Below are 56,352 nucleotides of genomic sequence, written 5' to 3' on the forward strand. Positions count from 1 at the left end.
AAGGTGCCAGGCCTGATCGCAGTGGTGATCTACGCCGTGCCGCCGATGATCCGGCTGACCAATCTCGGGATACGACTGGTCGACAAGGAAGTGCTGGAGGCCGCAGATGCATTCGGATCCTCCCACACCCAGAAGCTCTTCAATGTGCAGATCCCGCTGGCGCTGCCGACCATCATGGCCGGCATCAACCAGACCATCATGATGTCGCTGGCCATGGTCGTCGTCGCCTCGATGGTCGGGGTCGGCGGTCTCGGCAAGAACACGCTGCAGGCGATCAACAACCAGTTCTTCACGGTCGGCTTCCTCAACGGCTTTGCGCTCGTCGCCATCGCCATCATTTTCGACCGTACCAGCCAGGCTTACGGCAGGCGGCTGCAGAAACATTCGGAGGTGGTCCATGGCTAGTCACGCGATAGAGATCAAGAACCTCTACAAGATCTTCGGCCCCCGCGGCCGCGAATACGTCGAGCAGGTGAAAAACGGCCTCGGCAAGACCGAGCTCAACGTCAAGCATGGCCATGTGCTCGGGCTGCAGGATATCAACATCAACATGCCGGCCGGCGCCATCACCGTGGTCATGGGCCTCTCCGGCTCCGGCAAGTCGACGCTGATCCGCCATATCAACCGGCTGATCGACCCGACCGCCGGCGAGGTGCTCTACGACGGCATCGACGTCTGCAAGATGAATGAGAGCGATTTGCGCGAATTCCGCCGCCACAAGACAGCGATGGTGTTCCAGAAATTCGGACTTCTGCCGCATCGCACGGTGATCGAAAACACCGTCTACGGTCTTGAGATCCAGGGCGTCTCACGTTCGGAAGCGCAGAAGAAAGGCCACTACTGGATTGCCCGCGTCGGCCTCGATGGCTTCGAAAACCACTTTCCGAACCAGCTTTCGGGCGGGATGCAGCAACGTGTCGGACTTGCGAGGGCCCTGACCAACGATGCCGACATCCTGTTGATGGACGAAGCCTATTCGGCGCTCGACCCTCTCATTCGCGTCGACATGCAGAGCGTGCTGCTCGACTTGCAGAAGGAACTGAAGAAGACCGTGGTCTTCATCACCCACGATCTCGACGAAGCGTTGCGGCTCGGCGACAGGATCGCCATCCTGCGCGATGGCAAGGTCATCCAGCAGGGCTCTGGCCAGGATATCGTGCTGCAGCCGGCTGATGAATACATTAGCGCCTTCGTCAAGGAAGTGAACCGGGGCCGTGTCATCAAAGTACAAACGGTGATGAAGCCGATATCGGGCGAAGGCTCGTCGATGCGCCTTGCCGGCGACATGACACTGGAGATGGCCGCGCGCCAGATGACCGGCGCCAACCAGACAATGGCCATGGTGGTCGACGCAGCCGGCAAGCCGATCGGCTCGCTCGATCTGCACAGCATCATCCTGGCGATGGTGACGCCGACCAGCCACACTATCCCGGAAGCAAAAGCGGCGGCCTGACGCCGCCGCTCCGAAAAACAAGCAAGCGGCCTGCAGCGATGCAGGACGCTTTTTCTATTATTTGCCGCCGCCGAAGGCCCGGCCCTCGGCGAAGTGAGGCATCACCATCGCATCGAATGTCTTCAGCGCCGCGCCAATTGCCTGGTGCATGTCGAGGTAGCGGTAGGTCCCGAGCCGGCCGCCGAAATGCACATTGGTCTCCGCATCCGCCCGTGCGCGGTAGCGCAGGAACACATCCTTGTCCTGGCGCGTGTCGATCGGATAATACGGCTCGTCCTTGCGCTGCGCAGAGCGCGAATATTCGCGCACGACGACTGTCTTTTCGTTCTGATAGTTCCGCTCCGGGTTGAAGTGGCGGAATTCGAGTATGCGGGTAAAGGGCACGTCCTCGTCGGCATAGTTCATGACCGCCGTTCCCTGGAAATCGCCGACATCCAGCGTCTGCTGTTCGAAATCTATCGTCCGCCACCCGAGCTCGCCCTCGGAATAGTCGAAATAGCGATCGATCGGGCCGGTGTAGATGATCGGCAGCCCGGCTGGCAGCTGTGACTTGATGTCGAAGAAATCGGTACCGAGCATCGTCTGGATATGCGGCGAGGCCAGCATCCTGTCGAAGATGGCGGTGTAGCCGTCTTTCGGCAGGCCTTCATAGGCATCGTTGAAATAGCGGTTCTCGAAATTGTAGCGCACCGGCAGCCGGGTGATGATGTGTTCCGGCAGGTCGCGTGGGTCCGTCTGCCACTGCTTGGCCGTGTAGCCGCGAATGAACGCCTCGTAGAGCGGCCGGCCGATCAGCGAGATCGCCTTTTCCTCGAGGTTGGAGGGATGCTTGCCTTCCATCTCCGCCGCCTGTCCAGCGATCAGCGCCCGTGCTTCGTCGGGAGAGAACCGCTTGCCGAAGAACTGGCAGATGGTCGCAAGGTTGATCGGCATCGAATAGGCCTGGTCGCGATAGCTCGTATAGACACGATGCTTGTAGTCGGTGAAGCCGGTAAAGCGGTTGAGATAGTTCCACACCGTTTCGTTCGGCGTATGGAACAGGTGCGCGCCGTAGCGATGCACCTCGATGCCGGTGTCCTTGTCGAACTCGCTATAGGCATTGCCGCCGATATGGTGGCGGCGATCGACGATCAGCACATTCTTCTTGAGGTCAGTCGCCACCCGCTCGGCAATCGTCGCACCATAAAACCCGGCGCCGACGATCAAAAGGTCGATATTGGAAAAATCGGTCATAGTGTCTCAGCACTTTAGCGGAAGGTCCGCATCCCTTCTTCGGGAAGCCTAGAGGCTTGCCCGTAGTTCGGAACGCGGCCACCAATGAAACGGGCCCCGGGTAAAGGCCTGCAGCTTCCTCATCGATCGGATCGAAGCTGCAGCCCTTCCACTCCTTGGCAGCTTACCAGACGCCCTGAATCTGTACAGGCGTATAGCGGTAGGAGTTGAACAGTGCCGCTTGCTCATCGACAGCCGCCTGAACATTATAGGTGGCACCGAGAGGCCGCGTATGCGCCACGCCGACCGCATCGATGATGGCCATGCGGTTGGCAGGGCGACCGAGGAAGGCAGGCCAGAGATGATCGAGGCCGTAACCGGACTCAGCATCGCGCATCGACCCGACGCAGATCTTCAAAGCAGCCTTCGAAAAGATCGGGCACATGATCTCAATGAAGCTCTCATGCCGCAAAAGACTGTTCGGTCGCTGGATCGTGATCGGATGGTTGGGGAAGCAACCCGGACCCTGCTTAAGCGACGGTTGTGCAAGTTCCAGCCCGTGTTTGCGAGACAGATGAAACATTCGATTGATCGTATCGCCGTCGCAAAGCAGATCGTCATCCGGGAGCCAGACGCGGTCATAACCCCAAAGCGGGCTTCCCTCAAAAAACAAGTCAGAGATCAGCCTGAACTTCTTGCGTTTCGGAAGATGGGCCAGATATTCAAACGGACTATCGACGACAGGATCTTCGGCGCCGTAGTAGCCGACGCACAAATCCCAGCTGCGCGTCGCTGCATCCAGCCCATCGAACCAGCGCGGATGCAGCGACTTGGAGTTGGCGGGCACAACCACGAGGTTGGGGCGCTTCGGACCGTTCGCCGGCTGTACCAGGAACTTTGCTTTGCGCTCGTCCGCCGGCTGCGTCGGGAACATCGGATGCTCGGGGTGAGGTGCCGAAGTGAGCATGTAGATTGCGACGACGCCGTCCACCGAGCCCCTTCCAGCCAACAATGCGACCTTCGACCCCTCCATACGTGAGACATTGAAGACGATCGAAGGCAGACCGGTCTCGTCGATGAAGCACAACATGCCATTGACGACTTGCCAGTAGTCCGTCGATGCATTGAAAAAATTACCAACCAATCCACCCGGAGCCAGCACGAGGAACGGCGACAAGGTGCCGCGCTCTAGGTCGGCAAACTGCCAGAACGTCCCCGTCAGCATTTCTTCCGTTACCGGATCGGATTCGCTCAACCCAGCCAAAAAGTCTGACGCTGCGTTCTCTCGTGTCGAAGCCAGCATATTCACTGTTTCTTCCCCTTCATGTCCCACCCCTGCTCGGTCTGTCCCGCTGGTAGTCTCTTTAGTGATCTACAAAACTCGTCTCACTTCGTGACGTTCGCCACGCATGTTGGTGATCGTCAGCGCCTTCCCGTCTTCTGCGGGATCGAGCACGTCGACCATTTTGGATTGCATCCAGCCAACAGCTGCCCTGCCGTCCGTCATAGGGAACCACGAGGCGACGATCTGCCCCTCGATGGTTACGGAAAAATCGTTTCCGAAAGTCACCCGCTGACCCGAACTGGTCTGCCACGTACCGACGACGACACCGAGATAGGGGAAATAATTCGCTGCATTCGGCACGTTGGTGATGACGCAGACGAGCTGGTCTGGACGGCCCCGCCGGGGAATGATCGCTGCGATCTCGTAGGTCGCGCTGACCGTCTTGAAGAGGCCGAGCCACTGGCCGGGATGGAGCACGGCGCAATGGCTGTGACCGTCATCGTAGCAGGCGATCACATGGTAGTTGAGACGGGCGCTTTCGTGGAGCTTCGCAATCAGGGCCGGCAGCGCATCCGGGGTGAAATGCTCGAGAACATCGGCAGAGCAGCATATGTCGGCGCGCGGCAGGGCATCCGTCAGCACGTTGGTGCTCTGGAAGTGCACATTCGACGGCAACTGCCCGAGAAGCGGCGAACGCGCCCAGTCGAGGCCGATGACATTGCGGACCGATCCGGCAATCGCGCGCAGGAACCGTCCATTGCCGCAACCGACTTCGGTCAGCGTCTCCGGCCGCGCGGACGCGATGACGGCGGCATGGTCGACAAGCCAGTTGTTGTTCTGGTAGCCGGCATCCCCATCGTGGAGCCGCTGGTAGTCTGCCGCAGTAATGTTCCTGGCAGCGACATTCCGGTCGAGGCCCGCCGCATATCCAGACTGCAGCAACTGGCTATCGACAAGCCGCCTGGCATCGGGATCGGCACGCAACGAGAGGGCCAATTCCGCAAATTCGGCAAATGTTGCTCGTGCGATCTTGGTCATGATGTTATCGCCGACGCTTGCAGCCAGACCGGCGCTGTGCATGACAAAGGCTGTCTGCGCAGCTAGGTCGTGTTCTAGGCCCTGGCCCTGTGTAGCGACACTTGTTGCAGCCTGCGCGGCTGGCGCGTTCCGCCAGCTGCCTGCCTGCGTTGCATTCCTGTTGTTGGGCGCGGTCAGCTGCGATTTGGCGGTGCTAAGCTCACGCCGCAACGATTCGACGTTGGCATGCATTTTCAAAAGGTCGTCGCGCTCGCCGGTGAAGATTGGCGGCACATGCCGTACCCTGCCGAGCAACGCTTTTTCGATGCAGCGATCGATGGTTTGACGGTCATCGATCGAAAAACAGCATTTGTCCAGATAGTAGGACACGAAGCGCGCTGCCCGGCCGTCCTCTGGCTGAGAGCGGTGGGTAAAAGCCGCGTCGAGATCAGAGAGAGAGCCGCACGGGAAGCCGCCCAGCTCGTACTCGCTGGATGCAAAGGTGAAGACTGCCTTCTCGTACAGCAAAGCCTCCAGGCCAACGCCTGAATTGGCGACGATGACCGTCTCGCACTGCTCGAGATGCCGATGGATCGAAGCCGTCGATACCATTACATTGCGGTGCTGGGCCTGCACTTCGTCGAGGGTCCGTGTAACGAGGCTATTGGTGCATTGTGGATGCCGCTTGACCACTAGCAACCGGCCGGTGGCATCTGCCTGAGCGGCGGCATGGCGCAAGACTTCAAGCGGATCGATACGACAAAACTGGGCGACGGGATCCTCGAGCAGCTGCATCGGGAAATAAACGAAGGGTCGGCCTGCGTCGAATGCTTCACCTGATTGTTCGTATTTCGAGGTATTTCCGGCCCTGAGAGCCATCACAAGCGCCTTCACGCGTCGGCGTGCGGCCTCGGTGTTGACAGCATCGATAGCTTCCGCATGCAGTTCGGGAAACAGCGCAAGTGAACTCCAGCCGGAAAAACCATTTTCGTCGAAGGAATACCAACCGACGATCGGCGTCTCCTTGATGCGCCAGATATTCGGACCACTGCCAACAGAGTGATAGGAGATGGTGATGCCGCCGTTCGGCGGCCGCCTTGGCGCCAGATGCGTGCCGAATGGCACGATGGACAGATTGGTCGTCACGCGACGGCGCCCGAGCCCTGCACAGAACTCCGAGAACATCTTGCGATGACGGTCCCCGTCGGCCTTGACGGTAAACCAGAATTCCGGAACCTCGAGGTCCACGGGCACAGACGCGACGTCCGGCGCGAAGAACCCATCCAGCAATGGCTTGTTTGGTATGCCGGTATTCCAGGCAACTGTGGTGGGCATCGAGAATCCTTTGATATCTGATCTGTTGCAAGAGGATTCCAGCACTAGCTTGCGCCAGCCTGTTCGGCACACGCATGGAGAGTCTCGAACCCCGCCTCCAGCCCCACGAAAGCAACCGCTTCTATCCAAGCGCAAAGCCTGCTGACTGGAGAACCCGATGTCCATCAATGAACCGCTTGTTCTGTCGATATGCGTTCCGACCTATAATCGACAATTCCTGCTCGAGCGGAACGTCACCTTCCATCTAGATGCTTTCCGGAGAATCGGCATTCCCTTCGAGATCGTTCTGGTCGATGACTGCTCAACCGATGACACGGCGGCCTATATTGCCTCGCTTGCCGACCAGCCGGAGATCTCCGCCTTCCGCCGCGCGACCAATTCCGGCTTTCTCAGCAACTATGCCTTTGCCATGCAGCGCGCACGCGGTCGCTATGCGGTATTTCTCGGCGATGACGACCTGCTCATTCCGGAAAAGGTCATCGAATATCTCCGGTTGATGGAGGCGGACAGCGAGATCGGCGTCGTGCAGGCTCCATGGCTACTGGTCGATGCGCGGCCCGGCGGCGGCGATATGTCGCCGTTCTACCACGTCGCCTCCCCGACCAGGCACCGCAAGGGCGACTTCCGCGCTTTGCTCGATTTCATCATCGACGGGCACATCTTTCCCGAGTTCATGATCATCCGCCGGGAAGTGCTGCTGCGGTCGATCTCGAGCCCGACACCATTCATCTTCTGGGCTTTCCTCTATACGACACGAGCCCTCGACAAGGCCGATATCCTGTTCATGCCGGAGCCGTTCGCGCGCGTCACCGCAGTCTCGGACGATCCTCGCCTGCAGCAGGGCAACAAGGAATGCATGTTCCAGTGGGACAGCTATCGCGGGGGCCTGGAATATCTCGCCTCGCAGGCACTGCGCACCCCGGATCTGCCGCAGGACTACCGCGCCTCGCTGATGGCCCGCATCACCGGCTTCATGCTGCAGCGCCAGGCGGTGGCCTTGCGCCTGCATGTGTCGGCAAAGAACTGGGTCGAGGCCTACATCATGTATCATCGCATGGCCGTCTACCAGCCCCAGCCTCTCACGGCCGATGCCTATGGCCAGATCTGCAAACTAGCAGCCATCGTCACCGCAGCCACGGAGGCGGTGGCCTTCAACGGCGAACCGGCAATCCTCGATCCGGTTATCAACGACACGACGCTCAGCCTGCTGCCGGAATCCATCCAGCAAAAGCTTACCCGCGACCAGCCGACCGCGATGGACGGCGACCGCCCCCGCGCCTACCTGCGGTTCACGCCCGAATTTCCCGAGCGCCACGGTGCAAAGGATGGTGTCTTCGATATCATGAAATACATGGCGCAGTTCGTCTGACCCGCATATCCCAGCCATTTGAGAGCACCACCATGACGACAGCCTTTGCCGACCGCGACGCCATCGCCGCCAGACTTGCCACGCTGGCTGACGCCGACCGCGCGGTCATCGCGCTGATCATGGAAAATCCGCTGCAGGATACAAGCCTGATCGAGGGCCTGCACTGGCACCTGGATCAGGCCTCGAAAGCGAAATTCCTCAACAGCATGAAACTCGAAACTCTCGGCGAATGGCTTGGAAATGCCGCACCGGCCCGGCTGCAGATCCGGCTGTCCGAAGTGGCAAAATCGAGCCAGCATCCCTCCTATGCGGCGTTCAAGGCCGGCCTGACGCGATCAGGCGGTCTGGAGCGCGCCTTTCCGAAGGTCTGAATGGTTTTCAGTCAGGCATCACAGCTGTCACGGCGATGATCGGCCCGAGCGGAAATGCGCTGTCTTCCCTTTGCCACTCCGGCATATAGAGGCTGGAGATGCTGCCGTCCAGGAACAGGGCGTTACGGCAGCCGAGCACGTCGCGAAACAGCGTGGCGAAATCGTGAAAGCGCACCTCGCCGTCGGACACCGCGAACACTGCTTTCCCGTCCGCATCGACGCCGACGCCATTGCGCCTCTTAAGGCTTGTGCTGTCGATCAGGAACGACGGGTGCAGCGCCCCGTCGATCACCAGCATCGGTCCCGATTGCGTGGCGTAGAGCGGCTCGATACCGGCAGCGGCGAACGCCTTTGTCTCCATGACACCAACAGCGCCGGGCTGAATGTAGAACACGCCGTTCGGCAGCAGGCGGAAATTTCCCCAGCCTGTGCCGGTGTCGAGCGCCTTCTGCTGGCTGCCGCCCTCGACGTAGAGACCGACCGGGCTCTGGTCAGGCTCGTACATGCCACCATTCATCGCAAAGCGCAGCGACAGCCGGTCACGCGCCAGTGCATCGCGCAGCGCCGCGAACGAGCCATACGGCTTGCCGGCGCTATTGTTGGAAAACAGTCGGATATTGTCTTTGGCGGGATCGAAGGTGCAGACGATATAGCTCGCCCCGGGATGCTCCACCTTGCGGCAGTTCCCGCCGGTCATGGGTGTCTCGGCAATGGCGGGGGTCGAGACGAGCCCTGCCAGAATAATCAGCCATCGAAACAAACGTCACGCTCCCCGCCAACAGGCAAAATCAAGACAACAGATGCGGCGGGAGGGAGGTGACTTCAAGGGGTGGCCCGGTGAGCGCATAGTAGCGAGCGGGAATAGCGACCCGGATAATGAAGAGATAGAAAATAGATAGGTGTCGGCCGCGACATAAGTCGCAGCCGACAGAATTCGCCAGATTACTGGGCTGCCTTCTTGACAGTGTGCCCAGCGTTCTGGGTTGCGTTGACGGTGCTGGCAGTGTCCTTGCCCATGCCACGAATGGTATTGGCGCAGGATGCGAGAAGCATCAGGGAAATGCAGGCGACGCCGACTTTTGCGATGACGGAAGAAGACATGATCAGGAGTCCTTCGTGAATGGGTTTTTGACGACAATAAGGCAGAAAGTAAACCTTCCGTGCCCAAAACGCGCCACCTCGAAAAAGGTTCACATAAATAACGACGTGGATGCGGCGCTCACTAAAAGCCCATGAGACAGGGCCTCAGGCTGCCCGCGCCATCTCGCCGAAAGCATGCCGGATGCTTTCCGCAACAGCCGCGATAGGCCCCGTCACCTCGCGCGCCGTCAGCAAGCGGATATCGAAAGTCGTCAATTCCGGTAGCCCCTCTTTCGCACCGAGTATAGTCATGTCTTCGGTGACGTAGGAGCGCGGCAAGGGCGCTACGGCGAGATCGGACACGACGGCGGCGCGCTGGGCAGTAGTATGGGCGCTGAGGAAGGCGACCCGATAGTTTCTTTTGGCCTGCTGCAGCTGGTGGATCGCATCGGAGCGCCAGATGCAGCCGTCCTCCCAGATCGATATCGGCAGAGGATCCCGGCGGTGGGCTGTTCCGCATTTCGCGCCGGCCCAGACAAGTCGCTCGGTATAAATCACGTCGCCCTCTGTCGGGAATGGCCGCGTAGAACAGTTGATAAGCGCCAGATCGAGCCGTTGTTCTCCGAATCGCTTTTTGAGGGCAAGGCTCATATCAACCACAACGTCGACCATGATGCTGGGATAGCTCTGCGAGAACCGCTTCAGGATGCTCGGCAGCAACCGCTCGCCTATGTCGTCCGGCGCTCCGAGCCTGACGACGCCGCTCAGCTCCGGCATGATGAAACGCGACACCGCCTCATTGGACAGCGCCAGCATGTTGCGCGCGTAGGAAAGCAGCATTTCGCCATGTTCGGTCAGGCTGACAGAACGGGCATCGCGCAGGAACAGGATGACACCGAGCTGCTCTTCGAGCTTCTTGATCTGCATGGAAACCGCTGACGGCGTGCGATGTACTGCTTCGGCCGCCGTCGAAAAATTGCCGGTCTCGGCAATCGCCACGAACGTTCGAAGGACGTCGTTGTCAAGCAATGGCACAGATCGGCGCACCGGAACGTTCATCGAGGTATCTTTCAATTTTTTTGATTTATAAAGCGATATCATTTCATTTTACTGACTGTCAACAAGCTTCTATAGCATCGGTCTCACAACCGAGTTGAACAGCAGAGGAACGGACCATGATCCGCTCATACCTATCCGACGTCATCGATCACTGGACCAGCAGTCGAGACCGCACGCTCCGCCAGACAAATGCTGCAACCCTCAGGCAGATGTCCCAGCTGCCCCCACATCTCGTCGCGGACGTCAACGCCTGCGGCTTTCCACCCGACACTGCCTTGCCGCAAAGAAGAACAGCGGCAAACGTCAACTTTTCTTATGGATGCTATAAAATCTATTCGTTTGAATGATGAGTAACGCAGGCCCATATCAGGTCGGACGATATCAACGCAATTAAAAGGAGATCAGTCATGACAACCATCAGCTATAGACGTAGTTCCCACGCACGCCCGTCATTTGTCCTCTTTAGCGGTACGCTTTCCCGCCTTTCCGGCTACGTTCTTTCGCTGGCCGATCGCTGGTCGGAATCCCAGGCTGCGAGGCAGATTGAAGCAATGCCGCTCGACATGCGCAAGGACTTCGGCTGGCCTGCTGCCGACATCTCGAGCGACCGCAAATGATGCAACAAAATGCGACATTTCGCGTACATCCAATGGCGGCGCTTGACTGATTAATTGCGCCGCCAGATCTAGCTTATGCGATTAATTTTATTATTGAATTCCATATACTTACAGAATTTACCTGGTATTTTACTGCAAGATTTTACTCTGAAATTTTTTGACAATTCATAAATCTCTTACGTGACGCAAATAAGCCTTTGCAGCCGTCATCTTCCGTGAGACTGTCGCTTTCAGAATAACTTTCTGCTGAAATCGATATGAGGAAACCGGGCATGGTGGTAACGCAGCATCAGGTGGAGCCAAGCAAGACGCCCGGCAAGAAACGCTCGATCGTTTTCTTCCTTATCCCGCACTTTACGATGCTGCCATTTGCGGCGGCGATCGAGACGTTGCGCATCGCCAACCGTATGCTTGGCTATACTGCCTACAGCTGGCGTCTTTCCTCCACGGACGGCGACAAGATCTATTCATCGAGCGGCATCGGCATCGAGGTCAACTCGTCGCTCGCCGATGAGCGACGTTATCTGGGCGGAGAGAGCCGGCCCAGCATGGTGCTTGTCGCCTCCGGCATCTATGTCGAGGAGTTCCAGAATAAATCGGTCAATGCCTGGCTGCGGGAATCCTACAATCGCGGCGTCGCTGTCGGCAGTCTCTGTACGGGCGCCCATGTGCTTGCCCAGGCGGGGCTCCTGAATGGCAAGCGTTGCGCAATCCACTGGGAAAACCTGCCGGGCTTTGCGGAAGCCTTTCCGCAGGCCGAAGTCTACGCCGACCTCTACGAAGTCGACAGCAATCTCTACACCTGCGCCGGCGGCACCGCCTCGCTCGACATGATGCTCAACCTGATCGGCCAGGATTTTGGCGAGAACCTGGTCAACCGCGTCTGCGAGCAGGCGCTCACGGACCGCGTCCGCAGCCCGCACGATCGCCAGCGCCTGCCGCTCCGCGCACGGCTCGGGGTCCAGAATGCCAAGGTGCTGGAGATCATCGAGGTGATGGAAAGTCACTTGTCCGAGCCACTCTCGCTGCTCGACATCGCCGACGACGCCGGTCTGTCGCGTCGCCAGATCGAGCGGCTGTTCCGCCAGGAAATGGGTCGCTCCCCTGCCCGCTACTATCTCGAGATCCGCCTCGATCGGGCAAGGCACCTTCTGGTGCAGTCGTCGATGCCGGTGGTCGAAGTCGCCGTCGCCTGCGGCTTCGTCTCCGCCTCGCACTTCTCCAAGTGTTATCGCGAACTCTACAACCGCTCGCCACAGCAGGAGCGGGCCGAGCGCAAGCTGACCATGTCGAACGTCCGCACCGGCGTCGTCATCTGAATCGGGATAACGGCTACCGTCCCTCTTCCGCCGCCATCCTGGTGTCGGAGAAGACGCGATTGCGCCCACGGTGCTTGGCCATGTAGAGAAACTGGTCGGCGGCGTTGAGATAATTCTCGAACGTCTCCTGGGCGTTGATCGACGCTATGCCGATAGACACGGTCACCGATAACTCCTCGCCGTCTGCCTGGATTTTCAGCCCGGAGATATTTTCGCGCAGCTCTTCGCAAAACTCGGTTGCAACCGAAGAGTCCATGTCCGCGAACAGGATGGCGAATTCCTCACCGCCGATCCGGGACAAGAGGTTGCGGCTGCCTTCCAGAAACGTCTGCAGCCGTGTCGCAACCGCCTTCAGCACCTGGTCACCGATCTCGTGACCGTAGGTGTCGTTCAGCCGCTTGAAATGGTCGATATCGAGGATACCGATGGATGGCCGCGTCTCCAGCCTGAGGCAGTCATTGGCAATCCGCGGGCCCTGGTCGAAGAAATAACGCCTGTTGTAAAGGCCGGTGAGGTAATCGACCGAGGCAGCTGCGCGCAGCTGGCGCAGTTGCGACAGCGTATCGATCACCCGGCCGATACGGTATTTGAGCTCTTCGGCAACGAAGGGCCGGCGCAGGAAATCTGTGGCGCCAGCCTTCAGGTACGCCGTTGCGGCCAACCGGTCGTCGGATGCGGAGAGACCGATAACCCGCAGGCGATCGGAATTTCGCCTATGGGTGATTTGCCGCGTCAGTTCCCATCCCGTCCCGTCCGGCAGCGCATCGTCGATCAGGACCAGCTCGATCTCGGCATATTGATCCAACGCCTGGATTGCGGCGGACCCGCTTGCCGCTTCATAAACCTCGAAGCGCTGCATCTCGAGACTGTCGACGAGCATCTTCCGGGCCACGGGCATCGCATCCACGACGAGCACCGTCGTCTTGCTGTTGGTAATCGAACGACGCACGGAAGCGACGAGATTGTCGGCAGCCTGCGTATTGTCCTTCAGCACATAGTCGATAATGCTGCGTTCCATCAGCCGGTCGCGCATGTCGATGTCGGCCGCCGCCGTAAACACGATGCTCGGCACCCGGTGGTCGAGAAGCATGTCGAGCGCTTCGCCGTAGGCGGCATCCGGCAGGTTGAGGTTGACGACGGCTAGGCTGAACCCGTGGTCGCTAGCGTGGATCGTCGTTTCCAGCGTCTTCATCGAGGTACAGAGCGTTACATCGAGATTGAGCTCGACGCGGAAACGTTGGGAGAGCATCGACCCGAACATGCGCGAATCTTCCACCAGAAGAACCTTCTGGCCGCGTCTCGCTGCGGGGCTCAGGTCCCGCGAGAATTTTTCGAACAACAGGTCGCTCATTGTCGGCAGTCCCTGCGGCAATGTGAGCGGCCCACATTCGATGTGGGCAGCGGGATAGTTAGCAGATTACGACAGGGATTTATGAACACGGGGTCCAACAGTTTGTAACTAGTCACCACGAAGTAAAAATGAACAGGCGCCCGAAGCGCCCGTCCTTTCTCAGGCATAGGCCTTCTGTTGACGCATCGACTGGATCTGCAGCAGGGTATCGAGGTTCTGATTGACCCTGCAGTAGAATTCCTCGTCGATGAACGGCCGCAATATGAAGTCATTGCCACCGGCCTTCAGGAAGCGGGCCGATAGCAGACGATTGGTCGACGACGATACGCCGATGATCCGCAACTGGTGCGAGCCGATGCTGGAGCGGATGCGCCGCGTCAGCTCGAAGCCGTCGATGTCGGGCATGTTGTAGTCGGTGATCATAAGGCCGATGTCGGCATTGGCCTTGAGGATTTCCAGCGCTTTTGCGCCGTTCTCGGCGACGCTGACGCGGAAATTGTAGCGCTTCAGGCGGCTGGTGAGAAGCGCACGCGCCGTTGCGCTGTCATCGACGATCAACACGTGATGGCGATGATTGGTCAGGAAGCGACAGACCGATTCTGCCAGCAGGTCGACTGCGAAGATATTGTCCTTGAGGATATAGTCAACGATATCCTTGGCGAGCAGCGCGTCGCGCATGCCTTCATGGAAGGTGCCGGTGAACACGATCGTCGGAATGCTGAGGTCAGTCAGGTATTCCAGCGCCTCGCCATTCTCGGCACCCGGAAGATTGATGTTGGAGATCGCCAGCTTGATTGGCTCGGATGACTTGTCGTAGGCGAGTTGCAAATCTTCGAAGTTGCCGCAGATCTCAATCTCGATGTCGAAAAGCTCTCTCAGCCTCTTGCTGATCATCGCGGTAAAGACATGTGAGTCTTCGGCCAGAAGTATGCGAGCCCCCGCAAAGGTGCCGCCCGAATATTGCATTCCGGAAATGCCTAAAAATGCCATGACTAACCTTCGATGAGATCCCACTAACCGAAGAATAAGGCAAAGCATTTGAGTTTGTGTTAATTTTGCGACGCCTTATGTAAATCACTGCTCCGCTGCGGAAAGTCTGCAGCATTACAGAGTAGATCAGGACTGGACTTCAGGTTTGCCATCTATTTTCCGCCGGTTGGACCTGCTTCGTGTCTCCGCTGGCGCCGTCGCCTCCGGCGGCAAGATCGGCGGCTCCACGATGTCATCGGGGTTTTCCGTGCCATCAAGCAGCTTGGCTTCCATCCGCTGTCTCTCCGCGCGGCGGCTGATGTGCAATTCCTGCTGAGGGTAAGGCATGTCGATGCCTTCCTTTTTAAAGCGCTTGAGGATGGCGATGCGCAGGTTGTTGCGGATGGGCATGCCGTCCGAGAGGTCGGCCAGGTAAAAACGCATCTCGAAGTCCAGCGACGACGGACCGAAGCGGAGGAACTCGACGTGCGGCTCCGGGTTTTTCAGCACCTTCGGCACGGCCTTGACCAGTTCCAGCAAGAGCGCCATCACCTGTTCCGGGTCGCAGTCATAGCCGACGGAAACCGGGATTTCGGAGCGCGCAAGCCTGTTGCGGTGCGTCCAATTGCCGACCGAAGCATTGATCAACTCGGAATTCGGCACGATGATCGACTGCTGGCGAAATGTCTCGATCTCCGTCGCACGAACGGAAATGCGCTTGACGATGCCTTCCGAAGTCCCGGAAACGATCCAGTCGCCCACCTTGAACGGCCGCTCGACGAGCAGAATGAGGCCAGACACAAAGTTGGACACGATGTTTTGAAGGCCGAAACCGATACCAACGGACAGCGCACTGGCGACCAGCGCAAGGCTAGACAAATCGATACCCGCAGCCGATATGCCGATCACAGCGGCAATTGCCACGCCGAGATAGCCGATGCCGGTCTTGACCGAGTTGCGGACGCCGAGATCGACCTGGCCACGCGCCATGACCGTGCCGTCCAGCCAGCGCTGGAACCAGCGGGTAACAAGGTACCCGCCGATGAAGAATAGGACGCCGGCAAGGATACCGACGAGAGAAATCCTGATGCTCCCGAGCCTGATCTCGGTGAACAGCCGGTAGAAGAAAATTTCCAGATCCTGGACGTGGAATCCCCACGACAACAGGATAAGCGGAATACCCGTAATCAGCGCGAAGACGTAGATCGCCAGTCCGGCCACGAGGCCTGCCTGATCGAGCATCGCGGTGCTGATGCTGGCCCGGCTCTGCAGGAAACGGCCGACCGATGTCTCGGGGAAATTCTCCTGATCGGACACTGCCTTGCCGAGCAGAATACCGAGATACATGGTGACGAGAACCGCGCTGGTGACGATCAGCTGAAGGGCGATAAAGCGGGCGAGCCCGACATAGCCGATCACCGCCATGAAGATGAGCGCGGCACCGATAACCCTCAGGATAATGGCGAGGCCATGCGGCCAGCGGCGGCCCGGGGCCTCGGGATCGCCGCTTCTCGCAAGCATCGGCTTGCCGAACGACACCGCGATGAAGATCAGGCCGATGATCAGCGCTGCCGAGAAGCTCTTCGCTACAGTCACGATGACCGGTGAGCCCATCGATTCGCTGATGCGATTGAGAACAAAATCGAGGCCATTGACGGTGGCAATGGCGAGCAGGCACCAGCCCACCGACCGCGCGCCCTTGTTGGAAAGCTTCACGAGCCGCCAGCTGGGTTCGAACGGCGCAAAGACGGCATTGACGAAGCTCGCCACGAAATAGACCAGGCCGACGAAGCCGAACACGGCCGCAAACACCGGAGTGATGTCCGGCCGCAGCACGTTGAAACTCTCGAGGAAAAAGAACGAAAGCACGAGGAAGGCTGCCACCGACAGCGCCCTGATCATTGTCGACCAGAAGGCGATGGAAAGCCGGCTCATATAGGAAGGAGCCTCGATCGTCTCGTCACGGAAGAAGTATCGCCCGAAAAGCCGATAACCGCCGGCCATGAAGATCATGGCTGCAGCAAGCGACAGGAAAACGGCAGTAAACAGCGGAATCCGCTTGAACTTCCAGACGAACGTACCCCAGCTCGATAGGGCGTTGCGAAAGTTCACTGCCTCCTGCACGAGGGCCTGGCCGGCATCGTCGAACGTCGAAAGCGAGAGTTCGGTACGGCGAAAGAGCGTATCGGCGAAAAGACGACGACGGAGCTCGGTAATTTGACCGGACACCCGCGTAGCGCTGGCCGTCAGATTGTCGGCATCGCCCATGACGACGTTGATCTGCGCGATTGCAGAGGTCAGCTTTTCGCGCTCCTGCGTCACCATCGGAGCCTCGGCAGGTTGGCCCTCTTTCGGAGGCGGGCCGATCTGCGTCAGTCGCGCCGTCATGTCGTCGGCCCGCGGCTTCAGGCGCCCCGAGATCGCGGCGGCGGCTCGGGTAAGATCATCGGCCTTGCCGGCAAGGGTCACCAGCGCATCGTCGTCGGAAGCGCCCTGCTTGACGCTATCCTCGAGGGAGGCAAGCTGTTTGCGAGCCTGCGTGATCTCGGCTGCGGTGCGATCGAGGCCGTTGGCCGCAGCCGGCTGTTGGTTTTGCTGGTCATCCGCCGGCGTCGCGTCAGGCTTTGCCGCATCCGGCGCTGCTGTATCGGGCTTTGATGCATCTGATTTGGGCGCGTCAGGTGCGGACGAAGCCGCTGGCGCCGGCGTTGTCTGGGGTGACGATGTCGCCGGAGCCGCCGGCTGCTGCGCGCGTGCCGGCAAGGCAACCGCAGTCGCTGACACGGCAAGCGTCAGGAAAAGGACGGAGATCGAATTCAGAATTGGTCGCAAGCGTCTTCCCCAGGGCAACAGGTCAGTTGGCGAGATCATCGTCATCGCTTGTAAAGCAAACCAAGGCGACAGAAAGGCAACCTTTCACCGCACTTGCCAGTCGCGCGGCAGATCGATCAATCGATCGAAAAATTCAACATCGCGCGCGTGCCCTGGCGATCGGGAGCGTAGAGAATGCTGGACTTCAGGCTGGAAGCCATCGCCGTCAGGATCTTGGTACCGAGCCCCGTGCCCTTGGCCGGCGCGGTTCGGTCGAAGCCGACGCCATCGTCCTCGACATGCACACGAAGCCCACCCTGGCCGGTCTGGTCGACGACGACGCGGATTTCACCGGTCTGCCCGGCGGGATAGGCGTACTTATAGGCATTGGTGACGAGTTCGCTGATGATCAGCCCGAGCGTGATCACCTTGTCAGTCGACAGGATGACATCGTCGCACTCGATCTTCACGCTATGCGGCCGCTGGTCGTCGCGCATCGATGCTTCCAGTTCGGCAAGCAGGCTTTCCAGGTATTCCTTCACCCGGACAGTACCAACCTCATGGCTGGTGTAGAGCCGCCGGTGGACACTGGCGATGGCGTTGATGCGGATCTGCGTCTCCTGAAGCGCATCGATGGTCACCTGATCCTTGGTGACGGAAGCCTGCATGCGGATCAGCGCGGCCACCAGCCCGAGGCTGTTGGCGATCCGATGGTTGACCTCTGAAAGCAGTAGCTCGGCGCGGTCGCGTTCATGACGGATCACCGCCTGAGCGCGCAACGTATCGCGTCGGAACCGCGCCCGTTCCAGCCCTTGCGCCAACGCTGCGGCCAGCAGGTCGAAGTAATCGGACGAAACGCCCTTCATGACATAGTCGTCGGCACCGGCCTTCAGGGCCGCAACTGCCACGCCGGCGTCTCCCGATCCGGTTGCGTAGATGACCGGCGGATGATCGGCACCGGAGACGATGCACGGCAGCAGGTCCAGCCCCGTTTCCCCTTCGAGGAAATGGTCGAGGACAATCGCGTCTATGCCGCCTTCGGCAAGACGCGCGAGGCCGGCAGCACCGTCCTTCGCCAGATGAAGCTCGTAGCCGCGACGCTGCATATTTTTGCGCGTCAGCACGCCGAGTGCTTCATCGTCGTCTATATAGAGAATATGGATCGCAGCATCCGCCGCAGCATCCAGCTCTATCATTCCACCTCCGGTATCTTCATGACGGCAACGAACATGCCGAGCTGCTGTATCGCATGCACAAACTTGTCGTATTGCATCGGTTTGCTGACATAGACATTGGCGCCGAGGTCATAGCAGCGGGCGATTTCGCGCGGGTCGTCGGTGGTCGTCAGAACGATCACCATGGCCCGCCTCGTATGTTCGTTGGCCTTGACCTTCTGGAGAATATCCAGCCCGCTCATGTCGGGAAGGTTGAGGTCGAGCAGGATGAGGATGGGCTGCCCACGCGAAGGTTCGCCGCTGCCATCCTTGCCGAGCATGAAATCGAGCGCGTCGCCACCTGTGACAAAGGGCACGATCTCGTTGGTGACGCCAGCGCGACGGATATTCTTCTCGATCAGCCGTGCGTGGCCTTCATCGTCTTCGATCATGATGATCTTGACGGTATTCGGGGAACTCATCATTTCGAATCTTCTCTTTTCAGTCGGGCCATATCGGCCGCAATCTTAACTTCAAATGTTGTCCCCTGCCCCAGCTCCGAACGGACGGTGACATCTCCACCGAGACGCCGAGCCAATGCACGAACATGGGCGAGGCCGACGCCGTCGCCCGGCATGTCCTGCCTGCCCGAGCGCCGGAACAGCTCGAAAATCCTTTCCTGGTCGCCTGCAGCGATTCCCCGTCCATTATCGCTGATTTCGACGCTCGCGAACATACCATGACGCCTGCCGGAAATGGAGATCTTGCCGCGACGTGAGGGGTCCAGGTACTTGATGGCGTTGTCAAGCAGGTTGCCGACGATCTGCTGCAGCGCCAGCCTGTCGGACTGCACCTCTGGCAGCACGCCTTGTATGTCGACTTCGATCTCGGCTTCGTCCAGCCGATGGCGGAGCGTACCCAGCGTGTCCTCCACCAGTTCCGAAAGCTTGATGCGATCGCGGTGCAGCTCACGGTTTCCGGCTCGCGCAAGCACCAGGATCTGGTTGATCAGATTGTCCATTCGACGCATCGAGGTCCGGATGAAACCCAGCGCTTCCGGAATGTCGGTGTCGATTGCCTCGACGGCCGCACGACCTTCGAGCGTTGTCAGGTCGGCATTGTTATTCTCGAGGTATGACTTGAACACCTGTGCGGCGCGATCGAGCTCTTCCGTGAAGCCCATGATGTTGACGAGCGGCGCACGCAAGTCGTGGCTGACGATATAGGCATAGGCCTGCAGTTCGTCATTTGCCCTTTGCAGCCCCTGGGTTCGGGCAACCACTGTCTCTTCCAGCGTTTCATTGGCACTGGCAAGCTGCAGTCGTGCCGCCTCGATCTGCCGATGGTGGTCGCGGATAAGCTTGAACGCTCCTGCGGCCAACGCCACAAGCAGGGCTGCACTTACCGCAATGATCGCCGAAAGCGACGTTGTAGATGCCCTCAGCGAAGCGATATGATCGCCCGAGTTGACGATGCCGCGCTGCTGGATGACGTTGATCTGCTGACGGATTTCATCCATCAATTCGATCCCGACATTCGATTCGACCAAGGCAAGAGCACCGGCGGTATCGCCGGCGGAACGCAGGTCCACCGTGCGTTTCATCTCCGAGAGCTTTCGATCCATAAGGGACTTGAGGTTGTCCACCGAAGACTGCGGAACGCCGATCTCGATCAGGCGCGGCGTGAGCGCGGCAATTTCGGCCGGGATCGACACTGCGGATTTTGTGAACGGCGCAAGATAACGCGCGTCGCCGGTCAGAAGATAGCCGCGCTGTCCGGTCTCGGCATCCTGCGCCGAACTCAGCAGGTTCAACACGCGATTGTTGAGACGGCTTGCATCGACCGCACTATCCGCTTCCTCCGCCGCACGGCCGCTGAAATAAAGAGCGCCAAGGACAACAAGCAAAAGGGTTGTGGCACCAATGGTCAGGATCGCAGGGATGGAACTGGAGATCGATTTATTAAAACGTATCATCTTCGCTACGGTACACCCCTGCCGAACTCTATCAGGCAGGGCCAGGCGAGATGCGCCTGTAGCGACGCCACCGATCCCTGCGGGAACGCCCCCGCGTTGAAATGGTTCCTCGGCCTCTGAAAAATACACGATATTTGTGACATCTGACGTCGTCGCCTCTTGAACCCGGGCGTGACGTAGCCGTCTTAGCCCGTCACGGAAACCAGAGCTTCTTCAGCATCCAGTCCTTGCGTCCCGCTCGCCACGAATTGCTCGAGGGTCATGTTGTCAAGGATCGTCGCTACCGCGTCGCGAACCGCGGTCATCGATCTCCGTACCTGACAGCCTGCGGGATCGGCGCAGTCGTCGCAGGCTTCAAAGGCAGTACGGCTTGCACAACGGATCGGCGCAAGCGGCCCATCAAGGGTGCGGATCACATGGCCGATGCGGATTTCAGCAGCCGGACGAGATAGCGAATAGCCGCCGCCGGGCCCCTTTTTCGAGCGCAGCACGCCGGAATTTCGCAACTCCAGCAAAATCGCATCGAGGAACTTCTTCGGGATATTGTTGCGTACGGCAACGTCGTTGATGAAAGCGGTTTCGCCTGGGCCCAGACGAGCAAGATCGACCAGCGCCTTGAGACCGTATTTTCCTTTTTTTGTCAGCATGAGATTCGCTTACCTGAAGACGCACGACCGCAGCATCTCGCTGATCGGCAATCACGCAAGCTGCGTAACGCCGGGAGAGCGCGCGGGCAAGCCGATATCGCAGAAATTGCAGGCTTATAAGACGATAAAATTGCATTTGAAAGAAAGGCGGACGCGGCCATTACAGGCTGTGCAGGCGCTGCTTGTCGGGAAACAGGGTACGGACAGTATTTGCTACGCCGGATGCGACGAATACAGCGTGCTCGGTCACTTGCGGCAGGCCCATGAGTTCGCCGAATGTACCGCGCGCCAGCGGTCCCGATATGAACAGGGATGCCGTCGCCGTTCCCGACGCACCGATCGCTTGTGAATTTGCATTGCAGTCGAGACCGAGTCCCGTCGGGTCGTTCACCAGATAGCCCGTTTCGGCCAGACCTGCGAGAAAGGACTGGCTGCGCAGGATGCCGCCATGCCCCGGTCCCGTCGTGACCACCACTGCATCGAAATGCCCCTCGACCCGCTGGCGCGACCGCCCGAGCCGCAGCACGCAGCGGATGCCATCTCCATCGACGGTAACATCGGCCACGGAGCCAGCCAGCACCGTCATTCGGCCGTCGGCGATTGCCGCCTCGGTCGCAGCCTCGACTTGTGGCGCCACGCGGAACCGATGAACGTCCCAGAACGGACGAAGGTGACGCGCGATCCGCCGCCTCTCCTCAACCGGCAGGCCGCGCCATAACGCCTCGCCATGGCCCCTCACCTGATCAATCACGGCGTGCCAGCTGAGCCCCTCCCTGCCAGCGTCGCGGATGGCAGCCCGCACGCGTTTGAGAAGTCCTGACGCAGTCTGCATGGGGTCGGAGGTGAAATCGCCGAACGGGTCCTGCGGCACCAAAGGATGGCCGCGCGATCGCAAGCCTCGGCGCGAGACCGCTGTGATCGGCCCCCGATGGCCCCGCAGGCCAAGCGCTGCAACGACATCGGCAGATGTCAGCCCGTTGCCGACGATCAGCACACGGTCGTCGATACCAATCGGGTCGAGCGCGCCATGACGGGTGGGGTCGGCGACGAAGCGCGGATTTCGGCCAAGAATGCTGGCAAGCGGTTCCGGTGCGGACGGTGCCGGATGACTGGTCGCAATGACGAGCATATCGGCATCGACGACATAGCCGCCCTCACCCGTCAGGTGCCAGCGATCGTTCAGGCGATCTGCCGAGAGCACGCGCTCGCGGACATGGCGAATGGCACCGCTTTCGACGAGTGGCTGGATCATTGCGTTCATGTAACGTCCGAACAGACCGCGCCTTGGATAGAGGGCGCCGCTGACTGCCAGTGCGTCGGGATCGTCGGCAAGAGCCGCGTTCTCATCGATCCAGCGCTGGAAGTGCTCTGGATCATCCGGAAACAGGCTCATTCGGGTGGATGGCACATTGATGCGGTGGGCAGGCTCGACCGTGTCGTAGGCAAGACCCGCCCCGAGCAATGCCCGTGGTTCGAACAGAACGATTTGTTGCTTGCCGAACAGACCAGTTCCCGCAAGATGGTAGGCAACCGCCGCTCCTGAAACACCACCTCCAACAATGGCAACAACAGGAATTGTCTCGGGCGAAGAAAGCATCAGCTAGTCCTTTTTATGCATCGCCTGCCGGAAGCCTACCTCTACTCCGGGCGTCGCGCGATCAATATACGCTGGTGACGGCGTGACAAGGGAAGGGCTTCCGGTCCTGAGACGAACAGCAGAATGTTTTTTCGAGCCTTTCCGCAACCCTGAATTTTATTCATGACGGCCCTTCTAAAGAGGAGTACACTGGACGCTCTCTTGAGGAGGAGAAAAACATGGAAATCTTCAGACTGCTGACAGCATTCGACTACCTGCTGGTTGTTGTGCTCTGCGGCGTATTCGCACTTGCCATGGCCAACGGAAGAAGCCATCGCTGACAACAAAATCGGCCCGGAGATCTGGGGAGACCTTCGGACCGACCTATGCTTAAGGCAAAATGCTCTTGTGTTATGTTAAGTCATCATCAAGAGCTGAAGAAACCGAGGTCCTTAGAGTGAAACCTTGGCATTTTCACCCATGTCGGGTTTCGCGCTCGATAGGGCTGCGGCAATCATCTTGACGTAGCTGACGACGGTGCCGGGGCTGTCCCAGTATTCCGCGTATTTAGGCGTCACCTTCAGCACGCGGATGGATGGGTCCTCCGCGCTGTCCCACCAGGCTTTGGCGGGCGTCGAGAAAAGTGCGCGGATTCTCTCGCGGTCGTTCGACACTTCTGCATCGGCCGTGACTGACACATACTTCTGCCCCTTCGTATCGGCAAAGGACAGGCCGACATTGTGCCGACGCTCGATTTCCTCGTCCTTGTGGCTTGCCACATCGGTCAGAAAATAGATCGCATTTTCAATCGGCTCGAAATGGGCTGCCATCGGTCGCGAACGGATGTCCTCGCCGACGCGGGTGGAAAGCATGCAGAAGACGATCTTCTCCATCAATTCCCAGGTGCGTGTGACCTTTTCGTTTTCTTGTGTCATGACATTTCCTCTTTTGACTAGATGAACGGCTTGCCGCCGGTGACTGCGATGGTGGTGCCCGAAACATAGCTCGACAGCGGATCTGCCAGCATGACATAGGCAGTTGCGAGTTCCGCCGGTTGTCCAGGCCGCTTCATCGGAGTCTGCTTGCCGAAGTTTGTAACGCTCTCTTCCGGCATGGTGGATGGGATAAGAGGCGTCCAGATCGGGCCCGGTGCAACGGCATTTGCGCGAATCCCCTTCTCGGCCAGCATCTGCGCCAATCCGCCGGTAAAGTTCTGGATGGCGCCCTTAGTCGTGGCATAGGCAAGCAATGTCGGATTGGGCATGTCGGCATTGACGGAGGTCGTGTTGATGATAGAGCTGCCGGGGCCCATGTGTTCAACGGCTGCTTTCGTCAGGTAGAACATCGCGTGGATGTTGACCCTGAAGGTCAGTTCCCACTCCTCATCGGAGATCTCCGCGATATCCTTGAAGGTATTCTGGTGAGCGGCATTGTTGACGAGAATGTCGATACCGCCGAGTTCGGATACGGCCTTGTCGATGATCGCCCGGCAATGGGCTGCATCCTGGATATCCCCAGGCACCAGAACTGCCTTGCGTCCGGCCTCTTCGACATAGTGTTTCGTCTCCGCTGCGTCCTCGTGCTCGTCGAGATAGGAAACGAGCACATCCGCACCTTCACGCGCAAATGCGATTGCGACGGCGCGACCGATGCCGCTGTCGCCGCCGGTAATCACCGCGCGCTTTCCGGCCAGGCGCCCGGACCCCTTGTAGGAGCTCTCCCCATGGTCGGGCTTTGGATTCATCTGGGCCGTCTTGCCGGGGATGGACTGTGACTGCGTGGGAAATGGCGGCTTGGGATAACCGTTCATGGCCTGTCTCCTGTTTGCTCGGCTTGGACCGGACTAACCAGCGTTGCGCGTCATGGTTCCCCACGAGAAGGCACCGAATTCAATCTGAAAGGATGGCGACACTAGAGCCTGCAGACCGCGGGGACGTGCGCTCGAAAATCAACTTGCTCGCTGTTGGACGGCACGTATCGGAACTTCAAGGGCCCGAATTTGTTTCTGAACGTGACAATGAAAGGATCATCATGACCAACACCCTGCACAAAGCAGACGCCACTGGTAAGCTTGAGCTGGCCAACGAAACCGCGCCGGTTTCCTACAGCGTGACTGTCGCGACCGAAAAAGAGAACGGCAATTTCACCGTGACCGTGCTCGTCAAGGCGCCACGCGACTGGCTGCTGAAGCGCGGCTTCACATCGTCGGCAACCCTCGTCAGGCATGACGGAGACAAGGTCGAACTCCACCATGATGGTGAGCTCGACGTTGGCGAAGCTGTATCGGTCGAGCTATCCGCAGTCGACACCTCCTGCGCTGACGACAGCGAACTGCAGCGCAAGTTTCCAGAGTTGCGCGGTTGAAGCCGTGCAGAACATGAGGACCCGCAGAAATGAGGCCAGCCGAGCGAGAGATCGTATTCTCCAAGCGCGCACTTGCCGCAACTGTAACTGGAATCGATAGTGATGACGGCGCCGACGATATGATCGTAGGCCTGTCACTGGGCGAGGCTATCCTGTTCGTCGCCGAGGAGGCAGGTATAGGCGCTTCTAACGCGCATGTTTCATATGGCGAGAGCAGAACTCTCAGTTATACCGATTGTCTCAGCGTCTATCGAGATTTCGGGCTATCCCTAAAGGCGGATGCGAAGAGTTGAAATGATGAAACGCAGTGCCGGCGTGCTGATCTATCGCTTTGCGACACATGGGCATCCCGAAGTCCTGCTCGTCCATCCCGGTGGCCCCTTCTGGGCTCGCAAGGACGAAGGCGCGTGGTCGCTTCCGAAAGGGGGCATCGAGCCGAACGAGGATGATCTCGCCGCCGCTCGCCGGGAGGTGGCTGAGGAGATCGGCACAAGTCTCGACGGTCCGTTCACGCTTCTTGGGGAAATAAGGCAGCCCGGTGGGAAGGTCGTGGTCGCCTTTGCGGCTAATGCCGATATAGACGCGGACGCGATCGTCAGCAACAGTTTCGAAATGCAGTGGCCGCCCAAATCAGGACTGATGCAAAGCTTTCCAGAAGTCGACCGCGCCGCCTGGTTTGATATGGATCAGGCTGAGGTCAAGCTTCTCAGGGGGCAACGGCCGTTTCTCGAGGCATTCAAGTTGCTCATGGAACGCGCCGATACGACTAGTCCTCGAGCATGATCCACGCAGGTGCATGATCGCTGGCATGCTCCCAGCCGCGAACGTCCCTGTCTACGCCGGCATCCGAAAGCCGCTCTGCCAACGACGGACTGAGGAGGAAGTGGTCGATGCGCAAACCGGCATCGCGGGCATAGGCGTTGCGGAGATATTTCCAGAACGTATAGATCCGCTGATTGGGATGCATCCGCCGGAGCCCGTCCGCCCAGCCCTGATTGACGAGGTCCCCGAAGGCGCGGCGGACATCGGGATGAAACAGCGCATCGTCGATCCAGCGTTCCGGGTTATAAACGTCGAGTTCGTCCGGCATTACATTGAAATCGCCGGCAAGGACAACCGGGACGTCGAGTTCTAGAAGCTCTCTCGCGTAGTCTGCGAGGCGCTGAAACCATGCGAGCTTGTATTCGAACTTCGGGCCCGGCCGCGGATTGCCGTTTGGAAGATACAGGCAGCCGACCAAGAGACCGCCGATTGCGGCCTCGATGTAGCGGCTCTGTCCATCGGCATCACCGGGCAGCCCACGCCTCGTCTCCAGCGGCATAGCGTCTCGCGCCAGGATCGCTACGCCGTTCCAGCTTTTCTGGCCATGCCAGATCGCCCCGTAGCCTGCCCTCTCGATCTCCCTCGCCGGAAAGCGGTTGTCCGGCGCCTTCAGTTCCTGCAGACAGACGATGTCCGGCTTGAATTCGTCGAGCCAGCGCAGCAGGTTTTCAAGGCGGCCGTTGACACCGTTTACATTGTAGGTCGCGATTTTCATGTGATGGCATCCCGCCGCATTGCAAGTAACTCTCGCCTGGCCAACGGGTCAGGCGGCAAAAGGATGCATGCGATCTACCGTAAGCTTGCGGCTCGACCGCATTGGCCGACCCGGTAAAAATCTGCTTTCATCTTTTCCGGTCCATGCTATCAGAGGGGATCGACAGGGGTGCTCCGTATTGCCGGGGCTGAGACCGAAGCGTGCATGCTTCCAAACCCTAAAAGCTGATCTGGATAATACCAGCGGAGCGAGGCGGGCTAAAATGTTTTCAGGCGCACAAATATCACTGTATCCCATGACCGACGATTTCGTCGGCGTCATCCACGGCGCGCTCGGCGCCCTGGACCCCTATCGTGACCAGATGCGGGTTTCGACCGACGATCTCTCGACGCTGCTGGTCGGCTCGACGGACGTGTTATTTCCAGCGATGCGCGACCTGTTCGTGGCGGCAGCCGCATCGGGCAAGCATTGCGTTTTGCACGCTACGGTCTCTCGCGGATGCCCCGGCGAACCCGACGATCCGATCTGCACGCCGAGCAGCAGTATGGTCAGTGCCCTCCCGCTCGAAGAACGCAAGCAGGCGGCACTCGCGGCTGTTCGCGAAACGCCGATGACGGGTGAAACTGTCTCCGCACAATTCTCGCTCTATGTTCTCGGCATCGATCAACACATGGACGAGATCTACGGCTGTATCGACTTCCTGAAACAGTCCGGCGTCTTCCACAGTTCGAAGAACTTCTGCACCAAGCTGCGCGGCGAGGCCGGCGCCGTCTTTGCGACGATCAACGAGGCATTCTGCCGCTTTGGCCCGACCATGGGTCACGTCACGCTGGATATTACCGTTTCCGCCCACAGCCCCTCACCATCCTGATATCGGCTGGGGATCAATGCATCACAGCCGATGATCGATGCCAAGGTCCCGCACCGGTTTTGGCTTGGCGAACAGATAGCCCTGGACCTGCGTGCAGCCGATCTCCTGGAGAACGGCGAACTGCTCCTCCGTTTCCACGCCCTCTGCCGTGCTCGACATACCCAGCGTCTGTGCCAGAGCGGTGATAAGCCGAACGACGGACAGCGATTCCGAATGCAGGGTCAACTCGCGGATAAACGAGCGATCAATCTTGATCTTGTCGAAGGGGAAGCTTCGAAGATTGGACAGCGAGGAATAGCCGGTACCGAAATCATCCATCGCAATCGAAATGCCGAGTTTCTTCAGAGCCAGCAAAGTCGACGCCGTATGGGCGCCTGCGTCGAGCAGCACAGATTCTGTGATTTCCAGCTCCAGCCGGCCGGCCTCAAGACCGCTGTCCTTCAGGGCCGCGACCACCGTCTGTATCAGATTGTCGTTACGGAACTGAATCGGAGAAAGATTGACAGCGACCGTGATGTGGTCAGGCCAGCGCACTGCATCGGCGCAGGCCTGGTTGAGCACCCAGGCACCCAGCGCTCCGATCAGCCCTGTATCCTCGGCGATCGGTATGAAATCCATCGGCGGAATCTGGCCCATCCGGGGATGATTCCACCGTAACAGCGCCTCGTAGCCGGATACCTGGCGCGTCGCGGTATCCACCAGGGGCTGGTAGTAGACCTCCATCTCGCGCCGCTTGAGCGCCTTGCGCAGATCGACTTCAAGCGCCTTTCGCGCCAGTAGCCTCTCGTCCATGTCAGGACGGAAGACGCGCACCCGCCCCTTGCCTTCGGCCTTGGCCTCGTACATGGCAAGATCCGCATATTTCAACAGCTCTTCCGGATCCGAGGAATGCTGAGGAAATTTGGCCACGCCAACGCTCGCGCCAATGGTCACCTCGTGATCGTCCAGCAGGTAAGGACGCGTCAGCTCTGCAACCAGCCGGGTCGGCAACTCCAGGCTCTCCTTCTCGCTGGCTTCCTCGCTTAAATCCTCGTTCGCTCTCAGGATATTGATCACAGCAAACTCATCGCCGCCAATGCGCGCGACGACGTCACGGGGGCCGACATGGGCAAGCAAGCGCTGAGATACACGCTGCAGAAGCTCGTCGCCGACATGATGGCCCATGGTATCGTTGACGTCCTTGAAACCGTCGAGGTCAAGGAAACTTACGGCCACCGCGTCATCGTCACGCTTGGCCTCCTTCAGCTTGCGCTCCAATAGCTCCATGAACAGCACCCTGTTCGCCAGATTGGTCAGCGCATCGTGATGGGCCATGTGGGCGATTCGCGCATCCAGGCGCCGCCGCTCCGTGATGTCCTCGTATGTCGCAAGCCAGCCGCCTTCCGGCAGTGGCTCGTGGGTCACCACATAGGCTTTGCGATCGGAAGCCTCGTGCATGAAGACGCCGCGACGCGCTTCCTTGATCAGCGGAACCTGCAAGGCAAAAAGCTGTTCGAAGGTCGAAGACCCGGACGCGGAGCCGGATGTTTTGGCAATACTGTCGATGAAGGTACCGCCGGCGATGCCGCGCGGCCGGGCCGCCATCGTCGAGAAACGGTCGTTGCAGACGATCATGCGGCCGCCCTTGTCGAACATGCACAGCGCCTGCGTCATGTTGTTGAAGGCCGTCAGATAGCGGAAATTCTGCGCGTCGGTTTCCCTCGATGTGCGCTGCAGCTCTTCTGTTGCCCTGTTGAGCTTGTCGCGGGCGCGCGCCAGCAGGCGGTTGTGCTGGACAAGAAGGATGATCAGAGCGATGCCGCAGAGAATGAGGCCAGCGGTCAGCCCTGTATAGATAAGATGCAGCCGCTCCAGCCCGGCCTCGTCTTCATCGATCTTCTTCGCACCGCTCTCGATAGCAGCTGAGCCTAACGCAATGACATCGGGCTCGATATCGGCGAGGATCTTCAGGGACGGCTGGGGATCGAACGCGCCCGTATCGTTCGCCGGCATCAGGCGGTCGATCTGGTTGAGCGCCGTCTTCAGTTGGTCGATTGCCGCCTTGTTGAAATTGTCGTTGCGGACAAAGTTTCGAAAGGTGGCGTTTTCCAGCACGCCGAGACGATTGAACATGATGTCCAGCCGAAGCCGCACATCCTTCAGTGACACGCCGCTACCTGGCACCGAATAGGCCAGCAGCGTCTTTTCCAGCCGGAGCAATTCCGAGGAGGTTTGGCTGACGCTCCAGGTCTCGTTGTAGCCGGCGACCTGATGCAGGGCTTCCTGCCGCTCGATAATCACATAGGAGAGGTAGGAAGACGCCAGCACGAAACAGCAGACTACCCCTGCGAGCACCCACTGGATCTTCTTGAACGCAACCGTGGTGCTTCGCAACGCCTGTTACTCCACGACGAGCTTGGCGAGCTGCCAGGCTGATCGGCCGTAGTATGTCTGCGTCTGCAACTCGCTGTTGCTGTCGAAAGGATAGACGATGAACAGCGGTCCCTTGTCGCGAACCGGCATATATTGGCCGTCGCGCTTGATCGCCAGCATTGTGCCGTACTGCGCGAAATCGGAGATCGGGATGTTGATGGCATAATCGTTAAGAGCGACTGCGCGGACGCTCTTGCCTTTGGCGCCGACGATCTTCATCAGCTTGTCCATAGGCACACCTTCAAACGTGACCACACCCTCATACCAGGGCGTCTTGGTCGACATCTTATCCATGCCGAGGGCTTCCAGCATGGGCAGGTCGAACTGCGCGGTCCCTGCAACATTCGTGTTGGTGATGTCACCCGAAATCACCAGAATCGGGGCCGACTTGGGGGCAGGAAGAGATTGCGCCATTGTTGCCGACGACACAGCCAAACCAGAGACTATGGCGAAAACCGCAAAAAATATCTGTCGCAAGAAAAACTCCGATTCGAATAAATTTGAAAAATGTCCGCTGGAAACGTCTTTTAATCCAGTAAATCCAAACGGTCAGTTATCACCCGATGAATCATTTTCAACTGCTCTTCCCGCCTTGCCATTCCGGCAAGCCGCTCTTGGCCCGACGGATGATGATTGAGGGCGCGCGCCCGACGTGCATTTGGTACGCTTATCCCTGTTCAATTGCGCTGAAAGGCGCCGCATCCTGCCGCGGCAACTCCTCAGCGAGCGCGTTAGTTCCAGACGTATTGAAAAGACCCAGCTTGAACGACATTGAGGGCGTGGACAGCACTAGGGGCGGTCGACCTGCTGGATGGCGGAGACTTTGATTCGCCATCCGTCGAGTTCGAACGTCCCGTCCCGGCTTGTGACCGCACGGATAATATCCGCATCTGTGATTTTCGCCTTTTTCGGAGCAGTCTTGACGACGATGGCCTGCAAACGTGGCAGGGTGAGAACGCCGTTGTGCAGCACAATGCCTCTATAATGGACAGAAGCGTGAAAAAGCGTGGAAGCCTCGATCATCATCACCTCCCTGATCGACCATCGGCGATCCTCCTCGCAGGGCCCCGATATGCCTAACTTAGTAATATGAAGCATTCGGCACAATGCTGGAGTTAGATGATGACGCGTTAAGCGCGAAATTCCTTAACGAATTTTACAGAATTCGCGGAAAAGTCTGGTGCCGCATTTGCGAACCAGCACCGTAGGTACCCTTGGCGGATACCTACAACAATTTGATTTTAAAGAGAATTTGGTGGGTGATGTAGGGCTCGAACCTACGACCCGCTGATTAAGAGTCAGCTGCTCTACCAACTGAGCTAATCACCCGCACCGCTTGTTCTTCCGGTGTGAGGGCGATATAAATAGGATCGCTTTCATTGTCCAGCCGATTGACGAATTTTCTTTGCCGAATTGTCAAAAAAAACCAGATAAGTCAAAAAATCCTTTAAAATCAAAGATCCAGCGTTCCGGACGCGATACGAACCGCCTGCCCGCCAATACGCGCATTGGAAATTTCGCCATTGGTGACATCAATGTGAAGATGAATAAGCGAAGGCCTGCCCATCTCCACGCCCTGCTCGACGACGATGGGATGATGGCCATCCGGCAACCTGTCGAAGTGATGGATGGCGCCGGATAGCGCGGCGACTGCGGACCCCGTCGCCGGATCCTCCACGATGCCCATGCCGGCGGCAAACATCCGCGCGTGGAACTTTGCGGTGTGGTTGACCGCGCCTCGGCAGTAGAGGTAGGCGGAGGCCAGCGCTCCGTCGACGAAGGGCACTGTCTTCTCCCATAGCTGCGGATCGAACTCCACTCGCCCGGCGGTGCCGATGTCGCGCACGGGAATTAGCAGGAAAGGCACGCCCGCCGACCACAGCGACACAACGTGATTCTCAAAGGCGAGCTCGCTCGGCTGCAGTCCCAGCGCATTGGCGATACCGAGCCGGTCGAGTGCCAGGGTGATCTGTTGCGATTTGCGCGGCAGGTCGAATTCGGCAAAGCTCGCCTGCCGCTGGCGGAGGCGGACGGCGCAGCGCACCGGTCCGACCTTCTCCTCGAGCACGCACACCAGATCGAGTTCGCCGCCGCTTCCCGCATGATTGCGCTCGGCAAGAGCAATGGCTGTGCCAACGGTCGGATGGCCGGCAAACGGCAGTTCGCGCCCGGGCGTGAATATCCGCAAGCTGGCGCTGTAGGCCGGGTTCGTTGACGCGCAGACGAATACCGTCTCGGACAAGTTCATCTCACGCGCGATCGACAGCATTTCCGCGTCGCCGAGCCCGTCCCCGTCGAAGATCACAGCCAGCGGATTGCCGGCCAGTTTGCGATCGGTGAACACATCGTAGATGCCGTAACTGCGAGCCAAATCAGCCTCCTGAAATCTTCGATGAGGGCAACCTGCCCGACCGCGCTGCCAAGTGCAAGACGATGGGCTCAAGCCGGTCGATTGAAATACCAGTCGAGGATGGTCACCATGCTCCCGTGATAAGGCTGTGCCGTCGGATCGGCAGAACGAATGACGACCGCGCCGGCTATTTCCTGCTCCTCGTCGTCAATCATGTGCCGCTCGATTGCCGCCACCAGTTCTTCCGCCGTCTGCGAAAAGCGGAAAATGCGAAACAGCGTGACGGTGCTGTTCTGGTGAACCCCGTAATATCCGCCATCGGCCGTCGCAAGGTCCAAATCGAGCCCGGTTTCCTCCCCTACCTCGCGATGCATGTTGGAAGCGATGTCGCAGAAGCCGTCGACGATATCGTGTTCGTCCAGCGAGCCGGCAGCAAAATACACCTGGCCGGGATTGGCGGTATGCGCGCCCATCCTGATCGCCACCAGCGCACCGTCGGAACTGGCAATGACAGGGTAGCCGAACAGATGAAAGCCGCCGCTGCGATCCGCCTGCTTGCGCCACCACATGAAGGAGGAGAACGGCACCACATGCGCCTCGCCGCGAATTCCAGCCGAGTCGATTTCCAGACGTCGTTGAAAAACCATCCGGCCGTCGAACAGCGTCGGATTGGCGGCGATCTCCGCTGCCCAATTGGCACTGATGGCATCCACATTGTCGAGATGGACAGGGTGGTCGCCGCCCAGCACCCGCAATTCCACGGCGGGAACGGCAAATACCGTTTTCTCCGGCGGCCATCCAGCCGTGTCTTCGATCGATTTGGTGTTCATTGTGATTCCAATTTTTTAAGGTCGAAAATGGGATTTTAGTCGAACGCTCCCCTTTCACAGGGGTAGTCCAGCTTGCTCCACTCTGTTTGATGCCTGACGGCGCTTGGCGGCAAACGACGGTACATCGCGCTCTTCAAACTGTCGGTCGACATTCTATCCCTCCTTGGAAGGAGCAAATCAAACACAGTCGGCAGAGGACGACAATCACCTCATGATGGAGATCGCCGTTCAGCGGCTACAGCCTCCAGCCGGCGCGGATGACCATCGCCATTCGGTCGCCCGGTGACACCGAATGCCGGGTGTAGGCGCGCAGGACCTGGCCATCGGGCAGAGCCAGCCGCACGGCATAGCGTTCGCCCTCGTAAAGCACCGCCTCCACGCTGCATTCGACACCAGATGCATCGGCGACAACGTCCTCCGGACGCACCAGAAGATCGGCAAGTGCACGACCGCTGCCCTCTGCAGCCGACATGAATGGCGCCAGCGCCCTCCAGTCGAGGGCTCGTCCGACCGTCGCAGACGATAGCGGCAGCGAAAGTATGCTGCCTTGGCCAATCAGGCTACCCACCAGCTTCCCCTCGGGACGGGCATAGATCTCGGCGGGTTCGGCGACCTGCAGCAAACGGCCTTCCGACATGACGGCGACATCCGTTGCCAGCGCCATCGCCTCGCTCTGGTCGTGCGTGACATAGACCATCGTGGCACCGGAGCGCTGATGGAATTCCCGGAAGGTTTCCTCCATCTCCTTCTTCAGATGCCGGTCCAGATTGGCGAGTGGCTCGTCGAGCAGCACCACGTCGGGCGATGTGACGAGACAGCGCGCCAGCGCCACGCGCTGTCGCTGGCCGCCGGACAGATCGGCCGGGCGACGCTCGGCATAATCACCAAGCCGCACGGTGCGCAGCGCCTCCATTACCCTGTCGCGATAGTCTGAACCCGAAATGCCACGGACCTTGAGCGGATAGCCGACATTGTCAGCGACGTTCATGTGCGGCCACAGCGCATACGACTGGAACACCATCGCCATATTGCGTTTTTCCGGCGGTAGCGCGGATGTCGCATTGGCAAGCAAACGGTCGCCGAGATGGATCGAACCTCCCGTCGGCTGCTCGAAACCGGCAATCATCCGCAGCACCGTCGTTTTGCCGCAACCGGATGGCCCGAGAAGCGCGAGGAACCCACCCTCGCGCACTGTGAGCGAAAGACCTTCGACGGCAGCGCGACCCGTTCCGAAATCCTTGCTGAGGGCATCGAGAATTAATTGCGCCACGGCACCACTCCCTTCGGCAGCCGTTTGGCCAGCAGTTCCAGAAGCAGCATGAGGAGAACCACCATCGCAACCACCAGCACGGACATCGCAGATGCGAGGTCGGAGCCGCCGCTGTCGTCGAGATTGTAGATGACGACGCCGAGCGTCTGCGTGCCCGCCGACCACAGCAGCGCCGAAACCGTCAACTCGTTGCAGGCAATGAGAAACACGAGGATGACAGAGGCACCGGCAGCCGGCGCTATCAGCGGCACGATGATATCGACCAGGCGGCGCCGGAAGCCTGCCCCGGAGAGCCGCGCCGCTTCCTCCAGTGCCGGATCGAGCTGCAGGAAAGCGCTCATCACCGGTTTGAGGCTGACGGAGAAATAGGCCGAGAAGTAGGCAAGCAGGATGATCCAGATCGTGCCGTAAAGCGTGACGTGGAGAAGCGGCAGTGGCGCTGCAAACAGCAGGATGAAGCAGACGGCAATGATTATCCCCGGTAGCGAATAGGGAATGTCGATCAGCCCCGCCAGCAGACGGCTCGCAAAGTCCCGCCGCTTCGTCAGCACGTAGGCGGCGAGCACCGTCAGCACCAGCAGGCCAAGCGCCGTCGTGCCGGCGAGAAACAGTGAATTTCCGAAAGCGACCCGTGTCACCGACTGGTGAAACAGGATTTCCTCGAACGCATGCAGCGATGCTGTCTTCAGCGACAGCGGCACGCCGTAGGCAGGCACGAGCGCGCCGGCGACAAGCGCCAGGAAAGGCGCCACCAGCATGATGAACACAAGCCCCCAGAGCAGCGGCAAGGCGGCAAGTTTCGAGCGTCCCAGCGCAAAGGCGGCGGACGCACCGGAAAGACCGATGACGCGGTAATCCCGCCCTCGCAGCGCCCGATTCTGCAACGCAAGCCCGGCAATCGAAATGACGGCGATGATGGACGACAGCACGGCGACATCCCCGAATGTGCGCGGGCCGAAAGCGGAGAACTTGGTGAAGATCAAGGTCGACAGCGTGAAGATCGAGGCGGGAATGCCGAGGATCGCCGGAATGCCGAAATTGCCGACAGACGAGACGAAGGCGATCGCAGCACCGGCAACGATGCCCGGCAGCGACAGAGGAAGGATGATATCGCGAAACACCCGGAAGCCGCCCGCACCGGAAAGTCGGGCAGCCTCGACGCCATCGCGCGGGAGCGCCATCAGGCCGGCCCGGAGGGCGAGATAGACCAGCGGCGCGTGCTGCACACCGTAGAGCAGCGCAATGCCGCCGATCGAATAGAGCGGCTGTGGCGAGCCCAGCGGCGGCGCGATGTGCAGGGCTTTGAGCAACGGGCTGGAGGGGCCGCTCATCTGCACCCAGGCAAGCGCCGTCACCTGCGGCGGGATCATCATCGGCAGCACGAAGAGGAAACTGAGAACACCCTTTCCGGGCAGGTCGGTGAGACCGAGCAAAAAGGCAAACAGGCAGCCGATGGCCACGGAAATAACAGTACCGATGACCGCAGTCTCGACCGTGTACCAGGTGGATTGCCACAGGCCGGGATCGGAGACGAGATCATATGCACCGCCGTGCAGCAGAGCTGCGATACCGGCAACGGCAAGCCGCACCAGTGGCAGGGCCGACAGGATCAGAACGGCAAGGACAACGAGGGGAAACAGCCAGACTGGCTGGCCATTTCCCCGGCGAAGATAGTCTGTCATGCGTGGTCCAGGTTGATCGACAGGATCTTGTAACTCACTTCGCACCGTAGAACGAGGAGAAGGTCTTCAGATCCTGGTCGGTATTCTTGACAGCCGCTGCGGCATCGAGCGGCAGCACCTTGATCGTGCTGCGCGCTGGAAAGCCCTCTGGCATGGCAACCCCGTTGCGCGCCGGAATATAGCCGAGCTTGACGAAACCCGCCTGCCCCTTCTCGGACAGCACATAGTCGACGAACGCCTTGGCAGCATCCGCGTGCTTGGCCGTCGACAGGATCGCAACCGGTTCGGTGACGGCGGACACACCTTCGGTCGGGAAGACGAAGGCGAGCGGTGCGCCCTTGGCCTTTTCGCGGATCGGCATGTAGTCGACGATCATGCCATAGGCCTTTTCGCCTGAAGCCACCGACTTCAGCACCTGGCCGTTGCCGCCGGATGCAATCGCACCATTGGCAGCGAGGCTCTTGTAGAAGTCCCAGCCGAGGCTTGGCACACCGGCCAGCGTCTGCGCATGGATCAGCGCCGCACCTGATGTGAGGGGGCTCGGCATCACCACCAGGCCCTTGGCTTCCGGCTTGGCCAGATCCTGCCAGCTGGTCGGCTTCATGGCGGCGGCAGTGTTGTAGACGATGCCGGTCGTGATCAGCTTGGTCGAATAATAGTAACCGCCGGCGTCATAGAGCGACGCATCGTAGTTCACCGCTTCCGGAGACTTGTAGGCCATCAGCTTGCCAGCTTCCTTGAGCCGCTCTAGCGTGACGGTGTCGGCGATCAGAAGCACGTCGGCAACGGGATTGCCAGCGGCCATCTCGGCCTGAAGCTTGGCCATGATCTTCGGTGTGCCATCACGCACCCAGTCGACCTTGATCGACGGGTTCGCGGCCATGAAGCCATCGACGGTCGCCTGCGCATCTTCGTTCGGCTGGCTGGTGTAGAGCACGAGATCGGCAGCGGAGGCCGGCAATGCGGCAAGGCTCGCGGCAAACAGCGCGGCGGCAGTAGCGATCGTCTTCATGGCTCGGTCCTCATTGGTTTGCACTTCCCATAGGGACGGCGTTTTACAGATGTGTGACAGGTCAACGTGCAATCAACGGCATTTTGCACGGGTTGCGTGCTCAATCGATGGGGAACTGTATCCAACAGGCACAACAACGCCGGAGATGCCAGGCAGACGAACTGCCTGGCCCCGGAGATGGAGGGATTTCAGAATGGCCCACGGCCGGACAAAACGTCTGCCTTGAGCAAGCGCACAGATCAGGCCGCCTTGGAGACGATCTCGTTTGCAATCAGGTCCGCCAGGCGGTGAATGCCCTCTTCGATCTGCTGGTCGTCGGCGCGGGAAAAACTCATCCGGAATGTGTTGGCGCCGGATCCATCCGCGAAGAACGCCTGCCCCGGCACGAATGCGACCTTGGCCGTCTGCAGCGATTTCGCAAGCAGCGTCGCTCCGTTCATGCCTTCCGGCAGGGTGACCCAGATGAACATGCCGCCTTCAGGCTCCGTCCAGTGGGTCCCGGGCGGCATGTACTTCGCAAGGGCTGCCAGCATGCAGTCCCGGCGACGCCTGTAGACCGCTCCGATCCTGGCAACCTGGGCCGGGAAACCATGCTCGACGACCTTGTGAATGGCCATCTGGTTGATGGTGGAGGAGTGAAGATCCGCCGCCTGCTTCATCAGCACCAACTTGCGGATTACCTGGGCGTTGGCAACAACGTATCCGACGCGCAGACCCGGTGCCATGGTCTTGGAAAAACTACCGCAATAGATCGTCCGCGTTGCTTCGATATCGCCCTTGCGGGAAATCTCCAGGGCAAGGAGCGGCGGGATCGGGTTGCCGTCGTAGCGCAGCGACTGGTAGGCGGCATCTTCGACGATGGCGATATCGAGATCGTCGGCGAGGTCGATGAGCTTTTCGCGCGCCTCGAGGTCGATCGTCTCACCGGTCGGATTGGCGAAATCCGGAGACAAATAGGCAAATTTCACCCGCCCACCGGCCTTTTCCGCAGCAACGCGATAGGAGTCCGGCGTGCGGTTGCCGTTCGGCGTCAACCGGTCGTAAGTCGGCTCATAGGCGTTGAATGCCTGCAGCGCGCCGAGATAGGTCGGCGCCGTAACGAGAGCCGTATCATCGGGAGACAGCATCAGCTTGCCGAGATAATCGAGCGCCTGCTGCGACCCGGAGACGATGAACACGTTGTCGAGGCCGCAGGCAACGCCGAGCCCGGCCATCTGCTGCACGAGCCACTCCCGCAGCGGCTTGTAACCCTCGCTGACCGAATATTGCAGCGCTGCATCGACGGTCGCACCGTCGAAGATGTCGGCATAGGCCTGCTTGAACGCTTCCTTCGGAAACAGTTCCGGATCGGGAATCCCGCCCGCGAACGAGATGATATCCGGACGATCGAGCAGCTTCAGCAATTCGCGGATTTCAGAGGCACGCATCCGGCTTGAGCGCGTTGCAAAGATCGTTTCCCAATTCAACATGGGTCTTCCTCGTAATTTTGTGTCTTTCGAGGAGCTAATCACGCAACAAAAGATAAGTCAATAATGCTGACCTATTTTGCCAATAGGTAGTCCGATTTTGATAATGAATAGGAAGCGAGCGATCGGTCCATACAGTTAGAAACGTCAATTCCCCCGACGTTGCTAGTGTGTTATTCTTACTGAATAGACATCGATCAGGAGATGGTAAGATGGCAACCGCAACCCTATCGTCTAAATTCCAGATTTCGATCCCGAAAGAGGTCCGAGATCAGCAAGACTGGTCTGCGGGTCAGGAGTTCGTTTTCATCCCGAAGGGCAATGCGGTGCTGATTATGCCGGTGCCGACACTCGAAAGCCTCAGGGGGATTGCGGCTGGAGGAAATCCTGAGAACTATCGCGACCGCGACGATCGTCTCTGATGCGCGTGGTCGATAGCTCGGCATGGATCGAATGGTTGCTCGACAGCGCGACTGGTCAACGCTTGGCCGATGAAATGCCCGAACGCGACAAGTGCGTCGTGCCCACCATCGTCCAGCTCGAGCTATCCAAGTGGCTGAGCCGCGAAAAGGGTGAAGAAGCCGTCGATCAGTTTTTCGCGTTTACAGCCACATGCATCATCGCGCCACTCGATACGGCGATGGCACGACTGGCAGCGGAGACGGCAACGCGCCACAAGCTGTCGATTGCCGATGCAATCATCCACGCAACTGCTGAAACTTACGATGCAGACATTCTGACCTGCGATGCGCATTTCAAAGGTCTGGCTCGGGCAGCCTACGTCGAGAAGATCAGCTAGCGTAACCCGAAACTTCGCTCTACCCGCCTCACGAACAAAAGGCCGAAGCGTTCGCCCCGGCCTTCTTGTCTCATTGATATCATGAAAGGCTTAGTTGACGGCCTTGTCGACCAGCTTGTTCTTGCCGATCCAGGGCATCATGCCGCGCAGCTTGGCGCCGACTTCCTCGATCTGGTGGTTGTCGTTCATGCGACGGATGCCCTTGAAGCGCGAGCCGCCGGCACGGTATTCCTGCATCCAGTCCGAGGTGAACTTGCCGGTCTGGATGTCGGTCAGAACGCGCTTCATTTCAGCCTTTGTTTCGGCCGTGATGATGCGAGGGCCGGTGACGTATTCGCCCCATTCGGCCGTGTTCGAGATCGAGTAGTTCATGTTGGCGATGCCGCCTTCATAGATCAGGTCGACGATCAGCTTCACTTCGTGCAGGCATTCGAAATAGGCCATTTCCGGTGCGTAGCCGGCTTCGGTCAGGGTCTCGAAACCGGCGCGGATCAGTTCGACCAGGCCGCCGCAGAGGACGACCTGCTCGCCGAACAGGTCGGTTTCGCATTCTTCGCGGAAGTTGGTTTCGATGATGCCGGAACGACCGCCGCCAACGCCGCAGGCGTAGGAGAGAGCCAGCTCAAGCGCGTTGCCGGAAGCGTTCTGGTGAACGGCCACGAGGCAAGGAACGCCACCACCCTTCTGGTATTCGCCACGCACCGTGTGGCCAGGGCCCTTCGGTGCGATCATGACGATGTCGAGCGACGCCTTCGGCTCGATAAGGCCAAAATGGATGTTGAGGCCGTGGGCAAAGGCAATGGCGGCGCCGTCGCGGATGTTGGCTTCGATGTCGGCCTTCCAGATGTCGGCCTGCAACTCGTCAGGGGTCGCCATCATCAACAGGTCGCCCCACTTGGCGGCGTCTGCGACGGTCATGACCTTGAAGCCATCGGCTTCGGCCTTCTTGATCGTCTGCGAACCGGCCTTGAGCGCGATGACAACATTGGCGGCGCCGCTGTCCTTGAGGTTCAGCGCATGGGCGCGACCCTGGGACCCGTAGCCGACGATAACGACGTTCTTGGCCTTGATGAGATTGAGATCGGCATCACGATCGTAATAGACGCGCATTTGATTTTTCCTTCCCTTGCTTGTCGATTTTGGTTTGATCCATCAGACGGATGCGGCTGCATCCGCCGAAACTTTTTCCGTGCCATAGAGCCTGAGGAAAGCGCTGACCGCCCTCTCCGCCTGCTGTGCACCATCCTTGATGCTGGGTTCGCCGAGCAGCATGCGAACGTGCAGGTCGGAGACGACGAGGCCATAGAGCGTATGGTAGGCCTCGTTGGCATCGTCGAAGCGCAACAGCCCCGCCCGCTTGCCGGCATCGATCAGGCCGCTGGCACGTCGGTCGATCTGTCGACGTCCGCGCTCGAGCAGCAGCTTGCCGAGCTTCGAGCCATCGCGGTTCGACTGGCCGATAGCCAGCCTGTTAAGCGCCAGCGACACGTCGCCGGCCAGAACTTCCAGAAGGTCGCGGGCAAAGATCACCAGGTGATCGTGCAGGCTCGTCGCCGTCAGCCTTTCGCCGTTGCGCTCGAAAGTGCGGACCTTGCTCGCCTGGTGGGCAATCATCGCAGACAGCAACCCGTCACGGTCTCCGAACCACTTGTAGAGACTTTCCTTGGAGCAGTTGGCGGCGCGCGCCACGCCGGATGTCGTCAGCGCCTTTTCGCCGCCGTCCACCAGCAATCGCAGCGCCTGCTCCAGAACGGCGTTCTGACGTGGCGAAAACTCCGATGTCTGCAGTGCGTCGCTCGGCACAATGACCACTCCCATTTGCGTACCGTACGGTACGGTTCGTAGCCTTATGCCGCAGCTGGCTCAAGGCGTCAAGCGACTTTGGGCGGAGCGCCGAAGAAATTTCCGTGATCGTCGAGACGTGCGCTCGGCTACGGCGTGAGACCTATTCGGCGGCGATCGGCGCGCGCATGCCTTCGACGTCGCGCAGCGGCGACAGGCCGTAAAGACGGCTATATTCGCGGCTGAACTGCGACGGGCTCTGATAGCCGACGCGGTGGCCGGCGGTACCGACATCGAGCCGCTCGATCAGCATCAGCCGCCGGGCCTCGTGCAGCCGCAGCTGCTTCTGGTACTGCACCGGCGTCATCGCGGTGATTGCCTTGAAATGATGGTGAAAGGAGGAGACGCTCATGTTGACGTGCTCGGCCAGTTCCTCGATGCGCAGCGGACGGGCAAAGTTCTCTCTCAGCCATGCAACGGCGCGGGCGATGCGGTGGCCATGATTGTCGGCGACAGCGATGTTGATGAGTTGGCCACCCGCTGGTCCGGTCAGGATGCGGTAGAGGATCTCCTGCTCGAGCAGCGGCGCCATCGCCGGGATGTCGCTCGGATTATCGAGCAAGCGGAGCAGCCGCACGGCAGCATCGAGCAATTCGGGCGTCGCGATGTTGACCATCATTCCGCGCTGGCCCGCAGCAGGTTCGGCCGGCCGCTGGATATCCGTCCGGCTAAGCAGATCGAGCAGTTTCTCGGGGCTGATGGCAAGCGTTATGCAGAAGTGCGGGACTTCCGGACTGGCCTCGACGACGCGCCAGGCGACAGGGAGATCGAGCGACGTCAGGAGATAGTCGCCGGCGCCGTAATTGATGGTGTCGGTTCCGAGCTGCAGGCTTTTCGCCCCCTGGATGACCATCGCGAAGCACGGCCGATAGCTGGCATGGCAGGGTGCGCTCGGCATCGAGCGACGGCTTATCCCGAGCCCTTCGATCGCTGTCTTGAACTCTCCTTCGCCGGGCGCAAAGCGGGCGGCGATCGACGCGATTTCATGATGGGGATTGAACATCAGTGTCATCAAGGCACTCTTTGTCGGGGATACGAGGGAGCGAGCTACCGTTCCTATGTAGGCGAAATCCCTAGCCCGGCAAATAGGCGGCGTTCACACATTTGCAGGATCGAGCAAAAACCTGAGAGGATCGCTCTAACGCCGGTGACAGGAAACGCGGCATAAGGGATCATCACCTTGCAGCCCCCAAAGAAGGAATATCCCATGCCAATCGCAAAAGGCTACGCCGCAACGGACGCGTCCAAACCCCTCACCCCTTTCACATTCGAACGGCGCGAGCCAAATGCCGACGACGTCGTCATCGACATCAAGTTTGCCGGCATCTGCCACTCCGACATCCACACCGTTCGCAACGAGTGGAAGAACGCCGTATACCCGATCGTTCCCGGCCATGAGATTGCCGGCATCGTGTCCGCCGTCGGCGCCAACGTCACCAAGTTCAAGGTCGGCGACCATGTCGGCGTCGGCTGCTTCGTCGATAGCTGCGTCGGCTGCGCCAACCGCGATGTAGACAACGAGCAGTACATGCCCGGTCTCGTACAGACCTACAACAGCGTCGAAGCCGACGGCAAGACGCCGACCCAGGGCGGCTATTCGGACTCGATCGTCGTCAAGGAAGGCTATGTCCTCTCGATCCCGGAAAATCTTCCGCTCGACCGCGCCGCTCCGCTGCTCTGCGCCGGCATCACGCTTTATTCGCCGCTGCACCACTGGAAGGCCGGTCCCGGCAAGAAGGTTGCCATCGTCGGCATGGGCGGTCTTGGCCACATGGGCGTGAAGATCGGCGCCGCCATGGGTGCCGATATCACGGTCCTGTCGCAGGGCCTTTCGAAGAAGGAAGACGGCCTGCGGCTCGGCGCCAAGGAATACTACGCCACGTCGGATGCCGAAACCTTCACCAAGCTGGCAGGCACTTTCGACCTGATCATCTGCACGGCCGGTGTCGCGATCGACTGGAACGCCTATCTCGGCCTGCTCAAGGTCAATGGCTCGATGGTCATCGTCGGCGCGCCTGAGCATGCGATCCCGGTTCATGCCTTCTCGCTGATCCCGGGCCGCAAGAGCCTTTCGGGCTCGATGATCGGCTCGATCAAGGAAACGCAGGAAATGCTCGACTTCTGCGGCAAGCACAACATCGTCTCGGAAATCGAGAAGATCAACATCCAGGACGTCAACGAAGCCTATGAGCGCGTTCTGAAGAGCGACGTGCGCTACCGCTTCGTCATCGATATCGCTTCGCTCGCAGCGTAAGTCGAAATCGTCCGGAAGACACCAAGGGCGGCCCTCGCGGGTCGCCCTTTTGCGTGACCTCAATCCTCGCGCGGCGTTTCTTTCTGCGTAATCAGCCGTGCGCTGTGTTGGCGGCTGAGATAGATCCAGAGCCAGCTCCAGGCGACGCTGAGCCGCGACCGCGTGCCGATGAGGAAATAGATATGGGCAAGCCCCCATATCCACCAGGCGAGACCGCCCTTCATTTTGATCCATCCGAAATCGATGATCGCCGCGCCCTTGCCGATGGTGGCAAGGTTACCCTGGTGGTGGTAGCGGAAAATATCCGGCACGGTCTTGCCGGAAAGCCGCGCCTCGATCACCCTGGCGACGAATGCACCCTGCTGCTTGGCGGCCGGTGCAACGCCGGGCACCGGCGTCCCGTCTTCGCGAAGCACCGACGCCGTGTCGCCGATCACGAAGATTGCGTCGTCGCCCGGCACCGTCAGGTTCTTTTCGACAACGACCCGGCCTGCGCGGTCTGCCGGCACATCGAGCCAGGCCGCCGCGGGCGACGCCTGCACACCGGCTGCCCAGACGATCGTCCGGCACGGAATGAAGCTGTCGCCGACATTGACCCCATCGGCCGTGCAGGACGTCACGGCCTTGCCGGTGCGGATCTCGACGCCGCTGCTCTGGAGCTTCCTGTGGGCGTAGGTCGACAGGTCATCGACGAAGGCCGAGAGAATGCGCGGCCCGGCCTCGACGAGAACGACCTTGGTCTTCGTGGTGTCGATGCGGCGGAACTCCTTCGGAAGGGTATCGTGCGCCAGTTCGGCAATGATGCCTGCAAGTTCGACGCCGGTCGGTCCGGCACCGACGATGACGAAGGTCAGCAGCGCTTCGCGGATCGCCGCATCTTCTTCCATCTCGGCGCGTTCGAAAGCCAAAAGCAGCCGGCGTCGGATGGTCGTCGCATCCTCGAGTGTCTTCAGGCCGGGTGCGACCGGCTCCCATTCGTCATGGCCGAAATAGGCGTGCGTGGCACCGGTCGCCAGCACCAGCGTATCGTAGCCGACGATGTCGCCGTTGGTAAGCGCCACGGTCTTTGCCTGCCTGTCGATGCCCTCGACTTCGGCAAGCAGCGTCGTGACATCGGGCCGCTCGCGATAAAGGCTGCGAATCGGCCAGGCGATCTCGGAGGTCGACAGCAGTGTCGTTGCGACCTGATAGAGTAACGGCTGGAAGAGGTGGTGATTGCGCCGGTCGATCAGCGTGATGCGGACGGGCGCCCGCCGGAGGTCGTTGACGATCTGCAATCCCGCAAAACCGCCGCCGACCACGACGACATGATGTTCCTGCATGACGATCCTTTCCTGTGCTCCCCTCCCTCACCTGAGCCTGTTCTCCGCGGACATCAACTACCATTTGCGCATGGCTCCGTTGCACATCTTCAAATCCGCCACGATCGGACAAAGCGGCTTTCTCTCAAGATCAGCCAGCATAGGTCAATCCCTCACAGCAGTGTCGACAGCAACGCCCGCGTGCATTAAGCGTTAGGTAGCCGACGCCTGCAGTGGCGACTGGGGGAACACAGTATTGACCGTGTCGAAAAAAGATAATCCGGCTGCTGAGAAGACACTGGCCCAGCATATCCTGCCGACATCCGGCACAATGGTCGGTATCTGCACCACGCTGATCGGACTGGTGAAGGTTGTCGAGGGCCGCATCGGGCCAAGCCGGGTCGACGAGTACGCAGGCTGCGCCTCGCTTCTCTTCCTCGTCAGCGCCATCACTTCCTATCTGTCCATCCGCTTTGCCAACCGGCTGAAGCTCAGCAGGACACTCGAAACCGTCGCCGACCAATGCTTCTTGTTCGGCCTGTTCGGCATCACCCTCATCGGCTTGCTGTTCGCCTATGAGGCGATCTGAGCAAGCCGCCTATTGCGCGTGCCCAACGTGGATTACCATTCGCTTTTGAGTTCCTCCATGGAAGCCGCTACGTCGAACAGTTCGACCCAGCGGACGATGGTCTTGTAGATCACGTCGTAATGCTCGACGCTCGGCAGCACGATCTTGAGGATATAGTCGTGGTTGCCCGGTTTCGACAGCACGACGATCCACGTACAAGCAGCTGTACATTTCGCCTTGGCGCCGCTGGCCAATGTCGACGCCGAAGCTGCCTGAAACACCCGGAAACGCAGGATCCGGCGCTCGCCTCAGGCGCCTGCGTCGTCGAACCTGCGCCGCGCCGCCCGGACGTTGTCGTGGTTGGCCTCCGCCCAGTTCAGCAAGTGCGACAGAGGCTCGTAGAGCGAGCGCCCGAGCTCGGTAATACGGTATTCGACACTCGGCGGCTTTGTCGGAAAGACCTCGCGTTCAACATAACCGTCGCGCTGCAGGTCGCGCAGCGTCTGGGTGAGCATTCGTTGCGAGATATCGGGGACGGCGCGCTTTAGTTCGCCAAAGCGATAGGGACGCTGCGACAGCGCGTCGACGAGCAGCGTCGACCACTTTCCATGGATTTGCTGCATCACGTCCCGGATAGGGCAATTGCTCGGATCGAGTTTGGCGACGTCGAACACCCGGCCAGTCCCGGCCATGTCCTTGTTGCGCAGATTGACGACGGTGCCGCTCATGGCAGTTCCCTTTTGGTAACCTACGGCAGAAAAACTGCCTCCTTTACAGAACTCTCTCAATTCCTATTGTAGCGCAAGTCTCTTTTTGAGACCGCAATGCCGGTCGTGGAACCGGTTGCCAGGAACAGAGGAAAATCCCATGACCCTTCTCGTCACCGGCGCTGCCGGCAAGCTCGGCCAGAGCGTCGTCCATCACCTCGTCGAAACTTACAAGGTCGCCCCCGGCGATATCGTCGCAGCGACCCGCAGCCCGGAAAAGCTCGCCACACTGGCAGCCAAGGGCGTCGTCACCCGCAAGGCGGATTTCGACGATGCGGCAGGCCTCGTCTCGGCCTTTGCGGGGATCGACCGCCTGCTGATCATCAGCACGGATTCGCTCGATACTCCCGGCAAGCGCCTGGCTCAGCACAAGGCTGCCATCGAGGCTGGCAAGGCTGCCGGCGTCAAGCACATCCTCTACACCTCGATGCCAAACCCTGACAAATCGCTGGTGACCTTCGCCCCCGATCATCTCGGCACCGAAAATGCCATCAAGGCCAGCGGTATCGGCTACACCATTCTGCGCGACGCCTGGTACCTGGATAATTTCATGATGTCCCTACCGCACAATCTGCAGGGCGGAAAGTGGTACACCGCGACATCAGGCGGCAAGGCGCCCTACATTTCCCGCGAAGACTGCGCGCTGGCCATTGCCGCAGCCCTTGCTTCCAGCGATACGGAAAGCAAGACTTACACGCTGACGGGCTCTACCTCCTATTCGATCAAGGATGTGGCCTCGACTGTCTCTGCCATCACCGGTCGCCCGCTAGAGGTCATTGACGTCACCGACGAACAACTTGCCGCCGGTATGGCCGGCGCCGGCCTGCCGCCGTTCCTGGTCGACATGCTGGTGTCTGCCGACGCAAACATACGCGCCGGAAACTTCGACAGCCTGACCGCCGATTTCACGACACTGACCGGCAAGGTTCCGCAGACGCTGAGAAGTTTCTTTGAAGAACGAAAGGCCGAATTGGCAGCGTAAGCCCAAAGTCGCGAACCCAATCTCCCCCATTCGGGGGAGATTGGGGGACAGTGGCCTAAACTATCTGCCCGCACGCCCGGCGAAACCGGCGAACGGTCTCCGCCATGCCGAACTCCAGCGCATCGGCGGTGAGTGCATGACCGATCGATGCTTCTGCAAGCTGCGGGATACGCCTGATCAGGTCCGGCAGGTTGGCGACCGTCAGATCGTGACCGGCATTGACGCCCATCCCCAGCGCGATGGCTGCATCGGCCGTCTTGCCGAGACCAGCAAGTACGGCAGCCGCCCGCTCCGGCGAATTATGACATCCACCGTATGGACCGGTGTAAAGCTCGATCCGGTCGGCACCGACAGCCTTGGCAATCGCCACGGCCTCGGGATCGCCATCGCCATCGGCAAACAGCGAGACGCGGCAGCCCAGTTTCTTATAGGGCGCGATCACATCGGCCAGAAACGCCTGGTGCTTGCGGAAATCCCAGCCATGGTCCGACGTCGCCTGCGACGGATGATCCGGCACCAGCGTCACCTGCTCCGGCTCGACACCGGCACAGAGATCGAAGAATTCCGGCGTCGGATAGCCCTCGATATTGAATTCTGCCTCAGGGAACTCGTCGTCGATCAGCGCGCGAATGACTGGGAGGTCCGAAAATCGCACATGTCGCTGATCCGGACGCGGATGCACCGTCAATCCGCTGGCGCCAGCCTGGAGCGCGATGCGCCCGAGCGCCTCGAGGCTCGGCCAGGGAAGGTCCCGGCGGTTGCGAAGCATGGCGATGGCATTGACATTCACGGAGAGCTTGGTGGGCATCGTTGATATCCAGTTCACGAGCAACGTGCCTGCGCTTTTAATCCGATCGCACCGTCAACGCCAATGACATTCGCATGTGCAAGCCATGCAAAAGATTGATGCAACCCGCAGGCCTCAGCGAACGATGGTCAACGTCTCAGCGGCACGGGTGATCGCCGTGTAGAGCCAGCGTTCGCGCGTGTCGCGAAAGGCCCAGCTCTCGTCGAACAGCACGACCTTGTTCCACTGCGAGCCCTGTGCCTTGTGCACCGTCAAGGCATAACCGAAGTCGAACTCATCGTAGCGTTTGCGGGTGGTCCACGGGATTTCACCCTGAACATCCTCGAAGGCCGTCTTCAGCACCTTGATCTTGGCCGCACCGCGATCCATGTCGTCGTCTTCAGGACGGATCAGAAGGTTGATGCCGGGCTTGGTGGTCTCCTTGGACGAGGTCATGACCTGCCAGAGCGAGCCGTTCAGCAGGCCCTTAGCCGGATCGTTACGCAGGCAGACGAGCTTGTCGCCAGACTGCGGATATTCTGTATTGAAGCCCTTCAGCTCGCGAAGGCGCTGGTTATAGCGCTTGCGTGTCTTGTTGGTGCCGACGAGCACCTGATCGGCCTCGAGCACTAGCGGCTGCGTAACCTCGCCCTTGGAAATGACCTGCACGGTACCGTAGTCGCCGTGCATGATCTCCTTGCCTTCGCGCACCTGCATGGCGAGCTGGATGATCGGATTGTCGCGAGCCTGGCGGTGGATATCGGTCAGCAAGTAGTCCGGCTCTTCATTGGTGAAAAACCCGCCCCCGGTGATCGGCGGAAGCTGGCCGGGATCGCCGAGCACAAGGATCGGCGTACCGAAACTCATCAGATCCTTGCCGAGCGCCTCGTCGACCATCGAGCACTCGTCAACGACGATCAGCGCAGCCTTCGACACCGGGCTCTGCCGGTTGACGGTAAACATCGGCGTCATCGAGCTTTTGCCGGTTTCCTCATCCTCGACGGACTCCTCGCCGCGCGGACGATAGATCAGCGAATGGATGGTCCGGGCATTGGTGGCGCCACGCGAGCGCAGCACCTGGGCCGCCTTGCCGGTGAAGGCGGCAAACAGCACCTCCCCATCGACATTCTCGGCGAAATGGCGGGCAAGCGTCGTCTTGCCGGTTCCGGCATAGCCGAACAGGCGAAAAAGCGGCGACCGCCCGTCCTTCAGCCATTTGGAAACGGCCTTAAGCGCTTCATCTTGTTGTGGCGCAAATTGCATCGCCGGACTTGGCAGGATTCGCCCTTTGGAGGCAACCGGAAAAATCTGCGGATACCGGGAATAAGAGGCAGAGCTACCCTCTCCCACCCCCGCAACGCACGTGAGCCTCCGCAACGCTGCCTTACTTCAGCATCGGCCAGAGACTGAGCACAAGCAGAACCGCCATTGTAATATTGAAGCACTTCAGCCGCACCGGCACCGCCAGCCACTCGCGCAGCGCCGATCCGAAGCCGGCCCAGGTGGAGACCGTCGGGATGTTGACGGCCGCGAAGACCAGTCCGACGATCGTCACGCTGACAAAATATCGGTCCGCATCGGTATAGGCAGCCATCGCGGTGACGGCCATAACCCAAGCCTTCGGATTGATCCACTGGAAGGCAGCGGCGGCTAAAAACGACATCGGCCGGGCGCCGCCTTCCCTTTCACCGAGGCTGCGCGACGAGCCTATCTTCCAGGCAATCCACAGCAGATAGGCTCCACCTGCAAATTTCAGGACGGTGTATACCACCGGGACCGTATGCAAGATGGCGCCAAGCCCAAGACCGACGCTCAAAAGCAGCGACAGAAAGCCGACACCTATCCCGAACATGTGCGGGATCGTGCGCCGAAAGCCGAAATTTACCCCGGATGCGAACAGCATCATGTTGTTCGGCCCCGGCGTGATCGACGTGGTGAAGGCAAACAGCAGCAAGGCCAGCAACGTATCAGGCGCCATTATAGTCTCCCGGGGATGTCGCGTTTCATCGCCCTGTGCAGGACAAGGAACATCCGTCCTCTGCGACGCGTGCATCCGATATGCACGCAATCCTCGTGAGGTACGAGATGACAAATGTGACGGTGACAAAATAGCATCGGCAGCGCGTCCGTGGCTGACACCGACGACCGGGGTCACGACAGTTTTACCTTTAAAACTACGGTGCGGAGCATACATCACTGGGAGACAAGAAGCGTACTCTGTGAACCTCTTCCACGAACGATACGAAAGGCGACAGCCATGAGCGATGCCATCCCGTCGATTAGCTTTCCCTCCGGCATCAGCGTTCCAGCCCTTGGCCAGGGCACTTGGAACATGGGCGACGATGCCTCCGGGGCGAAGACGGAGGTAGAAAGCCTGCAGGTCGGCATCGACCTCGGCATGACGATGATCGACACTGCCGAGATGTATGGCGAAGGCGCCTCGGAACGGCTTGTCGGCAAGGCAATCGAAGGTCGTCGCGACGAAGTTTTCCTTGTCAGCAAGGTCTATCCGCACAATGCCAGCAGCGAGGGCACGATCAAAGCTTGCGAGCGCAGCCTGCAACGATTGGGAACCGACCGGCTCGACCTCTACCTGCTGCACTGGCGCGGCAGCTACCCGCTGGCAGATACCGTCGACGCCTTCGAGCGACTGAAAGCTGCCGGCAAGATCCGCGCCTGGGGCGTCTCGAATTTCGATGTCAGTGACATGGAGGAACTGTTGCGGGTGCCGTCGGGCCGAAACGTCGCCACAAACCAGGTGCTCTACAATCTCGGCCGGCGTGGAATAGAATTCGACCTGCTGCCATGGTGCCACGACCGAAGTATTCCGGTAATCGCCTATTCGCCTATCGAGCAAGGCCGGCTGACGCGCCACCCGACGCTCGTCCAGCTTGCCAAGGCCTATCAGGCTACGCCTGCCCAGGTCGCACTTGCCATCGTGCTCAGGCGCGACGGCGTTTTCGCGATTCCGAAGACGTCCCAGCCGGCGCGCACCAGAGAAAACCGGCAGGCGGTGTCGCTCGACATTTCGAACGAGGACTGGGCAGTCCTAGACGCCGCCTTTCCGCCTCCGCAGAGGAAAACACCGCTGGAGATGCTCTGATCTCCAGCGGCACTGCGTAAACGCAGCTTACATGCCTTGCGGGCCGCGGTTCATTGCCGCGATCCCGGTGCGGCACACTTCGACCAGGCCGAGAGGCCGCATGATGGCGACGAACTGGTCGATCTTCGACGACTTGCCGGTGATTTCCAGAATGAAATGTTCAACGGTGGCATCCACCACCTTGGCGTGGAAAGCGTCGGCCAGCCGCAGCGTCTCGGCCCGCGTCTCGCCGGTACCGGTGATCTTGATCAGGGCCACTTCGCGCTCGATCGGCCGCTCCTGGCCGAGTTCGCGGGCCCGTACCGTCAGGTCGACAACTCGGTGAACGGGGATGATACGCTCCAGCTGCGCCTTGATCTGCTCAAGCACCTGCGGCGTCCCGCGGGTCACGATGGTGATGCGTGACAGATGCGCCTGATGTTCGGTTTCCGACACGGTCAGGCTCTCGATGTTATAGCCGCGACCGGAAAAAAGGCCGATGACGCGCGCAAGCGTGCCCGGCTCGTTATCGACCAGAACCGAAAGCGTGTGGTTCTCGGCCGTCGCAGTTTCCGGCGAAATGAAATAGGCGGAGCCGGTCGGTTGAAGGTGTGCATTCATGATCTTGGGTCCGTTTCCTCAGATATTTGTTCAGGATGCCAGCTCAGCGCCGGCATGGTGGATGTATTTGGTAGCCAGCCGCACAAGGTCACGGTCGAAGGTCACGAACACCTCGCCATCGCCAGTGAAACAGACATGCAGGGCATCGGCAAAGTCCATGCCCGCTGCGAATGCTTCGAGCGCTTTGACGACACGGACCCTGTCGATGACGACAAAGCCCTCGAATTTGATAACACTTCTCAGCAGGGCCGAGATGCGTAAGCGCTCTACGCCGTATCTGCTTAGAAGCACCCATTCCGTCTCCAGCATCACTGTCGGCAGAACTACGAGTTGAAACGCTTCCAAGAGCCTCCCAGCCCGTTGCGCCTGAACGCTGTGATTATGGACCAGCAGCCGGACAAGAACATTGGTATCAATCGCCCTTGTCGCCATTCCACTGTCGCTCCAGCCGTTTCCAATCGTCAATCGCCACCTTGTCGATCGCCTGACGGCTTAGATCTTCCGTCAGTGGAGGACCGTTGTAATGGACGCGCTGTGCCAGAAAGTCAGCCACTTTCACTCGATGTGTCGAAGTCTCCGGTGTCCTGTCGACCAAGCGCAATGTGATCTCCCCACCACCATCGATGATTTCGAACTCGGCGCCGGGCTCTAGACCATGTGCATCGCGAACTTCCTTCGGCAGGATCACGGCACCCGTCTTAGACATTATCGCTGTAGCCATCGAGTGCGCTCCTAGAAAGTGAGGACGCGGCAGTGTACCGCGCCTCCGCGTCGCGATCAAACCAGTGCGCGCCCCTTGGCGTCGATGGCGTTGGCGACGGCCTCGTCGGTTGCTTCGTCCGGCAGCAGCATCTCGTTGTGTGCCTTGCCCGACGGGATCATCGGGAAGCAGTTGGCGAGATTGGCAACGCGGCAGTCGACGATGACGGGACGCCTCACGTCGATCATTTCCTGGATCGTCGCATCGAGATCGCCGGGTTTTTCGACGCGCAGGCCGACACCGCCGTAGGCATCCGCCAGCTTGACGAAATCGGGCATCGCCTCGGTGTAGGAGTTCGACAGGCGGTTACCATGCAGCAGTTGCTGCCATTGGCGAACCATGCCCATGTACTGGTTGTTGAGAATGAAGATCTTGATCGGCGCATCGTGCTGCACCGCCGCCGACATCTCCTGGATGCACATCTGGATCGAGGCATCGCCGGCGATGTCGATGACCAGCGCATCCGGATGGGCGATCTGGACGCCGAGAGCCGCCGGCAGGCCGTAGCCCATGGTGCCGAGGCCGCCGGACGTCATCCAGCGGTTCGGCTCCTCGAAGCCATAGAACTGAGCCGCCCACATCTGGTGCTGGCCGACCTCGGTCGTGATGTAGGTGTCGCGATGCTTCGTCAGCTCATAGAGCCGCTGGATCGCATATTGCGGCATGATAACGTCATTGCTCATCTTGTAGGCGAAGGAGTTGCGGCCGCGCCAGCGATTGATGTCGTCCCACCATTCGGCCAGCTGGCTTGGCTCCTGTTTTTTCGGCAGGGCACGCCACAGGCGAACCATGTCCTCTAGAACATTACCGACGTCGCCGACGATGCCGATATCGACATGCACGGTCTTGTTGATCGAAGACGGATCGATATCGATGTGGATCTTCTTCGAATTCGGCGCAAAGGCGTTCAGACGGCCGGTGATGCGGTCGTCGAAACGGGCACCGATGCAGACCATGACATCACAGTCGTGCATCGCCATGTTGGCCTCGTAGGAGCCATGCATGCCGAGCATCTTCAGCCAGTTCTTGCCCGATGCTGGATAGGAGCCAAGACCCATCAGCGTCGATGTGATCGGAAAGTTGGTCAGCTCGACCAGCTCGCGCAGCAACCTGGAGGCTTCCGGGCCGGCATTAACGACGCCGCCGCCGGAGTAGATGACAGGCTTGCGGGCCGTCGCCATCAGCTCGATAGCCTGCTTGACCCGGTTGATGTCGCCCTGGACCTGTGGCTGGTAGCTTTTCTGGACAGCATGGGCTTCCGGCGGCGTATAGGTGCCGGTGGCGAACTGGACGTCCTTGGGGATATCGACGACGACGGGGCCCGGACGACCGGTTTGTGCAATCCGGAAGGCGTCGTGGATGACGGCCGCGAGCTTGTTGACGTCCTTGACCAGCCAGTTGTGCTTGGTGCAAGGCCGGGTAATGCCGACCGTGTCGCACTCCTGGAAAGCGTCGGAGCCGATCAGCGTCGTCGGAACCTGACCGGTGAGGCAGACAAGCGGGATCGAATCCATCAGCGCATCCTGCAGCGGCGTGACAGCGTTGGTGGCACCGGGGCCGGAGGTAACAAGCATGACGCCAACCTTGCCCGTCGAGCGCGCATAGCCCTCGGCTGCGTGTCCGGCGCCCTGCTCGTGGCGGACGAGGATGTGCTTGATATCGTCCTGCTGGAAGATCTCGTCGTAGATCGGCAGGATCGCGCCGCCCGGATAGCCGAAAATATGCTCGACGCCATTGTCCTTGAGCGCCCGCAGGACGATTTCCGCGCCGGTCATCCTGTTATCGCTGGTCTGCTTGTCTGTGCCCGTCATTGCCAAGTTCCGTTGCCTGCTTGAGTATTCTGGAAGCGCGACGCCCGATTTCGGGCATAAAAAAAGGCTCCTTCGGGAGCCTGTTGTCTAGCGCATGGGTGGCTATCGCCGGATGGTTACACCATCCTGCCCATGCGCTGTCCCACCACAATAAGAGTTGTCGCTATGTTCATGACCGGAATTGATAGACAGAAAATTTCGTAGCGTCAACGCTTTGGGCAATAAAAAGTCAACGCGTCAAAGGTCCGCTGAAAAAACAAGCACTTCGACAGGACTTTGTTAAGCGGACAACCCTATGCTCGGCGGATATCAGGAGCACCCCGTTGCTAAACAACGATTTGCAGACGTCAGGCAAAGCGGGCGAACACGACCGCCGCGACAACCTTACCCCGGGGAACCGCTTTCTTGGCCGCGTCGTCGCATGCAGCGGCGCCCGCGTCACGATCGCCGCAACCGCAGAGGCGGGCGGCACCGATCTCACGGAACTGTGGTCCGTCGGCAGGCTGATCTCCATCAGCGTAGAGGGCAACCGCGTCGCAGCGCTGGTCTACTCCATGGACACCGGCAACATGGCCTGGGGTGAAGGTGAGGACAACCAGTTCCGCATCGAAGCCGAGTTGCTGGGCGAAGTGCGCGTCGATGCCGATGGCCGCGAAGAATTCTCCTCCGGTATTTCCCGCTATCCGCATCTCGGCGCCGTCGCCCATCGCATCCGCGCTCGCGACCTGATGCGCATCTATGACGCCGGCAAGGAGAGCAGCTGCGTTATCGGCAAACTGACGCAGGACGAAACGATCGACGCCGCCATCCACATCCCCTCCATGCTGTCGAAGCACTTCGCCGTTGTCGGCTCGACCGGCGTCGGCAAATCGACGGCGGTATCGCTGCTGCTGCACAAGGCGATTGCCTCCGATCCGAAATTGCGGGTGCTGATCCTCGACCCCCACAACGAATTTGCTGCCGCTTTTCCCGACCATTCCGTCGTCGTCGACACCGATACGCTCGACCTGCCCTTCTGGCTGATGCGGCTGGAGGAATTCGCCGAGGTGATCTTCCGGGGCCGCCCGCCGGTGGCTGAAGAACTCGATATGCTGCGCGATATCATTCCGGATGCGAAGCGCGCCTTTCGGGGCAACGATTCGACGCTGATGCGCCGCCAGACCGAAAAAAGCTCGATGACGGCCGACACGCCCGTTCCTTACCGGATGGCCGACCTTCTGGCGCTGATCGACGAGCGCATTGGCAAGCTCGAGGGACGGCAGGAGAAGCCGCATCTTCGCTCGCTGAAAATCCGCGTCATCTCGGCGATCAACGATCCGCGCTATCACTTCATGTTCTCCAACAACACGATCAGCGACACGATCATGGAGACCATCGCGGAAATCTTCCGGATCCCGGGCGACGACCGGCCTATCTGTACGTTTCAATTGTCGGGAATTCCCTCGGAAGTCGTCAATTCCGTCGCCTCGGTCCTCTGCCGCATGGCGTTCGAGCTTGCGCTGTGGAGCGAAGGCGCCATCCACATGCTGGTCGTCTGCGAGGAAGCCCACCGCTACATTCCAGCCGATCCCAATCTCGGTTTTGTGCCGACGCGGCAGGCCATATCGCGGATAGCCAAGGAAGGGCGCAAATACGGCGTTTCGCTTGGCATCATCACGCAGCGTCCCGGCGAACTCGATCAGACGATCCTGTCGCAGTGCTCGACGCTGTTTGCCATGCGCCTTGCCAACGACCGCGACCAGGAGATCATCCGCTCCGCCATTCCGAACTCGTCCATCTCCACCACCAGCTTCCTGTCGTCGATCGGCAATGGCGAGGCTATTGCTTTCGGCGAGGCTATTGCCGTGCCGATGCGCATGCGCTTCACCCGGGTGGCGGACAACCTCATTCCGAAAGCCAACGGCCTTGCCGAACGGGCCGACGACGTGACCCCGGACACGGTCGATTTGCGCAATATCGTCAGCCGCATGCGCTCGATCTCCGGACCGGACATATCGGCGTTCCAGCAGGCCTATTCGACGGGCAGCAGCAGGACCGGCGAAGACGAGATCGAACCGGAAGCAGCTTCGGTGCGCCAACTGTCCGAGGAAACACCGCGGCCCCTGCCTTCGGGTGCCGTATCGGTCGAATCCTACAGGCCCGACATGCTGCCTCGCCCCGGCGAGCCTGCCGCCGGCCTTGCCATGCCTCCGCAGACCTCGATCGACAGCAAGCTTGCCGAATTGCGCCGCGAATACAGGCGCGATGATGCCAGCCGGGCAAACCTTCCGCAGGACGCCGCCGCATCTCCACGCCGCGATCAGGCGTCGTCGATGCGTGACAGTCTTATCAGGAAGCCGCTGGGGTCGCTGTTTAGCAGGGATTGACGCCAACAGTTCTCATCC

Annotated in this window: 56 protein-coding genes, 1 tRNA gene, 1 pseudogene and 1 riboswitch (2 of these 59 running past the window's edge); of the genes and pseudogenes, 17 read left to right on the top strand and 41 right to left on the bottom strand. The window is 59.8% G+C overall.

The annotated features are described in order from the left end of the window. Together PR017_RS08655 and PR017_RS08660 are read left to right on the top strand one after the other, a co-directional pair. Positions 1-405, top strand: partial view of an ABC transporter permease gene (locus tag PR017_RS08655; RefSeq protein WP_111222951.1) — the end only. The gene continues 507 nt to the left of window position 1, outside the view; only the last 405 of its 912 coding nucleotides appear in the window; its start codon lies off the left edge, out of view; its stop codon occupies positions 403-405. After that, positions 398-1,453, top strand: a complete 1,056-nt coding sequence (locus tag PR017_RS08660; RefSeq protein WP_111222950.1) for a quaternary amine ABC transporter ATP-binding protein — start codon at positions 398-400, stop codon at positions 1,451-1,453. Before PR017_RS08655 ends, PR017_RS08660 begins: the two co-directional genes overlap by 8 nt. Before the next feature lie 57 nt (positions 1,454-1,510). Here the strand turns inward: PR017_RS08660 and glf are convergent, their stop codons facing one another. The 3 genes from glf to PR017_RS08675 form a co-directional block, all read right to left on the bottom strand. Next, positions 1,511-2,686: a UDP-galactopyranose mutase gene (gene glf, locus PR017_RS08665; RefSeq protein WP_111222949.1), complete on the bottom strand. Its 1,176-nt coding sequence runs from the start codon at positions 2,684-2,686 to the stop codon at positions 1,511-1,513. 163 nt (positions 2,687-2,849) lie between these two features. After that, positions 2,850-3,920, bottom strand: a complete 1,071-nt coding sequence (locus PR017_RS08670; protein ID WP_161959396.1) for a DUF707 domain-containing protein — start codon at positions 3,918-3,920, stop codon at positions 2,850-2,852. A gap of 117 nt (positions 3,921-4,037) precedes the next feature. Further along, complete coding sequence (locus PR017_RS08675) at positions 4,038-6,302, bottom strand: capsular polysaccharide export protein, LipB/KpsS family (RefSeq protein ID WP_161959395.1); 2,265 nt, start codon at positions 6,300-6,302, stop codon at positions 4,038-4,040. Positions 6,303-6,459: 157 nt separating this feature from the next. On the opposite strand from PR017_RS08675, the gene PR017_RS08680 reads away from it, so the two are divergent. Together PR017_RS08680 and PR017_RS08685 are read left to right on the top strand one after the other, a co-directional pair. Beyond that, complete coding sequence (locus PR017_RS08680) at positions 6,460-7,671, top strand: glycosyltransferase family 2 protein (RefSeq protein ID WP_111222947.1); 1,212 nt, start codon at positions 6,460-6,462, stop codon at positions 7,669-7,671. A 32-nt stretch (positions 7,672-7,703) separates the two neighbouring features. Beyond that, positions 7,704-8,042 (top strand): hypothetical protein, encoded by a 339-nt coding sequence (locus tag PR017_RS08685; protein WP_111222946.1) that lies wholly within the window; start codon positions 7,704-7,706, stop codon positions 8,040-8,042. Positions 8,043-8,049: 7 nt separating this feature from the next. On the opposite strand, the gene PR017_RS08690 is transcribed toward PR017_RS08685, so the two are convergent. The 3 genes from PR017_RS08690 to PR017_RS08700 form a co-directional block, all read right to left on the bottom strand. Further along, positions 8,050-8,739, bottom strand: a complete 690-nt coding sequence (locus PR017_RS08690) for a phosphodiester glycosidase family protein (RefSeq protein WP_111222945.1) — start codon at positions 8,737-8,739, stop codon at positions 8,050-8,052. 245 nt (positions 8,740-8,984) lie between these two features. After that, a complete protein-coding gene (locus PR017_RS08695) occupies positions 8,985-9,143 on the bottom strand; it encodes an entericidin domain-containing protein (protein WP_111222944.1) in 159 nt (52 codons plus the stop codon). Between the two features lie 144 nt (positions 9,144-9,287). After that, positions 9,288-10,223 (bottom strand): LysR family transcriptional regulator, encoded by a 936-nt coding sequence (locus PR017_RS08700; RefSeq protein WP_206423234.1) that lies wholly within the window; start codon positions 10,221-10,223, stop codon positions 9,288-9,290. Positions 10,224-10,588: 365 nt separating this feature from the next. On the opposite strand from PR017_RS08700, the gene PR017_RS08705 reads away from it, so the two are divergent. Beyond that, positions 10,589-10,798 carry a hypothetical protein gene (locus PR017_RS08705; RefSeq protein WP_111222942.1) on the top strand — a complete coding sequence of 70 codons (210 nt, stop codon included), beginning with the start codon at positions 10,589-10,591 and terminating at the stop codon, positions 10,796-10,798. A 272-nt stretch (positions 10,799-11,070) separates the two neighbouring features. After that, the gene (locus PR017_RS08710; protein ID WP_111222941.1) at positions 11,071-12,117 is read left to right on the top strand and encodes a GlxA family transcriptional regulator; all 1,047 of its coding nucleotides are present in this window, start codon (positions 11,071-11,073) and stop codon (positions 12,115-12,117) included. A 13-nt stretch (positions 12,118-12,130) separates the two neighbouring features. On the opposite strand, the gene PR017_RS08715 is transcribed toward PR017_RS08710, so the two are convergent. The 10 genes from PR017_RS08715 to PR017_RS08760 all read right to left on the bottom strand — a co-directional run bounded on the left by PR017_RS08715 (position 12,131) and on the right by PR017_RS08760 (position 24,410). Beyond that, the gene (locus tag PR017_RS08715; protein ID WP_111222940.1) at positions 12,131-13,468 is read right to left on the bottom strand and encodes a GGDEF domain-containing protein; all 1,338 of its coding nucleotides are present in this window, start codon (positions 13,466-13,468) and stop codon (positions 12,131-12,133) included. Between the two features lie 159 nt (positions 13,469-13,627). After that, entirely contained in the window at positions 13,628-14,458 is an 831-nt protein-coding gene (locus tag PR017_RS08720) for a response regulator (protein ID WP_111222939.1), read from the bottom strand. 126 nt (positions 14,459-14,584) lie between these two features. Then, positions 14,585-17,308, bottom strand: coding sequence for a mechanosensitive ion channel family protein (locus tag PR017_RS08725; protein WP_111222938.1), 2,724 nt, complete (start codon positions 17,306-17,308; stop codon positions 14,585-14,587). Positions 17,309-17,385: 77 nt separating this feature from the next. Further along, a complete protein-coding gene (locus PR017_RS08730; protein ID WP_111222937.1) occupies positions 17,386-18,444 on the bottom strand; it encodes a histidine kinase dimerization/phosphoacceptor domain -containing protein in 1,059 nt (352 codons plus the stop codon). After that, the gene (locus PR017_RS08735; RefSeq protein ID WP_374108266.1) at positions 18,441-18,887 is read right to left on the bottom strand and encodes a response regulator; all 447 of its coding nucleotides are present in this window, start codon (positions 18,885-18,887) and stop codon (positions 18,441-18,443) included. Before PR017_RS08735 ends, PR017_RS08730 begins: the two co-directional genes overlap by 4 nt. After that, entirely contained in the window at positions 18,884-20,377 is a 1,494-nt protein-coding gene (locus PR017_RS08740; RefSeq protein WP_111222936.1) for a sensor histidine kinase, read from the bottom strand. The genes PR017_RS08735 and PR017_RS08740 overlap by 4 nt, the downstream gene beginning before the upstream one ends. 185 nt (positions 20,378-20,562) lie before the next feature. Then, positions 20,563-21,024 carry an RrF2 family transcriptional regulator gene (locus PR017_RS08745; RefSeq protein ID WP_111222935.1) on the bottom strand — a complete coding sequence of 154 codons (462 nt, stop codon included), beginning with the start codon at positions 21,022-21,024 and terminating at the stop codon, positions 20,563-20,565. Between the two features lie 160 nt (positions 21,025-21,184). Beyond that, entirely contained in the window at positions 21,185-22,621 is a 1,437-nt protein-coding gene (locus PR017_RS08750; RefSeq protein ID WP_111222934.1) for an FAD/NAD(P)-binding protein, read from the bottom strand. A 431-nt stretch (positions 22,622-23,052) separates the two neighbouring features. Beyond that, positions 23,053-23,535, bottom strand: coding sequence for a pyridoxamine 5'-phosphate oxidase family protein (locus tag PR017_RS08755; protein WP_111222933.1), 483 nt, complete (start codon positions 23,533-23,535; stop codon positions 23,053-23,055). A 17-nt stretch (positions 23,536-23,552) separates the two neighbouring features. Beyond that, positions 23,553-24,410: an SDR family oxidoreductase gene (locus tag PR017_RS08760; RefSeq protein WP_111222932.1), complete on the bottom strand. Its 858-nt coding sequence runs from the start codon at positions 24,408-24,410 to the stop codon at positions 23,553-23,555. Positions 24,411-24,631: 221 nt separating this feature from the next. Here PR017_RS08760 and PR017_RS08765 point away from each other — a divergent pair, with 221 nt between their 5' ends. Together PR017_RS08765 and PR017_RS08770 are read left to right on the top strand one after the other, a co-directional pair. Continuing rightward, a complete protein-coding gene (locus tag PR017_RS08765) occupies positions 24,632-24,964 on the top strand; it encodes a hypothetical protein (RefSeq protein ID WP_133255669.1) in 333 nt (110 codons plus the stop codon). Positions 24,965-25,258: 294 nt separating this feature from the next. After that, a complete protein-coding gene (locus PR017_RS08770) occupies positions 25,259-25,747 on the top strand; it encodes an NUDIX hydrolase (RefSeq protein ID WP_111222929.1) in 489 nt (162 codons plus the stop codon). Here PR017_RS08770 and xth read toward each other — a convergent pair. Continuing rightward, positions 25,731-26,501 carry an exodeoxyribonuclease III gene (xth, locus tag PR017_RS08775; RefSeq protein WP_111222928.1) on the bottom strand — a complete coding sequence of 257 codons (771 nt, stop codon included), beginning with the start codon at positions 26,499-26,501 and terminating at the stop codon, positions 25,731-25,733. The two genes, PR017_RS08770 and xth, sit on opposite strands and share 17 nt — an antisense overlap. Positions 26,502-26,655: 154 nt before the next feature. Further along, positions 26,656-26,769: riboswitch (TPP riboswitch) on the top strand. Between xth and PR017_RS08780 the strand changes: the two genes are divergently transcribed. Next, a complete protein-coding gene (locus PR017_RS08780) occupies positions 26,764-27,372 on the top strand; it encodes a YkoF family thiamine/hydroxymethylpyrimidine-binding protein (protein WP_111222927.1) in 609 nt (202 codons plus the stop codon). It overlaps the preceding riboswitch by 6 nt. Positions 27,373-27,393: 21 nt before the next feature. On the opposite strand, the gene PR017_RS08785 is transcribed toward PR017_RS08780, so the two are convergent. Together PR017_RS08785 and PR017_RS08790 are read right to left on the bottom strand one after the other, a co-directional pair. Further along, positions 27,394-29,745 carry a putative bifunctional diguanylate cyclase/phosphodiesterase gene (locus tag PR017_RS08785; RefSeq protein ID WP_111222926.1) on the bottom strand — a complete coding sequence of 784 codons (2,352 nt, stop codon included), beginning with the start codon at positions 29,743-29,745 and terminating at the stop codon, positions 27,394-27,396. Positions 29,746-29,751: 6 nt separating this feature from the next. After that, positions 29,752-30,198: a putative pterin-binding protein gene (locus PR017_RS08790; protein ID WP_206423233.1), complete on the bottom strand. Its 447-nt coding sequence runs from the start codon at positions 30,196-30,198 to the stop codon at positions 29,752-29,754. Between PR017_RS08790 and PR017_RS08795 the strand changes: the two genes are divergently transcribed. Then, positions 30,140-30,421: a hypothetical protein gene (locus PR017_RS08795; RefSeq protein WP_206423237.1), complete on the top strand. Its 282-nt coding sequence runs from the start codon at positions 30,140-30,142 to the stop codon at positions 30,419-30,421. The genes PR017_RS08790 and PR017_RS08795 overlap by 59 nt on opposite strands. A gap of 152 nt (positions 30,422-30,573) precedes the next feature. On the opposite strand, the gene PR017_RS08800 is transcribed toward PR017_RS08795, so the two are convergent. From PR017_RS08800 to PR017_RS08835, 8 genes are all read right to left on the bottom strand, one after another. Next, positions 30,574-30,810, bottom strand: coding sequence for a hypothetical protein (locus PR017_RS08800; protein ID WP_111222924.1), 237 nt, complete (start codon positions 30,808-30,810; stop codon positions 30,574-30,576). 227 nt (positions 30,811-31,037) lie between these two features. Beyond that, a tRNA-Lys gene (locus tag PR017_RS08805) sits at positions 31,038-31,113 on the bottom strand. 124 nt (positions 31,114-31,237) lie between these two features. Next, positions 31,238-32,155 carry a PhzF family phenazine biosynthesis protein gene (locus PR017_RS08810; RefSeq protein ID WP_111222923.1) on the bottom strand — a complete coding sequence of 306 codons (918 nt, stop codon included), beginning with the start codon at positions 32,153-32,155 and terminating at the stop codon, positions 31,238-31,240. Between the two features lie 68 nt (positions 32,156-32,223). Beyond that, positions 32,224-32,964 (bottom strand): NUDIX hydrolase, encoded by a 741-nt coding sequence (locus PR017_RS08815; protein ID WP_111222922.1) that lies wholly within the window; start codon positions 32,962-32,964, stop codon positions 32,224-32,226. A 235-nt stretch (positions 32,965-33,199) separates the two neighbouring features. Next, positions 33,200-34,234, bottom strand: a complete 1,035-nt coding sequence (locus PR017_RS08820) for an ABC transporter ATP-binding protein (RefSeq protein WP_111222921.1) — start codon at positions 34,232-34,234, stop codon at positions 33,200-33,202. Further along, positions 34,222-35,916 carry an ABC transporter permease gene (locus PR017_RS08825; RefSeq protein ID WP_111222920.1) on the bottom strand — a complete coding sequence of 565 codons (1,695 nt, stop codon included), beginning with the start codon at positions 35,914-35,916 and terminating at the stop codon, positions 34,222-34,224. The genes PR017_RS08820 and PR017_RS08825 overlap by 13 nt, the downstream gene beginning before the upstream one ends. A 34-nt stretch (positions 35,917-35,950) precedes the next feature. Beyond that, positions 35,951-36,928 (bottom strand): ABC transporter substrate-binding protein, encoded by a 978-nt coding sequence (locus PR017_RS08830; RefSeq protein WP_111222919.1) that lies wholly within the window; start codon positions 36,926-36,928, stop codon positions 35,951-35,953. Positions 36,929-37,167: 239 nt separating this feature from the next. After that, positions 37,168-38,397, bottom strand: a complete 1,230-nt coding sequence (locus PR017_RS08835; protein ID WP_111222918.1) for an aminotransferase-like domain-containing protein — start codon at positions 38,395-38,397, stop codon at positions 37,168-37,170. 209 nt (positions 38,398-38,606) lie between these two features. Here PR017_RS08835 and PR017_RS08840 point away from each other — a divergent pair, with 209 nt between their 5' ends. Both PR017_RS08840 and PR017_RS08845 read left to right on the top strand, forming a co-directional pair. Then, positions 38,607-38,816 (top strand): AbrB/MazE/SpoVT family DNA-binding domain-containing protein, encoded by a 210-nt coding sequence (locus tag PR017_RS08840; RefSeq protein WP_111222917.1) that lies wholly within the window; start codon positions 38,607-38,609, stop codon positions 38,814-38,816. Continuing rightward, a complete protein-coding gene (locus PR017_RS08845) occupies positions 38,816-39,193 on the top strand; it encodes a type II toxin-antitoxin system VapC family toxin (RefSeq protein WP_111222916.1) in 378 nt (125 codons plus the stop codon). Before PR017_RS08840 ends, PR017_RS08845 begins: the two co-directional genes overlap by 1 nt. A gap of 90 nt (positions 39,194-39,283) precedes the next feature. Here the strand turns inward: PR017_RS08845 and ilvC are convergent, their stop codons facing one another. The 3 genes from ilvC to PR017_RS08860 all read right to left on the bottom strand — a co-directional run bounded on the left by ilvC (position 39,284) and on the right by PR017_RS08860 (position 42,047). Next, positions 39,284-40,303, bottom strand: a complete 1,020-nt coding sequence (gene ilvC / locus PR017_RS08850; protein ID WP_111222915.1) for a ketol-acid reductoisomerase — start codon at positions 40,301-40,303, stop codon at positions 39,284-39,286. Between the two features lie 42 nt (positions 40,304-40,345). Continuing rightward, complete coding sequence (locus PR017_RS08855) at positions 40,346-41,011, bottom strand: TetR/AcrR family transcriptional regulator C-terminal domain-containing protein (RefSeq protein WP_202617093.1); 666 nt, start codon at positions 41,009-41,011, stop codon at positions 40,346-40,348. Between the two features lie 127 nt (positions 41,012-41,138). After that, on the bottom strand, positions 41,139-42,047 hold the full coding sequence (locus tag PR017_RS08860; RefSeq protein ID WP_111222914.1) for an AraC family transcriptional regulator: 909 nt from the start codon (positions 42,045-42,047) through the stop codon (positions 41,139-41,141). A 195-nt stretch (positions 42,048-42,242) separates the two neighbouring features. Between PR017_RS08860 and PR017_RS08865 the strand changes: the two genes are divergently transcribed. Continuing rightward, entirely contained in the window at positions 42,243-43,289 is a 1,047-nt protein-coding gene (locus PR017_RS08865) for an NAD(P)-dependent alcohol dehydrogenase (protein WP_111222913.1), read from the top strand. Between the two features lie 59 nt (positions 43,290-43,348). Here the strand turns inward: PR017_RS08865 and PR017_RS08870 are convergent, their stop codons facing one another. Beyond that, a complete protein-coding gene (locus PR017_RS08870) occupies positions 43,349-44,611 on the bottom strand; it encodes an NAD(P)/FAD-dependent oxidoreductase (protein ID WP_111222912.1) in 1,263 nt (420 codons plus the stop codon). Between the two features lie 235 nt (positions 44,612-44,846). Between PR017_RS08870 and PR017_RS08875 the strand changes: the two genes are divergently transcribed. Next, positions 44,847-45,179, top strand: coding sequence for a hypothetical protein (locus PR017_RS08875; RefSeq protein ID WP_111222911.1), 333 nt, complete (start codon positions 44,847-44,849; stop codon positions 45,177-45,179). Positions 45,180-45,211: 32 nt separating this feature from the next. Here PR017_RS08875 and PR017_RS08880 read toward each other — a convergent pair. Together PR017_RS08880 and PR017_RS08885 are read right to left on the bottom strand one after the other, a co-directional pair. Then, a pseudogene (locus PR017_RS08880) lies at positions 45,212-45,346 on the bottom strand (ArsR family transcriptional regulator); the annotation flags it as partial. A 120-nt stretch (positions 45,347-45,466) separates the two neighbouring features. Then, the gene (locus PR017_RS08885) at positions 45,467-45,886 is read right to left on the bottom strand and encodes a winged helix-turn-helix transcriptional regulator (RefSeq protein ID WP_111222910.1); all 420 of its coding nucleotides are present in this window, start codon (positions 45,884-45,886) and stop codon (positions 45,467-45,469) included. 139 nt (positions 45,887-46,025) lie between these two features. Between PR017_RS08885 and PR017_RS08890 the strand changes: the two genes are divergently transcribed. Beyond that, positions 46,026-46,907, top strand: coding sequence for an SDR family oxidoreductase (locus PR017_RS08890; protein WP_111222909.1), 882 nt, complete (start codon positions 46,026-46,028; stop codon positions 46,905-46,907). Between the two features lie 55 nt (positions 46,908-46,962). On the opposite strand, the gene PR017_RS08895 is transcribed toward PR017_RS08890, so the two are convergent. From PR017_RS08895 to PR017_RS08905, 3 genes are all read right to left on the bottom strand, one after another. Continuing rightward, positions 46,963-47,715, bottom strand: a complete 753-nt coding sequence (locus PR017_RS08895; protein WP_111222908.1) for a pyridoxine 5'-phosphate synthase — start codon at positions 47,713-47,715, stop codon at positions 46,963-46,965. 114 nt (positions 47,716-47,829) lie between these two features. Next, complete coding sequence (locus tag PR017_RS08900) at positions 47,830-48,957, bottom strand: ATP-dependent DNA helicase (RefSeq protein ID WP_111222907.1); 1,128 nt, start codon at positions 48,955-48,957, stop codon at positions 47,830-47,832. A 121-nt stretch (positions 48,958-49,078) separates the two neighbouring features. Beyond that, a complete protein-coding gene (locus PR017_RS08905; RefSeq protein WP_111222906.1) occupies positions 49,079-49,672 on the bottom strand; it encodes a LysE family translocator in 594 nt (197 codons plus the stop codon). A 279-nt stretch (positions 49,673-49,951) separates the two neighbouring features. Here PR017_RS08905 and PR017_RS08910 point away from each other — a divergent pair, with 279 nt between their 5' ends. Further along, positions 49,952-50,797 (top strand): aldo/keto reductase, encoded by an 846-nt coding sequence (locus PR017_RS08910; RefSeq protein ID WP_111222905.1) that lies wholly within the window; start codon positions 49,952-49,954, stop codon positions 50,795-50,797. Between the two features lie 27 nt (positions 50,798-50,824). Here the strand turns inward: PR017_RS08910 and ilvN are convergent, their stop codons facing one another. The 4 genes from ilvN to PR017_RS08930 are packed head-to-tail and all read right to left on the bottom strand — an operon-like array spanning position 50,825 to position 53,968. Further along, on the bottom strand, positions 50,825-51,397 hold the full coding sequence (gene ilvN, locus PR017_RS08915; protein WP_111222904.1) for an acetolactate synthase small subunit: 573 nt from the start codon (positions 51,395-51,397) through the stop codon (positions 50,825-50,827). A 30-nt stretch (positions 51,398-51,427) separates the two neighbouring features. Then, the gene (locus tag PR017_RS08920; RefSeq protein ID WP_111222903.1) at positions 51,428-51,829 is read right to left on the bottom strand and encodes a type II toxin-antitoxin system VapC family toxin; all 402 of its coding nucleotides are present in this window, start codon (positions 51,827-51,829) and stop codon (positions 51,428-51,430) included. Beyond that, positions 51,810-52,118: an AbrB/MazE/SpoVT family DNA-binding domain-containing protein gene (locus PR017_RS08925; protein ID WP_111222902.1), complete on the bottom strand. Its 309-nt coding sequence runs from the start codon at positions 52,116-52,118 to the stop codon at positions 51,810-51,812. Before PR017_RS08925 ends, PR017_RS08920 begins: the two co-directional genes overlap by 20 nt. Positions 52,119-52,174: 56 nt before the next feature. Beyond that, complete coding sequence (locus PR017_RS08930) at positions 52,175-53,968, bottom strand: acetolactate synthase 3 large subunit (RefSeq protein WP_111222901.1); 1,794 nt, start codon at positions 53,966-53,968, stop codon at positions 52,175-52,177. Positions 53,969-54,291: 323 nt separating this feature from the next. On the opposite strand from PR017_RS08930, the gene PR017_RS08935 reads away from it, so the two are divergent. After that, on the top strand, positions 54,292-56,334 hold the full coding sequence (locus tag PR017_RS08935; RefSeq protein WP_111222899.1) for a helicase HerA domain-containing protein: 2,043 nt from the start codon (positions 54,292-54,294) through the stop codon (positions 56,332-56,334). A gap of 12 nt (positions 56,335-56,346) precedes the next feature. On the opposite strand, the gene miaA is transcribed toward PR017_RS08935, so the two are convergent. Beyond that, a protein-coding gene (miaA, locus tag PR017_RS08940) for a tRNA (adenosine(37)-N6)-dimethylallyltransferase MiaA (protein ID WP_111223026.1) crosses the window boundary here: on the bottom strand, positions 56,347-56,352 show its final stretch. It continues 888 nt past the right edge of the window; the window shows 6 of its 894 coding nt (coding positions 889-894); the start codon falls outside the window, past its right edge — the gene reads right to left on this strand; its stop codon occupies positions 56,347-56,349.

This window comes from Rhizobium tumorigenes (assembly GCF_003240565.2).
Taxonomy (GTDB): domain Bacteria; phylum Pseudomonadota; class Alphaproteobacteria; order Rhizobiales; family Rhizobiaceae; genus Rhizobium; species Rhizobium tumorigenes.

Bases quoted from the DNA above. Each gene is read 5' to 3' on its own strand.
- PR017_RS08660 (WP_111222950.1), top strand. From the start codon at position 398: ATGGCTAGTCACGCGATAGAGATCAAGAACCTCTACAAGATCTTCGGC.
- glf (WP_111222949.1), bottom strand. From the start codon at position 2,686: ATGACCGATTTTTCCAATATCGACCTTTTGATCGTCGGCGCCGGGTTT.
- PR017_RS08675 (WP_161959395.1), bottom strand. From the start codon at position 6,302: ATGCCCACCACAGTTGCCTGGAATACCGGCATACCAAACAAGCCATTG.
- PR017_RS08680 (WP_111222947.1), top strand. From the start codon at position 6,460: ATGTCCATCAATGAACCGCTTGTTCTGTCGATATGCGTTCCGACCTAT.
- PR017_RS08685 (WP_111222946.1), top strand. From the start codon at position 7,704: ATGACGACAGCCTTTGCCGACCGCGACGCCATCGCCGCCAGACTTGCC.
- PR017_RS08690 (WP_111222945.1), bottom strand. From the start codon at position 8,739: ATGACCGGCGGGAACTGCCGCAAGGTGGAGCATCCCGGGGCGAGCTAT.
- PR017_RS08695 (WP_111222944.1), bottom strand. From the start codon at position 9,143: ATGTCTTCTTCCGTCATCGCAAAAGTCGGCGTCGCCTGCATTTCCCTG.
- PR017_RS08700 (WP_206423234.1), bottom strand. From the start codon at position 10,223: ATGATATCGCTTTATAAATCAAAAAAATTGAAAGATACCTCGATGAAC.
- PR017_RS08705 (WP_111222942.1), top strand. From the start codon at position 10,589: ATGACAACCATCAGCTATAGACGTAGTTCCCACGCACGCCCGTCATTT.
- PR017_RS08710 (WP_111222941.1), top strand. From the start codon at position 11,071: ATGGTGGTAACGCAGCATCAGGTGGAGCCAAGCAAGACGCCCGGCAAG.
- PR017_RS08715 (WP_111222940.1), bottom strand. From the start codon at position 13,468: ATGAGCGACCTGTTGTTCGAAAAATTCTCGCGGGACCTGAGCCCCGCA.
- PR017_RS08720 (WP_111222939.1), bottom strand. From the start codon at position 14,458: ATGGCATTTTTAGGCATTTCCGGAATGCAATATTCGGGCGGCACCTTT.
- PR017_RS08725 (WP_111222938.1), bottom strand. From the start codon at position 17,308: ATGATCTCGCCAACTGACCTGTTGCCCTGGGGAAGACGCTTGCGACCA.
- PR017_RS08730 (WP_111222937.1), bottom strand. From the start codon at position 18,444: ATGATAGAGCTGGATGCTGCGGCGGATGCTGCGATCCATATTCTCTAT.
- PR017_RS08735 (WP_374108266.1), bottom strand. From the start codon at position 18,887: ATGATGAGTTCCCCGAATACCGTCAAGATCATCATGATCGAAGACGAT.
- PR017_RS08740 (WP_111222936.1), bottom strand. From the start codon at position 20,377: ATGATACGTTTTAATAAATCGATCTCCAGTTCCATCCCTGCGATCCTG.
- PR017_RS08745 (WP_111222935.1), bottom strand. From the start codon at position 21,024: ATGCTGACAAAAAAAGGAAAATACGGTCTCAAGGCGCTGGTCGATCTT.
- PR017_RS08750 (WP_111222934.1), bottom strand. From the start codon at position 22,621: ATGCTTTCTTCGCCCGAGACAATTCCTGTTGTTGCCATTGTTGGAGGT.
- PR017_RS08755 (WP_111222933.1), bottom strand. From the start codon at position 23,535: ATGACACAAGAAAACGAAAAGGTCACACGCACCTGGGAATTGATGGAG.
- PR017_RS08760 (WP_111222932.1), bottom strand. From the start codon at position 24,410: ATGAACGGTTATCCCAAGCCGCCATTTCCCACGCAGTCACAGTCCATC.
- PR017_RS08765 (WP_133255669.1), top strand. From the start codon at position 24,632: ATGACCAACACCCTGCACAAAGCAGACGCCACTGGTAAGCTTGAGCTG.
- PR017_RS08770 (WP_111222929.1), top strand. From the start codon at position 25,259: ATGATGAAACGCAGTGCCGGCGTGCTGATCTATCGCTTTGCGACACAT.
- xth (WP_111222928.1), bottom strand. From the start codon at position 26,501: ATGAAAATCGCGACCTACAATGTAAACGGTGTCAACGGCCGCCTTGAA.
- PR017_RS08780 (WP_111222927.1), top strand. From the start codon at position 26,764: ATGTTTTCAGGCGCACAAATATCACTGTATCCCATGACCGACGATTTC.
- PR017_RS08795 (WP_206423237.1), top strand. From the start codon at position 30,140: ATGTCACCCGAAATCACCAGAATCGGGGCCGACTTGGGGGCAGGAAGA.
- PR017_RS08790 (WP_206423233.1), bottom strand. From the start codon at position 30,198: ATGGCGCAATCTCTTCCTGCCCCCAAGTCGGCCCCGATTCTGGTGATT.
- PR017_RS08800 (WP_111222924.1), bottom strand. From the start codon at position 30,810: ATGATGATCGAGGCTTCCACGCTTTTTCACGCTTCTGTCCATTATAGA.
- PR017_RS08815 (WP_111222922.1), bottom strand. From the start codon at position 32,964: ATGAACACCAAATCGATCGAAGACACGGCTGGATGGCCGCCGGAGAAA.
- PR017_RS08825 (WP_111222920.1), bottom strand. From the start codon at position 35,916: ATGACAGACTATCTTCGCCGGGGAAATGGCCAGCCAGTCTGGCTGTTT.
- PR017_RS08830 (WP_111222919.1), bottom strand. From the start codon at position 36,928: ATGAAGACGATCGCTACTGCCGCCGCGCTGTTTGCCGCGAGCCTTGCC.
- PR017_RS08835 (WP_111222918.1), bottom strand. From the start codon at position 38,397: ATGTTGAATTGGGAAACGATCTTTGCAACGCGCTCAAGCCGGATGCGT.
- PR017_RS08840 (WP_111222917.1), top strand. From the start codon at position 38,607: ATGGCAACCGCAACCCTATCGTCTAAATTCCAGATTTCGATCCCGAAA.
- PR017_RS08845 (WP_111222916.1), top strand. From the start codon at position 38,816: ATGCGCGTGGTCGATAGCTCGGCATGGATCGAATGGTTGCTCGACAGC.
- ilvC (WP_111222915.1), bottom strand. From the start codon at position 40,303: ATGCGCGTCTATTACGATCGTGATGCCGATCTCAATCTCATCAAGGCC.
- PR017_RS08855 (WP_202617093.1), bottom strand. From the start codon at position 41,011: ATGGGAGTGGTCATTGTGCCGAGCGACGCACTGCAGACATCGGAGTTT.
- PR017_RS08860 (WP_111222914.1), bottom strand. From the start codon at position 42,047: ATGACACTGATGTTCAATCCCCATCATGAAATCGCGTCGATCGCCGCC.
- PR017_RS08865 (WP_111222913.1), top strand. From the start codon at position 42,243: ATGCCAATCGCAAAAGGCTACGCCGCAACGGACGCGTCCAAACCCCTC.
- PR017_RS08870 (WP_111222912.1), bottom strand. From the start codon at position 44,611: ATGCAGGAACATCATGTCGTCGTGGTCGGCGGCGGTTTTGCGGGATTG.
- PR017_RS08885 (WP_111222910.1), bottom strand. From the start codon at position 45,886: ATGAGCGGCACCGTCGTCAATCTGCGCAACAAGGACATGGCCGGGACT.
- PR017_RS08890 (WP_111222909.1), top strand. From the start codon at position 46,026: ATGACCCTTCTCGTCACCGGCGCTGCCGGCAAGCTCGGCCAGAGCGTC.
- PR017_RS08895 (WP_111222908.1), bottom strand. From the start codon at position 47,715: ATGCCCACCAAGCTCTCCGTGAATGTCAATGCCATCGCCATGCTTCGC.
- PR017_RS08900 (WP_111222907.1), bottom strand. From the start codon at position 48,957: ATGCAATTTGCGCCACAACAAGATGAAGCGCTTAAGGCCGTTTCCAAA.
- PR017_RS08905 (WP_111222906.1), bottom strand. From the start codon at position 49,672: ATGGCGCCTGATACGTTGCTGGCCTTGCTGCTGTTTGCCTTCACCACG.
- PR017_RS08910 (WP_111222905.1), top strand. From the start codon at position 49,952: ATGAGCGATGCCATCCCGTCGATTAGCTTTCCCTCCGGCATCAGCGTT.
- ilvN (WP_111222904.1), bottom strand. From the start codon at position 51,397: ATGAATGCACACCTTCAACCGACCGGCTCCGCCTATTTCATTTCGCCG.
- PR017_RS08920 (WP_111222903.1), bottom strand. From the start codon at position 51,829: ATGGCGACAAGGGCGATTGATACCAATGTTCTTGTCCGGCTGCTGGTC.
- PR017_RS08925 (WP_111222902.1), bottom strand. From the start codon at position 52,118: ATGGCTACAGCGATAATGTCTAAGACGGGTGCCGTGATCCTGCCGAAG.
- PR017_RS08930 (WP_111222901.1), bottom strand. From the start codon at position 53,968: ATGACGGGCACAGACAAGCAGACCAGCGATAACAGGATGACCGGCGCG.